Here is a 57,671-nt window from a genome sequence, read left to right as displayed (position 1 = left end):
GACAATCGCGGGGCCATGCGCACGGCGGGTGAGCAGCCAGCTTAACACCCGAGCATAATTGGTGGGGGAATACTTGCCTGCCGGGGTGCTGGAATAGCCAAAACCGGGCAGGTCCAGGCTCAGCACATGGTAGCGTTGCGCCAGCGGGCCAATGATATCTGCCCAGTCTGTCAGCCCGTTTTGTCCTAGTCCATGCACCAGCAGTACGGTTTGGGGGTGATTCTGCCCGGCTTCAAGGGTCAGCACTTCGCCATTGAATATGGGCTCATGCTCCATTTGTAGTAGCCACTGACTCGGCAGACTTTGCCGCAATGCCGCCAGCGTGTGGAGCTTCTCACGGCAGTAGTTGCACTGTGGTGTGCTTGCCCCGGTCGTGGGCAGGTCCTGCGCCTGCCCGGCCAGCGGGTAGAGGCCAGCCAGGCAACATATCAATATGGCAAACAAGCCGCTGCGCAGCATGAGCGCATTCCCTTTGCAAAAGAAAGGAATGGTAATGTAGTTTGCGCAGCGTAAGTGCTGATCTGCTTAGTGGTAGGCGTCCAATGCCTGTGTAAACTGCCCAGAATTGTTTAAGGCGCCCATCTGGTAGCCGTTCCAGCCCGGGTAGGCCGCCGGTTCCCAATAGAATACCCCCAGGCCATAGCTGCCCTGGGCTTTAACCTTGGAGATCAGGTCGGCAATCATCGCCTTGGCAGCGTTGGCCTGCTGCCAATCCATGCCGATTTCGGCCACCATGATGGGTTTGCCGTAACGGGCAACCATGTCAGTCATGTTGGTGGCGATGTTGGTGTTGTAAGTGGACCACGATGCGGCGTCGGGATAATGAGACATGCCAATTACATCCCACTTCGCCCCGGCATTCTTGATGCCGTCAAAGAACCAGCGATACATGGAATTGTCATATCCATTGGACAGGTGAATAACAACCTGGGTGTTGGGATACACCGCTTTGGCGGCCGTGTAGCCACTGTTGATCAGGCCCGCAAGCTGTGGGAAATTATCGTACTTGCCCTCGGGCCAAAGCATGCCGCTGTTGATCTCGTTCCCGACCTGTACCCATTCGACAGTAATGCCATTGGTTTTGAGCGTATTGAGCACATCATGGGTGTGGTTATAGACATCAAGCTTGAGTTGCTCGTAGCTGTCGTTGGCCCAAGCGCTGGGTTTGGTCTGGTGAGCCGGATCAGCCCAGGTATCGCTATAGTGGAAGTCGATCATGATGCGTTGCCCCAGGGCTGCAGCGCGTTTGGCTTTGGCCAGGGTGTCGGCGGTGTTATTCCAACCATCGCTGGGGTTGACCCATACGCGTAGCCGGATGGCGTTGGTGCCCAGGTTCTTGAGCAGCGCGAAAGGGTCTGTGGCGATATTGCTGGCGCTGTAGAACACCTTGCTGGAGGCTTCCTCCTGCGTGACCCAACTGACGTCTGCGCCATAGGCGAAGTCGACGCTAGAAATTGGGGTGCCTGTACTACCGTCACTGCTGCTACCGCTCCCACCTCCGCCGCCACACGCGACCATGCCCAGCATACACAGGCACGCCAAGCTACCAGCAGTCCAAGCACTCCACTTCATTGCTTTGTCCCCAATAATTAAACGTTTAATCATTTTTGATAAATAGCGCCTTAAAATTAAGGCCAGCCTAGCATAAACGATAAATTTGGTTAAAAACGCAACTGCATCTGTATGTTTTTGTGAAATAGTTCGGTAAACCTCTCTTGACGCTAAACTGATTCGTGGCAGACTTGAATTCGCTTAAAACGTTTAATCAAGACGAACGTTTGGTTTTCGTTTTTTGGTTCATCATTTCGGGCATTTTGCTCAATCGTCAGAACGAGACAGGCAATCGTTATTTAGTGGCATGCGCTTGTTGTTGACATGCGTGATGTTGTTGGGCCAATGAAGTAAAGAGCGGCAACTCATTAAGAGGGGGAAGGTTGATGTTTTCCAGAAGATTTTGTTTGCGCAGCCTGGTAGTCGGGTTGTCGATGTGTACATTGGGCTCGGCTTGGGCGGCGGACAAACCCGGCCTGACCATCTGGACGGGCGATGAAAGTTTTGCTGCCGGGTTCCGCAAGGTAGCTGAAGATTACACGCGCAGAACCGGGATTCCGGTGACTGTGACCATGCCTTCCCAGCGCGTGACCGATGCGTTCCAGGAAGCCGCCTCCAAGGGGTTGAAGGGGCCGGACATTTTCATCTGGCCGCATGACCACATTGGTGAGTGGGCCCGCAAGGGGTGGATACTGCCGATCAATCCTTCGCCACGTTTGAAGGACGATGTGTATCAGATCGTTTGGGATGCTTTGACTTCCAATGGCAAGCAGTGGGCTTATCCGGTCGCCGTGGAAGTGTTGACCATGGTTTATAACAAGAACCTGGTGCCCGAACCGCCCAAGAATTACGAAGACCTACCCGCCTTGCACCAGAAGCTCAAATCTAAGGGCGTGACCACCATGTCGTGGGACGTGCGCAGCTCCTATTACTCTTGGCCACTGCTGGCTGCTGGTGGTGCGAACGTGTTTTCCCGTGACATGAATGGCAACTACCTGCCCAAGCAGGTGGGTGTGAACCAGCCCACCGTGCTCAAGGGTTTGGAATACACGATGTCGTTGGTCAAGGACGGGATTATCCCCGGCTCCATGCAGACCAAGGAAGCGGAAGAAGCCATGAAGAATGGCAAGCTAGGGATTCTGGTGACGGGCCCATGGCTGTGGGGTGACCTGAAGAAAGCCAACATCAACTACGGCATTGCCCCGCTGCCCAACTTCGGTGGCCGTGCTGCACGCCCCTTTGTGGGGGTTGTGGGTGCGATGGTGAGTGCCAAGTCGACCAACCAGAAGGCTGCCTTTGACTTCCTGGAAAATGCCATTACGCCGCAAGGCCTGCAAGTCATCAACAAGTACCGCCCGCTTGGTATTCCCGCCTCCAAGGAGCTGTTCTGGGGCTTCTATGAAGATGAACATATCCGCAAGGCAATGGAAGGCGTGTTCACCGGCGGTGTGATGCCTAACAACCCGGAAATGCAGTACTACTGGAAATACTTCGACAAGGCGCTGGCTGATTCCTTCTCGGGCGCTGCCAAGCCCAAGGATGCGCTGGACACCGCCGCCAAGGCGATGGCCGCAGGCCAGTAACGATTGGGGGGGCATACTCAAAACTCTGCACGGTTTTAAACCGTGCAGAGTTTTTATTTTCGGCTTCTGAAATTATGGTGCGCTTGGTGCTGGCACGTAAAAAGCTTGTTTGGCGTCTCGATCAAAGCCAGCGGCTTCATAGAAGCTCAGGGTCTTCTCGTCCTTGCGCCCAGTCATCAGCATCACCTTATAACAGCCCAGTTGCCAGGCCATGTCGCAGGCATGATTCAGCAGGCTACGGGCATAACCGTTCCCCCGCTGGTTTGCGGTGGTAACCACATTTTCAATCAGCGCATAGGGACGTGCGCCACGGGTAAGATTTGGGATGACAGCCAGGATGCAGGTGCAAACTAGGGTTTTGCCAAGATAACCGCCAAGAATGCGTAGCTTTTTGTCATCACGGATGCTGCGCCAAACCGCTTCCACCTCCTCACGCACCGGTAGTGGCGCGTCCCCAGGATTCAATTCTGCGTACAGCGCCAGTAGCGCATCCAGATCATTTTCTGCAAGAGGGTGAATGTCAAGTTCAGTCATGATGCAGGCGTGAAGATGATATAAGCATTTTGTGGGATAGATGTGAAAAAGGCGCACCCCTCACGAGGTACGCCTTTCGGTGTGAATGCCTGCGCTGAACGCTGAAATTACAGCGTGTTGACGGCGTTCAGTTCCTTGAAGGCCAGTTCGAGACGGGCGATCATGGTTTCCTGGCCCTTACGCAGCCAGACGCGCGGATCGTAGTACTTCTTGTTCGGGCTGTCCGGGCCTTCCGGGTTGCCCAGTTGGCCTTGCAGGTAGCCTTCCTTGGCCTTGTAGTAGTTCAGAACGCCTTCCCAGGTTGCCCATTGGGTGTCGGTGTCGATGTTCATCTTCACCACACCGTAGGAGACGGATTCTTCGATTTCGGCAGCGGTGGAACCCGAACCACCGTGGAACACGAAGTCCAGGCTCTTGGCGGGCAGACCGAATTTTTCGGACACGTACTTTTGCGAGTTGTCCAGAATCTTCGGGGTCAGCTTCACGTTACCGGGCTTGTACACACCGTGCACATTGCCGAAGGAAGCAGCGATGGTGAAGCGCGGGCTGATCTTGATCAGGCGCTCGTAAGCGTAGGCGACGTCAGCCGGTTGGGTGTACAGAGCAGATTGGTCCATGCCGGAGTTGTCCACGCCGTCTTCTTCACCACCGGTACAGCCCAGTTCGAGTTCCAGGGTCATGCCCATCTTGGACATGCGTTCCAGGTACTTGCAGCAGATGTCGATGTTTTCTTCCAGCGGTTCTTCAGACAGATCCAGCATGTGGGAGGAGAACAGCGGCTTGCCGGTTTCCTTGAAGTGCTTTTCGCCAGCGTCGAGCAGGCCGTCGATCCAGGGCAGCAGCTTCTTGGCAGCGTGGTCGGTGTGCAGGATAACGGGCACGCCATAGGCTGCAGCCACAGCGTGAACGTGCTTGGCACCGGAGACGGCGCCGATGACCTGGGCCTTTTGGCCTTCGAGCTTCAGGCCCTTGCCGGCGAAGAATTGCGCGCCGCCGTTGGAGAACTGGATGATGACCGGAGCCTTGACCTTGGCAGCGGCTTCGATCACGGCATTGACAGAATCGGTGCCAACCACGTTGACAGCGGGCAGAGCGAACTTGCCAGCCTTGGCGGCGGCAAAGATCTTTTGCACGTCATCACCAGTGGCAACACCAGGTTTCACAATATCGAGAATCTTCGTCATGAGGGAAATCCTTAAATATGAAAGGCTCGGCACAGGTACGACTGTGTGCCGAATGGGGTTACTTAAAAGGTTGCTAAAAGATACTAACTAAATACTGTATTCCATTTCCGAGGGGATGCCACGCCAACAGGCATTAGGGACTTCCCGAATTCTTGATAACGGGTCAGACCATGCTCAGCAAGGCTCTGCGTAGCAGAAGTTATCAGTATATTCGATGCCGAGATTCTTTTCTTGATTTGCGACACCGAAAAGCCCCAAAAGGGTGTGTGGGGCGACCGGGATCAGGGGCGGCTCTTCATCAGGCCGCGCCAGATTGCGCGCGGGTTGGTGCTAAAAGGGTATGTTCAGTGGGTAGTGGTTTACCCGCAGACCAAGAAATGCAATTCCTCTTGTGTGTTGTGCTGCTGGCATGGACTGCTGCAAGCGCTGTAATTTTATTCAGAACAAGAGTTTGGCGGCTTGCAAAGCTTCACAGGTTGTTTTCATTCTGAATGATTAAACGTTTCATTTATAAAAAATGAAAATTATCTTTAGTGCAAAAGATGAACAAAAATCAATCCATTAACTATTGAAATGACTGGATAAATTTTTTGTTGATTTGCTGGAGGGCTTGATTTAACGTTATACGCAGGGTGCAGCTTGACCCGGCGTTTCGCCTTAAGTGGGGACGAACTAAGGCGGAATGGAGCGTGTAGGCAAAAAAGTTCGCAGACAATAAAGTGGAGACAAAATCATGCATCACACCAGACTGGGCGCCGCTTGGCGCGCGTGCGTATTGGGTTTGAGTCTGTGCCTGCCTTTGGGGGCGCATGCGGCAACGTTTGCCAAAGGGGCGGACGTGAGTTGGGTGGACCAGGAGGAAAGTGCCGGTTACAAGTTCTACAACAGCTCAGGGGTCGCCACAGATCCCTTCGTGCTGCTCAAGAACATTGGTGTCAACGCCATTCGTTTGCGCGTGTGGGTCAATCCCAGCAGTGGCTGGAACAATGGTGCCGATGTCCTCTACAAAGCCAAGCGTGCTGTGGCGCAGGGGCAGAGCATCATGATCGACTTCCACTACAGCGATAGCTGGGCGGACCCGAGTCAGCAGACAAAGCCTTCTGATTGGTCAGGCCATACCTATGCGCAGCTCAAGACGGATGTGTATAACCACACCTACAACACCTTGAATTACCTCAAGAGCAATGGTGTGACGGTTCAATGGGTACAGGTTGGAAATGAGATCAACAGCGGCATGCTCTGGCCGGAAGGGAGCACCAGCAACTTTTCGCAGCTGGCCGGGTTGATCAATAGTGGCTACAGTGCCACGAAGGCGGTATTCCCGAGCGCCTCGGTGATTTTGCATCTGGCTAACGGCTACAACAATACCGTGTTCCGCTGGTTCTTTGATGGCGTCAAGAATGCGGGGGCGAGCTGGGATGTGATCGGGATGTCCCACTACCCGGCAGCTTCCAGCTGGTCGACAACCAACGCGCAACTGGCTACGAATATGTCTGACATGGTGTCGCGCTATGGCAAGTCGGTGATGATCTGTGAGATCGGCATGGACTGGACCCAGGCCGCTACGGCCAAGAGCATGATTGCCGATACGATGACCAAGGTGCAGGCGCTGGGGAGCAAGGGCCTGGGCGTGTTCTACTGGGAGCCGGAGGCTTATCCCGGGTGGCAGAATTACACCATGGGCGCTTTGAACGGCAACGGCCAGTTCACCTCGGCAATGGACCCATTCTGATCTTCCCTGTTTTTTTGCAGTAAATGATTCGGGTATGATGCTTGACGCATTGTACCCGATTTGTTTTTGTGCTTTTGAAAATGCCGGAAGTGCTGAAATTGAGCATTACGGGTGAAGGCAAAACAGATATCACTTTTCACCAGACAACGCTGCGAGTCCTCAATGAATACAGCGACGGATGTTCAACGCCCTTCTCCCGAACAGGTAGTGGGCTTTTGGCAGGCATTTATGGCCAAGGTATCTTTGCGTTCGCAGTCTTGCAGAATGGTCGGCGTGAATTGAGGTTTTATGTCAGTGATCCGGTCAAGGCCACGGCTCAGGTCCAGCAACAAATCGGGCAGTTGCGCATCTCTGACTATGAGCATGGTGTAGAGGCCGACTACACTTGGGACGCCTACTATGAGTTCTATTTGCGGGTGATTCAGAAGAGTAAGAAACCTGCCATGGAGGGAAAAGAATTGGAAATTACAACTACCGAGTCGAACGTTGTCTATCGTAACCGCTGGATGACGGTGCGCGAAGACAAGATTCTGAGGGCGGGCGATGTGCCGGGGATTTACGGCGTTGTGGAAAAAACAGATTTTGCCGTGATTGCGGCGATTGAGGGTGAGCAGATTTATCTGGTCGAGCAGTATCGTTATCCGCTCAAGGCCCGCTATTGGGAACTGCCACAAGGTTCGTGCGAGGATGAGAGCCTGCCTCCCCTGGAACTGGCAAAGCGGGAGTTGCGTGAAGAAACCGGGTTGGTGGCAGCTTCCATGCAACATATCGGCCATCTGTTTGTGGCAGTAGGGTACTCCAGCCAGGGTTATGACGTGTTTCTGGCCAGCGGACTGAGCCAGCAGGAAAGGGACTTGGAGCCGGAGGAAGCCGGGCTGGTCGTCAAGGCTTTCAATATTGCGGAGGTCAAACAGATGATTCTGGATGGGGTGATCCGCGATGCAACGGCAGTAGCAACCTTTGGTTTGTTGAGCCTGCGCGGAGTAATCTGATCTTGGGTAAAAAGCGTAAGTTACAGCGAGTGCATGCAAAAAGCATTGTGGGAGCAGGTGGCTTCTGCTCCGAGATCGCGGCAATCGTCTCTGCGGAGATTGCTTTGGGCAATCGCATTGCGCAAGCCCCGGAACATGCGGGCTGGCCGGAGGCTGAGTCCGTTTTCGGCGAACTAGCCGAGGATTTCCGCACGGACATACAGCACCCGCCAGCCAATGTCAGCTATTCGGTCTGCAATGATCCACACTATGGCTGGTACGGTGAATATTATTGCAAAATCCACAAACACCTGCTGGTGGCAGGGAAATGCCGACATAAGTAGGCAGGAGTGGTTGATGTGGCAGGGTCGGTTTCCCCGCTGCGGAAGTGTATTTTACCCTTTCATGTGCATGAACCTTGGTATGAGTCTGCCCTCGTGCTCCACCTCTTCCACAAACATTGCATAAGGTCGTGCCCATAGGCCGCTGGCATTGTAGAGCGGGCGATAGATGACCAGGGGCTCCTGTGTTTCGCTATGGCGGGCGACACCAACAACCTCATATTCCCCGCCTTTGAAGTGACGATAAGTACCAGGCTTGAGCGTTGGAAGCGGAGTCAATGAGGTGTCGGCCATGTTTAGTCAAATGATGCTGCAAGAGTAGGGTTATTTGTGGTGCGGCGTGTCGGTGAATGAGAATACACCCTTGTCGTAGGCCTGGGTATAGGTATGCCAGTCTTCTTCTACGCGGGCAGCGCATTCCTGGGCAAGCTCCATGGTACGCGCGCGCCATTTTTTGCGTTCGGCAAATTCGATGAGTTCATCCATGCAGGCCGCGCCTTTGCGCCCGCTGCTGCGCAGTTGGCTCCAGGCGAGAATCTCGGCCATGGTTGTGATGACAGTGCCCAGGCGCAAAGGGTGTTGGGCACAGTGAGCCAGATTGATACAGTCTTCCGATGCCTGCATTTCACGCAAGACGAAGGGTTTTTTCCCCACTTCCACCGCATGCAACAATGCAATGGGGATGGCCTGCATGTAGGTTTGGAGGCTGACGATACGTTCGGCCTCGGAGCGCCAACGTGGCTCTGGTGTCTTCAGGCAAGGGGTGAGAGAAGAGGTTTGTGCCGCTTTGAGGTCAAGCAGGTAAGTGCCATCGGGTGAGCCTTTGCCACGCACAAGGATCACATAGCGATCCAGGCCCAGGCTCCCCAGTCCGCTGACGCGGCGGGCGATGTCGATCACCTTGAAAAATCGCGGATCAGGCTGTTCTTGCGCGAATTCGGCCATGAAGGTGCTGACTTTCTCGCGTTGTCGGTCCGTCACAGCGAGCGCCTTGCCTGTATCGAGGCGGATGCGCCGGTTCTTGCCATGCAATTCGGTGCGTCGATCCAGCAGATCAATGCGACTGCGCTCGCGCAAGCTGTCGAGCAGCTTACGGATTTCGCCTTCGGCTGTTTCACGCTCGACCCAACGTGCTTTGCCCGTGCTCAAAGCTTCGGCATAGGCGTTGAGTGCGGTTTGACCCAATTCGCGTGCCATCTCCGGGTCGATGCCCAGCACGGGGGCCGCCACCAGGACGCTGCTGATCAGCCGTAGCACAGGCCAAGTGCAGGGGGCAAGAGTGGCTTCGTCGAAATCGTTGATGTCGAAATAGCACAGGCGATTGTCACCCTTGTAGGTGCCGAAATTTTCAAGATGCATGTCGCCGCACGTCCACGCCAGAGGCGCGCGATACAGGCTTTTGTCTTCCGGTAGGCGGGCATGGAACAGATGACAGCTTGCGCGCAGGAAACTGAAGGCGTCGCTGCGCATGGCAGCATATTTCATGGATAGCCGTTCCGGGTCGCGGTGGGCATTGTATTCGAGGATGGAGGTGATGATGTTCAGCATGTCTGGCTCCACAATATTTGGATTCGAGTGTTTGCCTTTCTCTCTTACTAGAATGATATTGCAGGATGTTTAAACGTGCGAAATCCGGGGCTTTTGGGCAGGGGGATAGACGCACGCAAAAACGGGAGCAGACGGTTATTCCGCCTGCTCCCGTTTGATGCTTGAACGACTTGGCGCTGATCAGATCAGGGCTTAAAGATCCACGCCCATGACAAGCGAGAACCCCGGCGTGGTGCTTGGGCGCTGCATGTTTTCTTTCATCAGGCCAGACATCGGGAATTTGACCTTGCCATCAAACCATTTGTTGTAAATATTTTTGAATTCACTCTGCAAGAAAAGGGTTTTGAGCGAGTTGTTCACCATTCCGACGAATTTGGTGTCGTTCTTGCGCATCGGGAAGGCGACCACTTCCACCGTCAGCGGCCAGGTTGTTAGCTCCAGATTTTGCGGACTCTTGCTGGTGGCGCGGAGGAATTCCAGCAATACGTCCAGTTGGAAGAAGCCTTGGGCACGACCCGACTCTACCGCTGCCAGACCCGCCTCGCTGGTGGGAACGTACATGATGTTCAGCGTGGGGTAGTCGCTGCTCTTTAAGCGCAGGAGGATTTTGTCGGCCGAGGTGCCTTTGATGGCGGCTACCGTCTTGCCTGCCAGATCGCCTTGGCTCTTTAGACCCGCTTTGGGGTTGGTGAGAAAGCGCAGGGCACCAAACAGCACAGGGTAGCTGAAGTCAAAGTCGTTTTGCCGCAATTTGGTGTTGGAGGAGAGCGTGCACTCCATGTCAATTGCGCCAGATTTGAGCTTTTCAAAGCGGTTCGCGGCGCTGACTTCCACGTCTTGCGCACGCAGGTCTGGCAGCTTGAGTTCCTTTTGCATCAATTCGACGACTTTGTGGCAGACATCGATTGAATAGCCCGCAAACTTCCCATCTGGCGCCTTGTTGGAAAAAGGCGGGGCACCATCCCGCACGCCGATGTTGACCACATGGGTTTTCATGATGCGGTCAATCGTGTCGGTGCTTTGAGCGTGGGCAACACTCATGCTCAGGCTGAACAGCCCTATCAAAAAGCCCAGGCAAGGCTTTGCTTTTGCAATCAGGTTAGGCAAATACATCGTAGCTCCCAAATGTTATAGAGGTGGAGAAGCTGAAAAAAGGGGGATGTTAAGTTCTGCTGAATGTTTTCAACTGTCCTGCATAAAGTCATATGGCATTGTTGTTATACCAATGCCTGATTCTAATGAAGGGGTAGGGGGGGGGAATGTAGCGACTCAGGGACTTGTAGGATCAAACCCGAAAAGCCGTGCGGGGGTACTCACCAGTACAATCTCTTTTTCATCCGGATCGGGGAACCATGTGTCGAGCCGGTTCTTGTTGTCGGGATAGGCGGTGAGTTGCTCATAGCATGTGTGTGGCCAATCGCTGCCCCACAGCATGTATTCAGACCCAAAACTTCGGCGGAGTGCGGCCATCCACTGGTCGATGGTTTTTTTGCTGGTAGCACACCGGTAGGGGGCCGAGGCCTTGACCCATACCTGCTTGCTGTGCGCCAGCGTGAGCAGGTATTGGAAACCGGGATCTTTCTCGCCCAAGGTGGGGTCGGGCAGGCCAATGTGGTCGATAATGACCCGCAGCCCCGCATCAAGCAGGTCGGGAACAAGCTCGGGCAGGTCATGCGCTTGGCGTTGGATTTCAACGAGCCAGTTGCGCGCCGCCAATTTTTTCAGCAGGGCTTGCCAGGTCTGATTACGCAGATCGGGCAGGGGCATTCCAAACAGATTCAGGCGAATCCCGACTGCGCCTGCAGCCGCCATCCGCTCAAGCTCTTCGTCGCTGATATCCGGGGTGACGACTACAATGCCACGCAATTGATCGGGGAAGCGTTGCAGGGCATCCAGCAGGTAATCATTGTTGGTGCCCAGGAAGCTTGGCTGTACCAGCACGCCATGCGAGATGCCATTGGCTTCCAATTGGGCCAGATAGTCCTCGGGCGTTGCGTCATACGCCGGAGCATAACGGCGCTGTTTGGCAAGCGTCAGCCCGCGGTGAAAAATATGGGCGTGGGTGTCCACGCCACGAATTTTGGGGTTGGATTGACTTGGCATTTTGCTCTTGATCTATGCTTTGGCCTCATTCGCTACCATGGTAGCTTCCGGGGCAACGGCTTCGAGCGCCTTGCCCTTTGTTTCTGGCAGCATGAGCACGGCGAGGAACGCGACACCATAAGCAATGGCGGCATCGATACCGATGGCTTCGCCCAGTGGCATGGATTGGCTCATGTGGCCGACCAGAACCGGGAAGGCAGCTGAGACGATGCGCCCGAGGTTGTAGCAGAAGCCAACCCCCGCGCCGCGCATGTTGGCCGGATACAGTTCATTGAACAATGCGCCCATACTCGCCGGAATGCCAGCAGCAAAGAAGCCCAGCGGGAAGCCCAGGATCAGCATCTGGGTATTGGTCAGCGGCAAGAAGACATAGAGCAGCACGGTAATTGTGCAGCAGATTGAAAACAACGCCACATTGCGGCGTCTGCCGATGCGATCAAGCAATGTGGCGCTGGCCATGCAGCCACACCAGAATGCCACGATGATGACAGTCAGGTAGCCGCCGGTGGAGAGTACGGATAGGTGACGTTCTGTTTTAAGGAAGGTGGGCAGCCATGTCATCAAGGCGTAATACCCGCCGTGCGCACCCGTGCCAAGAATCCCCCCCAGTAAGGTGATGCGCAGAGTGGCGGGAGAGAAGATTGCCAGCAGGCTGACGCGGGAGGCGGCTTTTTCGCGTTGTGTGCGCACCGGTTCGGCCAGGGAGCGGCGTACATACAGTATCAGCAGGGATGGCACCAGACCCGCACCGAACATGACACGCCACGCGATGTCGGCAGACAGCCAGGAGAAGAGGCCGGTATAGACCAGCACCGATGCGCCCCAGCCGACAGCCCATGCGCTTTGCACGGTGGCCATGACCTTGCCACGGTGCTCAGAGCGGATGGTTTCTGCCATCAGCACAGCGCCAGCCGCCCACTCACCGCCAAAGCCAAAGCCTTGAAGCGCCTTGAAAATCAGTAATTGTTGGAAATTTTGCGCAAAGCCGCTGAAGAAGGTGAACCCCGCGAACCATAAAATGGTGAGTTGGAGTGTTTTGACCCGCCCCCAGCGGTCGGAGAGAAAGCCTGCAATCCACCCACCAATGGCTGATGACACCAAGGTTGCGCCGCTGATCAAGCCAATCTGCGTTTTATCGATGGCCAATGCCGCGATCAAGGCGGGAATGGCCAGCGTGAAAATCTGTGCGTCCAGCGCATCCAGCCCCCAGCCGCTGAAACATGCCCAGAACGTTTTGCGCTCAATGCGGCTTACTTGTTTATACCAACCAAACATCCTGCCTCCCAATATATATCCCGGGTAAAAATAGAGTGGCATCCATCGTGTACCAGAGCATCAGGCGGCGCTAGAAGCAAAGCCTGACGCGATGAAATGCCAATCGACTCATCTGCTACATGATGAATCCAGCCGCTGCGTTACTGGAATGGGTGTGCCAGGGTGGCGCGATATGCATGCCATGACATGACATTGTTATGTCTGCGGCCCTGTTTATAACACTCTGGTTCTGAATGTGAACCTCCGATGCCGTCAGCTTAACGCATTCTTACAATTTGTTGTATGAAAACATCTAGTCATATATATGACTGAATGTATGGTGAGTAAGGTAAGAGCAGATCGGCTGCGTGTCAATATGGCATTGGTAGTTTGGGTACTGGCTGTAAACCCTGACGCAGACTAGAATGTGGCATCAAACATATGAAGAATAACGTCATGAGCAATTCGCCCCTGGGCGGGGATCAACGCCTACCTCTGTATCAGCAGCTGCGTGATGATCTGGCGCGCCGGATTGCTGCGGGTGAATGGCTGCCGGATGAGGCAATTCCGACTGAGGCGGAAATCAAGACGGCCTACAACATTGCGATTGGTACTGTGCGCAAGGCGGTAGATGCCCTGGTGGCAGAGGGCTTGCTGGAGCGCAGCCAGGGCAAGGGGACTTTTGTGCGTCGCCCGCGTTTTGACGCCTCTCTGTTTCGTTTTTTTCGTTTTCAAAATGCAGCGGGCGAGAAAATCCGCCCCAAGAGCCGCATTCTTGCGCGCACGGTGGAATATCCGGCACAAGTGATTGCTACAAGCCTGGGCCTGGGGGCCAGGGTCAAGGCGATTCGCCTGCTGCGTTTGCGGGTGGTGGAGAACGAACCTTTCCTGATTGAAGAAATCTGGCTGCCTCGTGCACGCTTTTCTGCGCTGCTTGATTTGGCCCTTGAAGATTTTGGCGACTTGCTCTACCCCCTGTATGAATCGCGCTGCAAACAGGTGGTGGCTTCTGCCCAGGAAACGCTGACCGTGGAGTTGGCAAGTCCTCCCTTTACAGACTATCTGAAGGTACCACCTTCGACACCCCTGGTGGTGATTGAGCGTATCGCCTACGGCTACGACAAGCAGCCCCTTGAGTGGCGGGCTTCACGCGGTGCTGCGGAGCGGTTCAAATACCACGTTGATATCCGCTAGGTCTGAACAAGTTCTTAAAACGTGGGCGGGCTTTTGCCAAGCCGCCCACGAAAAAACCCGCAATCGTTGCGATTGCGGGTTAAAACCCGGCGGTTGCAGCCGGGACCCGATGATGAGGAGGCTGTCCCGGGATTCTCAGGCGGCTTTCTTGCTCTTGGCTGCGCCAGTCGTGGAGTTGACGGCCTTGACGGTTGCGTCAGTAGCGGCGGCTACGTTGGCTTCGGTCAGTTCAACTACTTGTTTGGCGGCCTTGCTCATGCTGTCATAGGCAGAGCTGGCGGCGGCAATGGCGGACTTGACGGCGGCCACAGCCACGTCGGAACCTGCGGGAGCAGACTTGGCAGCCTTATCCAGGGCAGCGGTCAGATTTTTGTTGGCTTCGCCGATCTGGCTTTCGATGATCTTGGAAACTTCGCCTTGGATCGAAGCGGTGATCTCGTACACGCTGCGGCCATAGGAGACAATCTTTTCAATCGTCGGTTGTGCCAGGGAAGATTGCAGTGAAACCAGCTCTTGCACATCCTTGGCGCCCAACAATGTCTTGGTGTTGGCCACGCTGTCTTCAAGCAGCGAGCGGGCGGTGTTCAGGTTCAAGGTGGCGAGTTTTTCGACGCTGCCAAAGGCGGTGTTGGCCAATGTCAGGATGGACTCGATATTGGCCTTGTTGGCGGCTGCAATTTGTTCAGGGGTAGCGAATGTCATGGGTGATCTCCGGTATATAGGTTGCCAGGCAGGCACACTGCCTTCAGGGCACATCAACTTAGGGTGCGTTTGACGCGCTGCACAATGTCATTTTACGTTGTGAAAGTCCGAAGTCAAGAATAAATATTGCGCTGCAGCAAAAATTTCATATAAATCCAAAAAGCTTTGCTGTGACTCACATTCTGCCGAACTTGCACTGTGCAAAAGCCCTCTTTTTGACTTGCACGATGGATTGTGGTGAAGCGATTTGTGCAGCGCAAGATGTTCGTTCGGGCAGATGATTTTGCGGTGCGGCGTAAAAACGAAACGATGGAGGAAGATGCCTGGATCGGCTTTTGCTACATAAATGGTCTGCCAGCGTTACAAGGCTGGGTGAAATCTCCATGGCGAGGCGTTACACTGGCGACGCCTGTGCCACAAGTGCAGGGAATGAGTCAATCTTGAGCCCTGATCGGGCGGGAGTTTTACATGAAAGTCACAGTAATAGGGATGGGGGCTGTTGGCACCGAGATCGTAGGGTTTCTGGTCAACATGAGCGATGTGTCCGAAATCGTCGCCATCGACCGCGACCACGGCAAGTCTTTGGCAGAGATGCTGGATTTTGCTCACACCACGGCATTCACCTACGCTAAGAATCCATCTCTGATCGCCGGGGATTTCGCTGACAGCGCAGACAGCGATATTGTCGTCATCACCGCTGGCGCACAGATGCAGAAGGGCCAGACGCGCGATGATCTGGTTCGCGTCAATACCGCCATCATGCGCGATCTGATCGCACAGATCGAACGCTATTCTCCCCAGGCCATCGTGATCATGGTGACCAATCCAGTGGATGTGATGAGCCATGTCGCCTTGCATGCGTCCTCCTTCCCGCGCAACCGGGTGATTTCGGCAGGAACCATCATCGATTCGGCGCGCTTCATGCGCATCCTGAGCGACCATGTGCGGATTGATCCCAAAAACATTTTTGGCTATGTACTGGGCGATCATGGTTCCACCGGGTTTATTCCGTGGAGTATCTGCAATGTGTGCGGCATGGATGTTGACAATTACTGCCGCCAGAATGGCATTGAGCCCATTGATAAGGCGGCGATCCGCCAGCGTGTGCTGGATGCCGGGTTTGAGATTTTCAACCGTAAGGGCAACACCAACCACGGGATTGCTGCCAGCGTATTTCGGGTGATTCGGGCCATTGAAACCAACGAACAGTCTGTACTGCCTGTGGGGGTGATGTTGCAGGGCGAATATGGGGTGCAGGATGTGGTGATGAGCGTGCCCTGTGTGATTGGCCGCAGTGGGGTGGAAAAGATCCTGCAATACGAATTCACGGCTGAAGAACGGGCGGAATTCGCACACTCAGAACAACACCTGCGGGAATTGATTGCTCTGACCCGCTGATTCCTTCAATCCGGCTGGATGTGGCGGGCCGCTTCGGCGACAATGGTGGGATGTTCGATATCGTCTTGTACCAGCCGGAAATCCCGCCCAATACCGGAAATATCATCCGTTTGTGTGCCAATACCGGCGCCCGGCTCCACCTGGTGGAGCCGCTGGGCTTTGTGCTGAGTGAAAAATCCCTGCAACGCGCGGGGATGGATTACGCAGAGCTGACCAATGTGAGCCGTCACCTTGATTGGCAAGCCTGCTTGGCTGCATTGCAGGGGCGGCGCTTTTTTTATCTGACCACGCGTGGCACGCATCCCCCCAGTGAGGTGCAATTTGCACCTAGCGATGTGCTGGTTTTTGGTTCGGAAACACGTGGGTTGCCTGCATTTATTCTGGATACGGCCACGCCTGGGCAATGCCTGCGTCTGCCGATGATGTCGGGCTGCCGCAGCATGAACCTCTCCAACAGCGTGGCGGTGGTGGCCTATGAGGCTTGGCGGCAGCAGGGCTTTGCGGGGGGCGTTTGAACGGCCAGAGTCCTAGCTCGCCTCTGCGGCATCAGGGTTGTGCCGCCACGTGGCCGCATAGGTATAGAGTGCGGTGAATAAACAGATGTCGAATGCGGGCCCAAAGGCCAGGAACAGGGTGGGTGTCATCAGCCGCGACCCTAACTGGATTAGGGCTGCATGGGCAGCAAGCTTGAGCGGCAGCGTCAGGATGAAATAGCTGGCGATGAGGAGCGTGGCAAATATCCGGCGCTCATGGCTACGCTCAATGATGGCGTGAGTCAGGGCCATCACGCTGGGTAACAGCAGCAGAAATCCCACGGTAAAGAGCGAAAGCCAGCGGGTGTGCTCCGCGATTGTGTAGGGGTAGGCGGTTGGCAGGATGGCCATCACTCCTGTATTGATCAGATGGAAAAGCCCGATGAGCATGAACAGGCTGCGAAATGGCGGGCGTAAGGCGATCCGGCACAGCAAAATGAAGCATGCCGCCCCGAGAGCATGCCAGCCAAAGGTCTGCCAAGTGGGCGTGGGCTCAGATGATGCAGCGGTGATGTACACGATCCATTCATGACTGAAGGCCACCTGCAAATTCAGGCCCAGCAGCTCGATCAGCAATTTTGTGGTGTGCGCCCAGTAACGGCTGAAAGCGGGCACCAGCAAGATCAAGGCCGTCGTCAGAAACAGGGTGGCCAGCGCGCACAGCCCGATCTGGCGTGCATTGTCCGCCAGCAAGGCACGCAGGCCGGCAGGGGCCAATACGCGGTCTCTTTTGACGTACTCATCCGGGTTTTTGCTCAGGATGGTGGTCAGAATGGTTGTGTTGGATGGCATTTTGAGTACTATTCCTGCAAATAGACTTCACCGCGTTGGGTTGCCCACACCGTGCCGTGCGCCATGCAGCCTTCGGCAATCTTGATGCGTGGCGCAATGGCTGTGGTGGGGTGTTCTAGCGTACCAATCTGGCAGGCGCTGTGAATCAGGATGCTGCCTTTTGCGATGATTGGGCCGGTCAGGCGGCAGCCTTCCTCGATCACCACGGCGCCATCACAGTACAGCGTGCCTTCCAGGGTCGAGTAGGCGCCTATCACCAGCGTTTTACCCGCACGCAGGTCGCCAATGACCCGGCACTCGTTGCCAATCTTCAGGTTTTCAATGGCGATCAGGTCGCCTCGTACCACATGGTTGTCTGCCACGCTAAGGTCTCGTACATACTTGGGCTGGCCGTCTTTGGTTTGCGCAGGCGTGTAGCGCCCGACCACTTCGGTTTCGAAGTGCTTGATCTCAGCTTGTCGGCCAAAATTGATCTGGGGGGCGCCCAGTTGCTCAAAGCGGGCACGACGCGCAATCGAGATTTCTGTTCCGGCATTGGCCCAGCCTTTGACCCATGCGCCCTCGGCGACATCCAACCTGCGGTCGGAGCGCACCCAGCGGGTGACGCGGGCGCGTGTGTTGATGGCAATATCACGTGGCGATAACACGCATCGGGTCATGGTGTTGTGGCCGATGTTGATTTTGCCTTCTGCATAGATTTCCCGGTCACACACCAATTCCCCTGGAATATCCAGGTGGCCTGCTGCAATCAGCATGGTTTTCAGGCGGGTCTGACCCGATGTAATTTCATTGACCAGATGGCTGTTGATTCCCAGAACAATGTAGCGCCGCCCTTTTTCGGTTTCCCCTTTCAACGTCCCCTGGGTACGGGCCAGATTCAGCAAGTTGCCAAACTGGCGGCTGATGACGTGGCGGAAGGTTTCGCACTGTACCTGCGGGAGCAATGCCGCGTCTTTTGGCGGGAGCCGATCTGGTGGCCGCTTCAGCGTGCGGGCCGCTGGTACGAAGGGCAGGGCAATGCTGAGAAACCCCAGCAGAGTCAGACCGATGAAAGTTTCCCAGGGCAGGTTCATGAGGACGTTTCCTTATGCAGCAGGATGGATTCCTCGGATGGTCGCGGATTTGGACGCTGCCGCTTGTGCTGAAGACTGATGCGGCAGCCTTCAGCCATGCGATCCACAAAGCTGGCGCAGGCCAGCGGGAGCAGGCGGATTTCCTCACGCAGCCCCGCCATGCGGGCTGCCGCCGCGACGCTGAAGGCCGGGCGCGGGTGGCCGAGCGGGTCAAAACTGGTGGCGGCACACAAGGCAATGGCAAGGCTGCCCCACAAAATGTCTCCCAGGGCGTAGAGCAGAATCCCGCAACCCAGGCTGGCAAGCCAGACCAGTGCCTGCGCTGCGGCAAAGAATACGGCCCGCCCCTGCACCCTGGCGCCACGCGGCACATGCCGGGCGAATGCCAGTGAGGCCAGACGCAGGGCTTGCAGGCTGATGGAGGGGTGCAGGCGGGGGGAGCGGATGGTGTCCTGCGACATCTGCAATTCTGTCTGCATTTCCGCCAGCAGTACCGCCTGCCAGCCCGTGCGCACCAATTCCAGCACGATGCTGGCGCCATCCGGGGTAAGGCTGGAGGTGTCTTGCGCAATATGCTTATAGGCTGCGCGGCGCAGGGCGCGAATCCGTGCCTTGCCGCAGAGCATGAGGTCGATAGCATCTTCCTGCGTGGCCAGCAATACATCGGCATGGTCAGCCAGGGCGACGAGCCGGGTGCCCAGCGCATTCTGCGGCTGGCCAGGAATGACCCGATTGAGCACGGTCCCGACTGCCGGATCAAGCAGGGGGCTTACTGCCTGCTTGAGCCAGTTGCGGGGGATGGGAAGGTGCTGATCCAGCACCACCAGGGCCATGCCAACGGATTTGTGCAGGGCGCGTGGCAGCAGCGTGGCGACGCTGGCATCTTCCCCCTGTTTGATGGCGAGGGTATGGACGTGTTCCGGCAGCGCTTTAGCAAGGCGGTGGGCAGCATCATGCACGCCAATATCGGCGCTCTGGTAGGCCACAACCAGGTGGATGCGCTCTGGTGGATAGTCGAAGGGCAGGCTACGCAAGATGTCGAGGCGATGTTCCTGCGAGGTCGCGTCCCCCTTGGGAACCACCAGGATCGACACGACGGGCCAGTTCGCATGGTCCAGCAGAATGGGTTTGTGTTCGCGCCGCAGGCGCACCAGGATGACCCGAACCCATTCGCGCGCAACGTATGCCAGCAGGAATAGCGCCATGGTCAGCCACATCAGCCGCAGCGCCAATCGCACCCAGGCGGCAAAGCCTCGTGGTAAGTGTTCACCATAGGCTGCCGGGCTCCCCGTTTGTGCCGTGAGCGAGGGAATCGACCGGGTAATTGCCAGGCGCTCTTCGTCAGCTTCCAGCGCCCTGTTGGTTGCTTGCTGGGCTGCGGGAGTCGAGACGCCTGTACTCGGGTGCAGCGCCGGGTCGATCTTCAGGTGCAGCTCAAAGTTTCCCGCCCAAGCGTGGGGGCAAAGGCACGCGATTGCCAGTGCTCCGATCCAGTGTCGAAGGCCGCGCCGCGTCCAGTCTGTTTGGCGCGAGCGGGGCGGACATGTGGGCGGCGAAGATGGACGAATGTGCATGCGCGTAGTTTAGCGGATACGGCCCTGAAACATGCTATCAGCGTGTAGTCTTGTCTGCCCAAATAAAGAGAGCGGCTGGCCGGGAATCGGGTTTTCTGGTGTGCACAAGCCCCGTCCCGGCCCAAGGGGCACCTGAAAGCTGCTACAGCGCAGCAATCTCCACATTGTCGATGAGGCGGGTATTGCCCAAACGTGCAGCCGCCACAATCACCAGGGTATCACCTGGGGTGGCTGGTTGCAGATCAAGCTGGCGGCGCACCGAAATGTAGTCAGGTACCCAGCCATGCTGGCGGAGTTCATCGCAGGCTGCATTCTCCAATTGGGCGAAATGGGTGTACCCGGCTTCCAGTTGTGCGCGCATGCGTTGCAGGACGGCGTTCAGGCGCGGGGCTTCCTGGCGCTCTGCCGCGCTGAGGTAGCCGTTGCGGGAAGAGAGCGCCAAGCCATCGGCGGCCCGGACGATCTCGCAGCCGATCATTTCGATGGGCATGTTCAGCTCGCACACCATGTTGCGCAGGATCATCAACTGCTGGTAGTCCTTTTTGCCAAACAGCGCCACTTGGGGGCGGACGATATTGAAAAGTTTGCTGACTACGGTTGTTACACCGCGAAAATGGCCAGGACGGGTGGCTCCTTCGAGGATGGATTCATGCTCAGGGGCCGGGTACACTTGGTAGCGCTGCGGCTGAGGGTAGAGTTCTTGCTCATCTGGGGCAAACAGGTGATCGACCCCGACGGAGGACAACAGGGCACAGTCGTTCTCAAAGGTACGCGGATAGCGGTCAAAATCTTCGTTGGGCCCAAATTGCAGGCGGTTGACGAAGATGCTTGCTACCACGGTGTCACCGTACTGACGGGCGGTTCGCATCAAACTCAGGTGCCCTTCATGGAGATTTCCCATGGTCGGGGCAAAGGCGATGCGGGATTGGCGGTCAAGCGCGGCATTCAGGTTGGTAATACTGGTGTGGATCTGCATGGAAGAAGTGCTTCAGACAATGACGTCGGGGAGGATGCCCCAAATGGGGGAGCAAAGGCAAATCCTTCCTTGCCCGCCTGGGCAGTCTTTTCGGACTTCATATAAGAAGTTTGGGTGACGATATTGAACTTTCCAACAGCATGAAATCGGCTGGGCACATTACTTGGCGAGGTGCCTGGGGGTGTTGTAATGATCCTTGGAGGCATGCGCGTGCAGCAGCCAGATAACCGTTCTTCCTCTCAGCCATTCAAGGCGGCTTTGCGGGTGGCTTTGGCGTACTTTGTGGTATCCGTTCTGTGGATCGGCCTGTCGGACCGCCTGCTGGAAATACTGCCAATGGATGGCGCCACCCGTGCCCAGATGCAGGCATGGAAGGCTTGGTTCTTCGTCATCACCACGGCCTTGGCGTTGTTTGTGGTGCTGCTGCGCGATGGGATTGCGGTGGAAGCGATCTTCCAGACCATGCGTGCCAGCGAACAGCGTTTTCGCTCTCTTTTCGAGCGCATTCCCTCGATTGCCGTTCAAGGCTACACAAACGAGCGCAAGGTGCTGTTCTGGAATGACGCCAGCGCGCGTCTGTATGGCTATGAGGCCAAGGAGGCGCTGGGCAATCGTCTTGAAGATCTGATTGTGCCGCCTCCCATGCGTGATGATGTTCGCATGGCCATCCGCAACTGGCTGGATCAGGGCATCCCAATTCCCGCAGGTGAGGCGCGCCTGATCCGCAAAGATGGCACACCGATCACCGTGTATTCCGCGCATGTGATGATCGAGAATCTCGAAGGCAAGCCAGAGCTATATAGCCTGGACGTAGACATGACGGCTCTCAAGCAGGCAGAGGCCAAGCTGCGCCTGGCGGAGGTTGTTTTCGAGCGCTCCGTGGATGGCATTATCGTAACGGATTCCGACAACTGCATCATCTCCGCCAACGAGGCTTTTTGCCGGATTTCCGGCTATTCATTTGAGGAACTGCTGGGCAACACGCCCAACCTTTTCAGTTCGGGGCGGCATGGCTATTCCTATTACGCCCAGATGTGGCGCGATCTGCTCGAACACGGCTATTGGCACGGGGAAATTCTCAACCGCCGCAAGGATGGGGAAATCTATTGTGGTTGGCTGACCATCAGCATGGTCAGCAATGAAAAGGGGGCGATCACCAATTTCGTCGGGATCGTTTCCGATATCTCAGAGAAAAAGGCGATCGAGGCGCGTCTGGAACATGTGGCCAATCATGACGAACTGACAGGGCTCCCCAACGCCTTGCTGTTGCGTGATCGCGCTTCGCAGGCCTTGGGGGCGAGCAAGCACGAAGGGAATCGGGTGGCACTGACTGTGCTCGACCTGGATCACTTCCGCGTCATCAACGATTCACTCGGGCATGTGATTGGGGATCGCCTGCTCAAGCAGGTGGTGGCCCGCCTGGATGAATGTCTGGACAAGGGTTACACCTTGAGCCGCCGTGGGGGCGACGAGTTGATCATCCTGTTCCCCAGCATTACGGGCAATGAGCAGATCCGGGTGTTGATGGAGCGGGTGCTCCAGCAGTTTGCCACGCCTTTTGCGGTGGATCGCAACATGCTGGTGGTGACTGCTTCACTGGGTGTGGCAGTGTATCCCGAGGATGCTGGTGATTTTGATGATCTGATGCTCAAGGCCGAAACCGCGATGTACTCGGCCAAGCAGGCGGGCCGCAATACCTGCCGCTTCTATGCCGAGCAGATGAACGCGGATGCGCATGAACGTTTCTCGTTGCAAAACCGTCTGGGGCGGGCGTTGGATCGCCATGAACTGGTGCTGCATTACCAGCCGCAGTTCGATTTGAAGATGGGCGAGTTGGTTGGCGCGGAAGCACTGATCCGCTGGGCCGATGGGGAGCGTGGCCTAGTGCCGCCGGGCAAGTTCATCCCGATTGCAGAAGAGAGTGGGTTGATCATCCCGATCAGCGAGTGGGTATTGATGGAGGCTTGCCGTCAGGCGCAAACCTGGCGTGACGCAGGCTTCCCGGATATCCAGATCGCGGTGAACCTTTCCGCCTTGCAGTTCAAGCGCAGCAATCTGATCGAGAGTGTGGCCAATGCGCTGAAGAGCAGTGGTTTGCCTGCACAATGCCTGGAGCTGGAATTGACGGAGTCGATCCTGGTGGATGATGCGGATGGTGTGTTACGCATTCTCTGTGAGTTGAAGGCGCTGGGGGTGATGTTGGCGATTGATGATTTTGGCACGGGCTATTCCAGCCTTGCCTACCTGAAGAAATACCCCATCGACAAGCTCAAGATCGACCAGTCCTTCGTGCGGGACATTGTCGAGGATGATGATGACGCAGCCATTGTGCACACCATCATCCAGTTGGGGCGCAACCTGAAGATGACCACTTTGGCCGAAGGTGTGGAGAACGAATCACAACTTGCGTTTCTGAAGGTCGAGGGCTGCCGGATTGCACAGGGCTACCTGTTTGGCCGTCCTGTTCCTGCTGCCCAATTCCCAGCGTTCTTTACGCAGACCTTGCCGTAGGCGGGCGCAGATCGGAACATATTAGGCGCACGGCCAGCCCCAGAAAGAGCAGTGCCGTGGTGGCCTCCAGCAGGTTCTGGATGACCGGATTGTCGCGCAGCTTGCCACCAATCCAGCCTGATCCCAGCGCGATGGAGCCAAAGACCAAGGCTGCACATAGCGCAAACAGCAGACCCAGCACGCTCAGTTGAGCCCAGGCAGGCCAACCGGAAGGGGAGAGGAACTGCGGCAGGAAAGCCAGGAAGAAAATGGCAACCTTGGGGTTGATGGAGTTGGCAATTAATCCACGGCGGAAGTGGGGCAGGAAACGGTCGGCATCCTGAGCATTTCCTGTTGTCACCACAAAGCCACGTCGGGCGAGCACATTGCACAGAATTTGGGCGCCGATCCAGCACAGGTAGGCTGCGCCCATCCACTGCACGGCCTTCAGGGCAATGGGCGAGGCCGCCAGGAGGGCGGATACCCCGACCACAGCCAGTAGGGTGTGATTCAGGCAACCCGCTGCACACCCCAGGGCAAAACCCATGGCGGCGCGACGACCGGTTGAAACCCCCAAGCCCAGCACCCCGAAATTGTCTGGCCCTGGCGCCAATGACAGGAGTAGGGCCGTAGAGATGAATAACAGGAGCTGGTTCAGGTGCATGATGGTCTTAACGCTTGGCCAGATAAATGCTGTTGGGGTAGCTTTGGCTCAGTACCCGGCGGGTATCGTCGCGCAGGTCGGGGATGCCCAGGGTATCGTAGCCAGCGATCATGATCGATAGTGCCTCTTCTACCGAGGCAGACTCTGGAAAGGTTTTGATCACATGTTGTGCGCGGTTGACCGCAGCCAGGGGGGAGCGCCGGTTCAGGTAATAGCGGGCAGCCAACAGTTCATGCGCGGCCAGTGCATCGGTCAGCGCTTTCATTTGCCGTCTGGAATCGGGCTCATAAATGCTGTTGGGGAACTTGGTGATGATCTGGCGGAACACATCGTAGGCTTCTTCCAGCCCCTTGGGGTCACGCTGTTCCAGCGGTTGCAAGGGGGTGATCAGGGAAGAGAACGCATCGCTGCCACCTTCGCCCAGTAGCGCCTGCCCCTTGAGGTAATAGGCGTAATCCACCTTCGGGTGGTTGGGATAGGTCTTGATGAAACGCTCACAGGCGGTGATGGCAGAAGCCTGATCTCGCGTCATGTAATAGCTGTAGGCCACGTCCAGTTGCGCCTGTTGGGCATAGACGCCATAGGGGTAGCGGGCCTGAAGCTTTTCATAAGACTTGATTGCGGTGTCGTAAGTGCCACTTGCCATCTGCTCATGGGCTTCCTGGTACATGGTGGCAGCGTCTTTGATGGGCTCTTCGATTTTCTTTTGAAACCAGCTGCAGCCGCCCAAGCAGAGGGCCAGCACTACCAGTAGAATGCGCGAGGTGAACTTTGACATTGTGACACCATTGGAAATCGATCTTGACGATTATAGCGGAAGCGACCTGCCTGTCTGCCTCCGTATTGAAACAGAACTTGTGCACGCCGCAGAAAGATTGGACGTCGCTTTGGCGGCACTGGTTCCCGAACATTCGCGCAGCCGCCTGCAAAGCTGGATACGGCAGGGGCGCGTGCGTCTGGATGGCCAGACCATCACCGATACAAAAAAGCGCCTGCGCGGGGGCGAATGTATCGAGCTTGATGTGGGGGAGTTGGAAAGTGCCACAGCAAGCCTGCCTGAAAATATTCCTTTGGATGTGGTGTATGAAGACGCTGCACTCATCGTGCTGAACAAGCCTGCTGGGCTGGTTGTCCACCCAGGCAGTGGCAATTGGAGTGGCACACTGCTCAACGCATTGCTGGCCCACCATGCCGAGGCGGCTACCCTGCCCAGGGCAGGGATTGTGCATCGACTGGACAAGGAAACCTCGGGCCTGATGGTGGTAGCCAAAACCCTGGCGGCGCAGACCGATCTGGTGCGCCAGTTGCAGGCCCGTACCGTCAAGCGCCATTACCACGCCTTTGCCCTGATCGGGGTCGGCGGCAAGCCCATGCCTGAACGTGGGCTGGTGGATGCGCCAATTGGCCGCCACCCCACGCAGCGTACCAAAATGGCGGTGATACAAGGCGGGCGGGAGGCACGGACGCATTACCGGGTGATCGAACGCATGCCCCAGGCCACCTGGATTGAATGTGTGCTGGATACCGGGCGTACCCATCAGATCCGCGTACACATGGCGCACCTGGGCTACCCCTTGGTCGGCGACCCCGTCTATGCCGGACGACGCAGCATGCCTGCCGTGGCTGCAGGTTTCGCTCGGCAGGCACTGCATGCTTTCCGCCTGGGGCTGATCCATCCGCTCACCGGGCAGGCCATGCAATGGGAAGCCCCGATGCCGCAGGATATGCAGGATCTGCTGGCCGGGCTACGCCAATAGCCTGTGGGATCGGGCTTTGTCGGCTGGTCAGCCTCAATCCTGCTGATCATTGTTCTTTGCTTCTTGTGCGGCTTCTTCGCGCGTCTTGCGTAGGCGCCGCGAAGGTGTGCCCACGATCCACAGCAACAGGCCCAAGGGGAGAATTCCCCAAAAAAACAGGGTCAGCACTCCTGCCAGGATGGAATTCTGGCTGATACTCAGTACCAGCACCACGAACAGCCATGCGATTGCGACTATGTACATTGGGGCGCCTTGCCTTGACCGTATGAAAATGGCAATGAAAGAATCATCCCGCGTTGCAGCATTTGCGGATTGGTCTGCACACTGCGCGCGAATCCTATCAGGAAGTGTGAGCCTTCAAGGAGTCCTGCTTGATGACGTCAGAACAATCGCAGCAATCGTCCCCTGCTGAAGCTTGGCTCCAGGCCAGCCAGAATTTCATGCAGGGGTTTTTTGACCAGGTTAGTCGTACCCAAAATAGTATCCAGGGCGCCGCAGCCATGCCTTCTCCCCTGGCATCCCTGACGGGAGCCGAGCAGGAAAGGCTGACCCAGTTGCAGCGTGAGCATATCGAACAGCATGCCCGGCTGTGGGCGGGTGTGGCCCAGCGCAAACCCGGTGAGGCGGCCGAGCCCATCATTCCCGCCCCCAGTGGGGATCGGCGCTTCAACGCCCCGGAGTGGAGCGATAGCCCGGTCTATGACTATCTGCGTCAGGCTTACTGGATCAATTCACAATTTCTTTCCAATGTATCAGAAGCCTTGCCGCTGACGGACAGGGTGGCCAAGAGCCGCTTCCAGTTCCTCACCCAGCACTATATCGACGCAATGGCGCCTTGCAATTTCGCCGCTACCAATCCCGAGGTGGTGCAGAAGGCGATTGAAACCAAAGGGGAGAGCCTGACCCGTGGGCTGCTGAATCTGATTGCCGATGTTGAAAAAGGCAGCATCTCGATGACGGACGACTCCGCTTTCGAGGTCGGCCGAAATCTTGCCACGACCGATGGTGCGGTGATCTTTGAAAATGAACTGATGCAGTTGCTGCAATACGCGCCGCTTACCGACAAGGTCTGCAGCCGTCCCCTGTTGGTCGTGCCACCGTGCATCAACAAGTACTACATCCTCGATTTGCAGAAGGAGAACTCCTTTGTCCGCTACGCGGTTGAGCAGGGCATCACTGTCTTCCTGATCTCTTGGCGCAACCCCAAGGCCGAGCAGGGCAACCTGGGGTGGGATGACTATGTGGAGTCTGGCGTGCTTCAGGCGCTGGATATTGTCCGCAGCGTCTCCAAGACGGCCAAACCCAATGTGCTGGGGTTCTGCGTGGGTGGCACTTTGCTGGCAACGGCTTTGTCTGCTGCCTATGCCAAGGGCGAAAACCCGGTTGAAAGTGTGAGCTTTTTGGCCGCCATGTTGGATTTTGCCGATACCGGCGATATCAGTTGCTTTGTGGATGAGACCACGGTGGCCGCACGTGAGGCGTCGATTGGCAAGGGCGGCTTGATGACGGGCCGCGAGTTGATGAATGTGTTCTCCACGCTGCGGCCCAATGACCTGATCTGGAACTACGTGGTCGACAACTACCTCAAGGGCAACAAACCGACCGCGTTTGACATCTTGTACTGGAATGCAGATTGCACCAATCTGCCGGGGCCGTTTGCTGCGTGGTATCTACGCAATACCTATCTGGAAAACAATCTGCGCGTACCGGGTAAACTCAAGGTCACGGGCGAGGCACTTGATATGGGCCGCATCACTTGCCCAAGTTACTTCATCGCCACACGTGAGGATCATATCGTGCCTTGGCGGACAGCCTTCTTGGGGCGGCGCCTGATGGGGGGCGAGTCAACTTTTGTGCTTGGGGCGAGCGGGCACGTGGCCGGAATCGTCAATCACCCCGTCAAGAACAAGCGCAGCTATTGGACCAACGTGATGTCTGCTACCACGTCGGAAGAGTGGATGGAAAGCGCCGTGGAGCACAAGGGCAGCTGGTGGCCCAACTGGATGGACTGGCTCAAGAGCCGCAGTGGCGAGCTGGTGGCAGCCCCCACCAAACCGGGCAACCGCCAATACAAGGTGATTGAGGCTGCACCGGGTCGCTATGTGAAAGAACGTGCCTGATTCGTTTGTGGGCCGATATTTGAAGAGAACGATTTTCCCGATAACAGATTTTCAACAGAGGTAACTGAAAATGGCAAAGAATGTTGCACTGGTGACGGGTGGTATGGGTGGTCTGGGGACGGCAATCTGCAAGGCACTGGCCGATGATGGCTGGAGGGTGGCAGTCAACTGCCTGCCGGATTTTCCCCCCGCAGTCGAGTGGGTTGCCAAGACCAAGGCAGACGGTTACAACTTCTTCGTGGCCGAAGCAGATGTTACGAACTACGACCAGTGTGGTGCCATGGTCAAGAAGATTGAAGCCGAGTTCGGGCAGATCGACTGCCTGGTCAACAATGCGGGGATCACCCGTGATGCTGTGTTCCGCAAAATGACCAAGGATCAATGGGATGCGGTGCTCTCGACCAACCTCGACAGCGTCTTCAACGTCACCAGCCCGATCTTGCCGCTGATGGCCGAGCGTGGCTTTGGGCGCGTGATCAATATTTCTTCGGTCAATGGCGTCAAGGGGCAATTCGGCCAAGCCAACTATTCGGCTGCCAAGGCCGGGCTGCTGGGGGTGACCAAGGCACTGGCCCAGGAAGTGGCCAAGAAGGGGGTCACGGTGAATGCGGTGGCCCCAGGCTACGTCGGCACCGAGATGGTGTTGGCGATCAAGGAAGACGTGCGCGAGCAGATTCTTGCCACCGTACCGGTCGGGCGCTTTGGCAAGCCTGAAGAAATTGCCGACCTGTGCGTCTTTCTCGCCTCCGACAAGGCTGGCTACATCACTGGGGCCACCATCAATATCAACGGTGGCCTGCATATGGTCTGATCAGGCCTTTGCCGACCTACACACAACCCCGCACGTCAATGCGGGGTTGTTTTTGTGCACTGCTATAATTTGTCTGCTATACCCGGCTTTAAGTACCCGTTGCTGTGCGAGATCCTCATGTATGGTGTATACACTGTGGTTTTGTGCTGCTCCGCAAACTGTCGGTGCCCGTTCGCTACAGAACGTAGAACAGGTTCACACACCATCGCTCAGGAAAAATAAAATGGCTGGACAAACCCGATTGATCAAGAAGTATCCCAACCGTCGCCTCTACGACACCACCCTGAGTTGCTACATCACCCTGGCCGATGTGCGCGATCTTGTGTTGGGGCAGGAAGAATTCCAGGTGCTTGACGCCAAGACGGGGGACGACCTTACGCGCAGCATTCTGCTGCAGATCATCCTTGAGGAGGAAAGCGGCGGGGCGCCGATGTTCACCAGTGACCTGCTGGCCCAGATGATCCGCTTCTATGGCAACGCCATGCAAGGCTTCATGGGGCGTTATCTGGAGAACAATATCAACGCCTTTACCGAAATGCAGGCAAAGCTCCAGGAGCAGACCAAGGGTCTGTATGGTGAGAACAGCCCGATCAGCAAAGATTTGTGGACCCAGTTCCTTAACTTCCAGGGGCCCGCGATGCAAAGCATGATGGGCACCTACATGGAACAGAGCAAGCGCATGTTCACCCAGATGCAGGAACAGATCGAATCCCAGACCCGCAGCATGTTTACCGCATTCCCGTTCACAGGAGCCGCCGATGCGGCCAGCGAGCAGGACAAAGAGAAAAAATAAAGCACTCCAAAGTGGAGTGCTCAGGCATGAAAAGCCCCTTTGTGGGGCTTTTTCATTTTTTAGATATGCTTGGGCGTATTGGTATTGTTGCCCTTGAGCATGTTCCACACTACCACTGCACCAATGATGTCGAACGCTGCCAGAGCTACAAACAAGGGGTTGTAACCAATGCTGGTGGCGAGCACACCGACGATCAGAGAGAAGATCGTGCCGCCCAGGTAGCCGGCCATGCCGGTCAGGCCTGTTGCGGTGGCCACATCATTCTTGCCGAACACGTCTGAGGCCAAGGTGTAAAGCGCGCCAGACAATGTCTGGTGTGCAAAACCTCCCACACAGAACAGCGCAATGGCCACATAGGGGTCGGATGCCAAACCAATGCAGGCGGGCCCGATCATGCATACTGCACCGGTGACGACCACCAGTTTGCGCGAGGTGATCAGGGATGTATTGAAGCGCTTCTGGAAATACGGAGCCAGATAACCCCCCACCACACAGCCCAGGTCGGCTGCCAGGAAGGGCAGCCAGGCGAACATGGCGATTTCTTTCAGGTTCATATGGCGTACTTCGGCCATGTAGAGCGGAATCCAGAAATTGAAGGTTTGCCAAGCCGGTTCAGCCAGAAAACGCGGGATGGCGATACTCCAGAAAGACTTGCTGGCCAGGATCTTGCCCCAGGAAGGCTTTTGCGCAGCGTCCACCTTGTAGGCGGCTTCTTGGCCGGAGATGATGTAGTCGCGTTCTTCGTCAGAAAGGTGCTTCTGATCCTTGGGGTGCTTGTAGAACAGCGTCCACATGGCGAGCCAAACAAAACCGATCAGGCCGATGATGACGAAAGCCCAGCGCCAGTTGCCTTGCATGATGCACCAGATCACCAGGGGCGGTGCAATAAGTGCACCCACCGATGAGCCGATATTGAACCAGCCTGTGGCAATCGAACGCTCTTTGGCCGGGAACCATTCAGAGGCTGCCTTCAGACCAGAGGGAATGCCCGCCGCTTCGGAAACACCCAGCAGACCACGGAAGGCAGCCAGCGAAACCCAGCCGTTGGCCGTGCCGTGCAGCATGCAGACGGCTGACCAGAGCAGGGCGAAGATGGCAAAACCGATCTTGGTGCCCAGCATGTCCAGAATGTAACCGGCAATCGGTTGCATCACCATATAAGCAGCCTGGAACGAGGCCACGATGTAGGAGTACTGCTCGGTGGAGATGTGCAGCTCCTGCTTGAGCGTGGGGGCCGCTGCGGCAAGTGAGTTACGCGCCAGATAGTTGACGATCAGACCGCATGTCACCAACGCGATCATCCACCAACGCATTCCTTTGATCTTGTTCATGCTACTTCCTATGAAATGAAACCACACACAGCACGGGGGAGATGTGCCAAAAACAAAAAATCAGCCCTGCACAGACGGCAGTGTTTTTTAGGGAAAGCCGGGTTTTCTTCGAAGTGGCCAAAAGGCCAAGTGATGAGTCCATATGCCTGACTAATTAAGACAATAAAGTCAGACAAATGCAGCCGTGCCAACCAGAAAATCAATACTTGATCTGCGAAAGCCTCAAAGTTCTGCGCATCAGTTTCTTTGCCGATTACGCAGCGTATTTTAGTAATCCCATATTAATCATGGGTTTTGATGTGGTCTTGGCGCGGCTGCTCATCTTGGGGTAGAGGCGTGGTGCCTCCCGGTAAAGATGGGCAAGGAACTGTTTGCTGCCAACAACAGGGTTTATTGTCAGACAAGTTTGCTTGATAGTCAAACAGCTAGGAGTGGGTTGTTTGATTGTTGTCAGTTGATAACGGTAACGCCGTGTTTTGAACTGCAATAACTTGTTTCCTGTTGTGAATGAGCTGCCTGTGCCTGTTTGCAAAGTTGACAAGAAAGCCTTGTTTACAAAGCAGCTCTGCTAGAATGCGAAGATATTCGTGGGCGTAGCCGTGCTGGCTGCGCCCCTTGTCTTTTGGTGATAGGAATTCAATGAGTCGTCAAACCGCGCCCCGCGTGGGCTTCGTAAGTCTTGGATGCCCAAAGGCGTCTTCCGATGCTGAAAATATCCTGACCCGCCTGCGGGCAGAGGGGTACGAGGTTGCCTCCAGCTACGAGGGGGCCGAGCTGGTCATCGTGAATACTTGCGGCTTTATTGATGCGGCCGTGGAAGAGTCGCTGGATGCGATTGGCGAAGCGCTCAACGAAAATGGCAAGGTGATCGTCACCGGCTGCCTTGGGGCGAAGAAGGATGCCAGTGGCAAGGGTATCGTTGAGCAGGTGCACCCCAAGGTGCTGGCTGTGACCGGCCCGCATGCCACAGAGGAAGTGATGGAGGCGATCCATCACCATGTGCCCAAGCCCCATGACCCGTTTACCGATCTGGTGCCCCCGCAAGGGGTGCGCCTCACGCCTGATCACTTTGCGTATCTGAAGATTTCCGAAGGCTGTAACCATCGTTGCACCTTCTGCATCATTCCGTCTTTGCGTGGTGATCTGGTGTCCCGCCCGATTCATGATGTGATGCGTGAGGCCGAAGCACTGGTCAATGCAGGCGTGAATGAACTGCTGGTGATCTCGCAAGACACCAGCGCTTACGGCGTCGACGTGAAATACCGTACCGGGTTCTGGCAAGGCCGACCGGTCAAGACCCGTCTGCATGAGCTGTGCTCAGCTCTTTCGGAACTGGATGTGTGGGTACGCCTGCACTACGTGTACCCCTACCCGAGCGTGGATGACATCATCCCGCTGATGGCCGAAGGCAAGATCCTGCCGTATCTGGATGTGCCATTCCAGCACGCCAACTCGCGCATCCTGAAGTTGATGAAGCGCCCGGCGAGTGCTGAGAACAACCTGGAGCGCATTCGCCGCTGGCGCGAAATCTGCCCGGATCTGACTATCCGCAGTACCTTCATCACCGGTTTCCCCGGTGAGACGGAAGCTGAATTCGAAGAGCTGCTGGCCTTCCTGGAAGAAGCCAAGCTCGACCGCGTGGGGTGCTTCGCTTACTCGCCGGTTGAAGGTGCCGCTGCCAACGATCTGCCTGATGCGGTGCCAGAAGAGGTGCGTGAAGAACGCAAGGCGCGCCTCATGGAGTTGCAGGAAGATATTTCCACGCAACGCCTGGAGGCCAAGATTGGCCGCGAGATCGTGGTGCTGGTCGACGATGTGGATGAAGAGGGTGCAATTGCCCGCTCTGAAGGCGATGCGCCGGATATCGACGGGCTGGTCTACATCCCCGACGGGCTAGATATGGAAGTGGGCAAGTTCTACCGTGTGCGGGTGACAGATTGCGATGTGCATGATCTGTACGCTGAACCCATTTACGCGGGCGAGGAATAAAACAGGCGGGCACCATGTTGCTGCTGGATGCATTGGCCGAACGGCGGATTGAAGAGGCGCGCGACGCAGGTGAATTTGACGACTTGCCCGGCGCAGGAAAGCCTTTGTCTGCCGAGGACTGGTCGATGGTGCCCGAAGATGAACGCATGGCTTACCGCCTGCTCAAAAATGCGGGCTATCTGCCACCCGAGCTGGAGTTGCATCGTGAGGCTGTTGCACTGGCGCTCAAGCTTGCCAGTCGCGGCGAGCCTTCCGCGCAGACAGCCAAGGCGCTGGATCGCCTCGCACGCATCAACATGCTGCTGGCAGAGGCCGGCAAGCCGCAATTGATGGTGCCTCTGGAATATATTGATCGGATTGCCGGTCGCCTTTGATGACTGAAATGGCGGTTTGCTGATGGATGCGGTGCTGGAACGCTTGCGTGCAATTGTGGGGGATGCCCATGTACTGGTGAGCGTAGAAGATCGCGCCAGTTACCAACGGGATTGGCGCGGACGTTACCAGGGAGATGCCTTGTGCGTGGTGCGCCCCGGTTCGGTTGAAGAGGTTTCCGCCGTGGTATGTGCATGCGCTGAGCATGGATGCCCCATTGTGCCACAAGGTGGCAACACCAGCCATGTGGGGGGCAGTGTGCCGCTTGGCACTGGCCGCGAAGTGATCGTTTCCACCAGCCGCATGAATCGCATTCTAGCCGTGGATGCGCCGAACAATACCATCACGGTGCAGGCCGGTTGTACGCTGGCGGCCGTGCAAGAGGCTGCACAGGCGGTTGAACGTCTGTTCCCCTTGTCATTGGCCTCAGAGGGCAGTTGCCAGATTGGTGGCAATCTGGCCAGTAATGCCGGTGGCGTACATGTGCTGCGCTACGGCAATATGCGCGATCTGGTGCTGGGCATTGAGGCTGTATTGCCGGATGGACGTATCTGGAACGGCTTGCGCGGGCTGCGCAAAGACAATACTGGTTACGATCTGAAGCATCTTTTTGTCGGCTCCGAAGGCACGCTTGGCATCATCACCGCTGCGGTACTCAAACTTTTTCCGCAGCCACGCTCACGCGCGGTTGCCTGGGTGGCGGTACCCGATGCGCAAACCGCACTGGATTTGCTCGGGCTTGTGGCTTCCCGTGCTGCCGAACACCTGTCTGCCTTTGAGATTATCGACGCCTCGGCTTTTGAGCTGATTCTCAAGCATATTCCACAGGCCAAATCTCCCCTGTCGAGCGTATCCCCTTGGTATGCCTTGATTGAATTGGCTGACAGTAATGCAACAAGTACCTTGCAGGTCTTGCTGGAAGATATTCTGGCAACTGCACTGGAGAAGGCTTGGGTGACGGATGCCGTGCTGGCCGCCAGTCAGGCCCAGATTGAGGCGCTGTGGGCCTTACGCGAGAGCGCTGCGGACGCGCAGAAAATCGAAGGGATCAGTATCAAGCATGACATTTCATTGCCGGTGAGCCGCATCCCGGAATTTCTTCAGGCTGCCGAACAGGCTTTGACAGAGCATTTTGGCAAGATCCGCATTGTCGCCTTCGGCCATGCAGGGGATGGTAACCTGCACTACAACCTTTCGCGCTACGAGGCAGAGCGGAATGCAGAGTTCATCGCCCGCACGCCAGAGGCGAATCGGATTGTGTATGACATTGTGGCGAGCTTTGGCGGTTCGATTTCTGCTGAACATGGCTTGGGGCAACTCAAACGTGAAGAGATTTGCCGCTATAAGTCAGAAGTGGAACTTGACATCATGCGCAGCATCAAGCGGGTGTTGGACCCGGCGGGCATCATGAATCCGGGTAAGCTGCTTTAGTCACTGCCGCTTCTTGCCGATGCAGGCGGGCAATCTGCCCTGCCAAGGGGGCTGTCATCAGATTCGGGCAGGCTCGACGCAGATGCTGTAGATAACCATCGAATGAGGCACACGGATAGCCAGGGTCGGGCAGGGCGCCTGATGCTTCCAGGCTGATCACCCCCGCGACATCCAAAGCTTCACGGTAGCCGGGGTTGAGTGTGGCCTGGCTGTAGACCGTATTGGCTTCTTCCAGCCAGCGATGGCAATGATTCAGGTCGCCTATCCAGATTGCATCACAGATTTGTTGCATGCGGGCCAGCACAAATTCCCAACGCGTTTGTGACCACGGGAAGCGCATGTGAAACGGCAGATGCAGCACGCCGATCGCAAGGCTTTGCCGTGGGCGCGGCCCAAGGCTCCACGGGTGGATCAGGCAGACATCTGCATGAGCTAGGGAGGGCAAGGTAGCCTTCTGCGTGATGTTCTTGGCCGGTGGGTGGGCCAGTAGTGGCGGCTCACGTTGTGGGAGCGGGCGCAGCACAGGGTGGGGCAAGGTGGCCGGGCTGTTTGCCAATTCGACCATGTGCGCAAACGGGTAATCCAGCCATGCGGCAGCGTCACCTTCAGGGCTCAGCCCCATGGTATCTGCGTTGAACAGCATGGGGGCTTGGCCGGTGGTGCCCGCTACTTTCTGCCATGCAAGGTGAAGGTGAGCCAGATCACCACCCAAGAGGTGACCATACATCCAGCGTGCACCAACCCGCCAGTCTATTTTGCGCAGATGTACGATATAGGCTGCCAGCCATTGCATCTGCGTGTGGTGGAGAAAACCGGTCTGGTACAGTTGGCGTATGCACGGGTCGATGGGCAGAACACCTGTGGCTGCCATGCGGATGTCTGCAGGGATGGTGGATTGGTACTGCAGAGTGTGGCTGCGTTTCTGGATATCCTGGAAAATGCCTTCGCCCCGATGCCGCCAAATGTGCTGATGGTAGGATGCATGCAGAGCGGTTTGGCAGAGGTGGTCGTTGAGTGTCAATCCCGCGCGTTGATTCCAGATATTCAGCACTTCTTCCATACGCAAAATGCCGTGAGTGATATAGGCTTGGAGGCGCTCTGCCTGAAGGAGGGGGTGGGGCTCACGCGCCATAGAGGGTCGCGTGGCCTGGAGCAGGCAACGGATTGCTGCAAAACGTGTTGGTGCCATGTTCGCAGGTTCGCCCATGAAAGAAGTGCTGCATTCTGGGGTGGATAGTCTAGTATGCACGCCTTTGTGAACGCCCGCCGGAATCCCGGCCCAATGGCACAAAAAACGAGGACGGGGCTTGACATCAGGGCAGACGCTCTCTACAATTCATCTTCTTCGCTGACGGGGGTATAGCTCAGCTGGGAGAGCGCTTGCATGGCATGCAAGAGGTCAGCGGTTCGATCCCGCTTACCTCCACCAAGTGAAGAAAACGACGAATGTCCCCATCGTCTAGAGGCCTAGGACACCGCCCTTTCACGGCGATAACCGGGGTTCGAATCCCCGTGGGGACGCCAGTTTTAAGGCGTTGCAAAAGTAGTTGCAATGCGGCGCCAGTAGTTTTATGATGCGCACCCGCTTCGGTTGCGGCATTGAGGAGTGGTAGTTCAGTTGGTTAGAATACCGGCCTGTCACGCCGGGGGTCGCGGGTTCGAGTCCCGTCCACTCCGCCAATAAACAGAATCTGCCCTAAGGCAGATGGCTGATGAAGTAAGTGGTACTGTGGGGGTATAGCTCAGCTGGGAGAGCGCTTGCATGGCATGCAAGAGGTCAGCGGTTCGATCCCGCTTACCTCCACCAAAACGGTTTTTAAGTTGTTCAGGGTCCCCATCGTCTAGAGGCCTAGGACACCGCCCTTTCACGGCGATAACCGGGGTTCGAATCCCCGTGGGGACGCCACCCTTTCTTGGGTGGCATATAGGCAACAGCAAACCAGCCCAGAGTGGACTGGAGTCATGTTGGAGCCTTTGATTTCCAAGTTTTATCAAACATATTTGTCAAATCTTGGCACTTCTGTGTCTTTGTGCCCAAGAAGCCAGTGTGAGCGACGACATTCGGTTGCCTAGGCGTGACATAGTTACGCGGCTGTCTGCCTGCTCAGGCGGGTAAAATACGCGCTACAGAATCCAGACGAGGTTAAACGCATGGCAAAGGCCCAGAAATTCCGCCTTGGCGAACTGCTCCTGCAAGAAGGCGTAATCAGTCACGCCCAGCTCGATGAAGCGCTGAACCAGCAAAAGCAGAGCGGCCGCAAGTTGGGGCGGGTTTTGGTGGATACCGGCGTGGTAACCGAAGAGCGGATTGCCACGGCGATTGCCAACCAGTTGGGGATTGCCTATTTCGATCTGCGCGAAAAAGATCCCGAGCCTCATCTGGTCGGGTTGCTGCCAGAGACGATGGCCCGACGCTTCCGCGCATTGGTACTGGCCGAAGAGGAGCGCCAATATCTGGTGGGGATGGCAGACCCTTCTGACATTTTTGGCTTTGACGAAATTACCCGTGCCTTGAAAAAGGATGTCACCCTCGCTGTGGTGGCCGAAGGGCAGCTGTTGGCCTCGATTGACCGCCTGTACCGGCGTACCGAGGAAATCTCCGGCTTGGCCCGGGAGTTGCAGAACGACCTGGGTAATTCGTATGTCGATTTTCTGGGGCAGGGGCTAGAGGCCACGGCAGAAGACGCACCGGTCGTCAAACTACTGCAATCAATTTTCGAGGATGCCTGCCAGATCAAGGCTTCCGATATCCACATTGAGCCGCAGGAGAGCCGACTTCAGATCCGTTTCCGGATTGATGGCGAAATGCACCTGCAAACCGAGGTGGATAGCCGTGTGGGCCCGGCGCTGGTGCTACGCCTCAAGTTGATGAGTGGACTGGATATTTCGGAAAAGCGCCTGCCGCAGGATGGGCGTTTCAATGTCCGCATCAAGCAGCAAAGCGTGGACATTCGTCTATCTACCATGCCAACGCAATATGGAGAATCGGTGGTCATGCGGATTTTGGCCCAGAATTCCGGTTTGCTGGATCTGGCACGCATTGGCATGCCTGCGCAGATGCTGGAAAGCTACCGGCGCATGATCTCCCACTCCTACGGCATGATTCTTGTGACCGGGCCAACCGGCAGCGGTAAAACCACCACGCTCTACGCCAGTCTTTCCACGCTGAATGCGCCCAATACCAAGATCATCACGATTGAAGACCCAGTGGAATATCGCTTGGCCGGTATCAGCCAGGTACAGGTCAATGACAAGATCGATTTGAGCTTTGCCCGCGTGTTGCGCTCCACCTTGCGGCACGACCCGGACATCGTGCTGGTGGGTGAAATGATTGATAGCGAAACCGCCCAGATCGGTGTGCGTGCTGCCATGACGGGGCATTTGATGTTATCCACATTGCATACCAATGATGCGATCAGCACCCCTGCGCGTCTGCTGGATATGGGCGTGCCGCAATACCTGCTTGCCACCACCTTGCTGGGTGTGGTCGCCCAGCGGCTGGTACGTGTGGTCTGTGAATCCTGCAAAAGCCCATATTCTGGCACCACGGCGGAGAGAAACTGGCTGCGCGTAGAGCTTGGCGATGCGGCAGACTCAGCCCCCTTGTGGCATGGGCGTGGCTGTTCGCAATGCAATGGCTCAGGTTTCGTGGGGCGCGAAGCCATTTACGAAATGCTGGAGATGAATAGCGTGCTTGCCGATGCGCTCAATCGAAGTGGCACGCAGGAATTCATCCGGCTGGCCCGCCAACAGATGGTAGGCAAAACCATGCGCTCGCATGCTGTGGCCCGGGTGCTGGCTGGGCAAACCACGGTGCAGGAAGCCATGCGCGTCAGCACCCAGATCGACGAATAAGGTAGCCCGATATGCCAACCTATGCCTACAAAGGGCGTGACGCACAAGGGGGCTTGGTGCAAGGCTCTGTGGATGCCGCCGACCCTACCACCGCTGCCGACCTGTTGATCGGGCGCAGTATCATACCGGTCGACATTGTGGAAGAGGCTGCCCACCGGAGTGTTTTTGCCAATTTTGGTCTGCGTGACAACAAGGTGAGCGAAGAAGACATCATGTTCTTCAGCCGCCAGATGCACACCCTCATCAGGGCTGGTGTGCCTATCCTCCAGGCACTTGCCGGTTTGCGAGACTCGGCCACCAATGTTGCTTTTGCCCGCATGCTTGGGCGCTTGCGCGAAGGCTTGGACAGCGGGCGCGAGCTGTCGATTGCAATGTCTGACGCGGGCAGCTTCAGCGCGTTTTACATCAGCATGATCCGCGTGGGAGAAATGACCGGGCGGCTGGACCTTATTTTCATGCGTCTTTTTGAGCATCTGGCCTTTGAAAAGGATATGCGGGCCAAGATCAAGGCTGCGTTGCGTTACCCCACTTTCGTAGTGATTGCCCTGGCCGCTGCGCTGGTGGTGATTAATATCATGGTGATTCCTGCCTTTGCCAAGGTATTCACTACTTTCCACACGGAATTGCCGTTGATGACGCGTATCCTCATCGGTTTTTCCAACTTCTGCATTAATTACTGGTGGGCAGTGTTGGGGGGGCTGGTGGTGGTTGTGCTGGGATTGCGCGGATTTGTGGGCACGCCTGCCGGAAAATTGTTTTGGCATCAGCACAAGCTTCGCCTCCCCATTGTGGGCTCAACCATCAACAAGGCGACTTTGGCAAGGTTTTCACGGGCGTTTTCACTTGCTTTGAGTAGCGGCCTTCCCGTCATCCAAGCGTTTGGGGTGGTTTCCCAAGTGGTCGATAACGCCTGGATGGCCGTCAAGCTCGAACAAATGCGCCGTGGTGTGGAGCGTGGCGAGAGCATTTTGCGCACAGCCGCAGCTGCACGCATCTTCACCCCCATTGTGTTGCAAATGATTGCCGTGGGTGAAGAATCTGGCTCGGTGGATGAACTATTGCTGGAAATCGCTCAGATGTACGAGCGGGAAGTCAATTACGAACTGGAGAACCTCAGTGCGCGAATTGAGCCCATTTTGATCGTCTGTCTGGGGGCGATGGTATTGGTACTGGCGCTGGGGATCTTCCTGCCGATCTGGGATCTCAGCTCTGCCATGTTGGGCAAGCACTGATGAGTGGCCGCAAGGATTTATTCGGAATACCCGTTTTTGAAGTTTTGACATGCATTGTGATTGCGGGCTGCGTGATCGGCGTATTGGCTTCACGCATTGAAACCTTGTTGGAAACAGCAGAGAAAACAGCTGTTGAAACTACCGTGATGAACATCCGCAGTGGCTTGAATCTGGAGAAGGCGCAGCGGATTGCAGCAGGCAAAAGTGTGACGGATTTGGCAAATCATAATCCATTGGATTTCCTGCAGGCTCCGCCGGTCGGACAAAGCAACGAAAACCTGATAGATTTAGCGAAACTCTCTAGTGAGACGGGTTGGTACTACGAAAGTAGTCAGTCTATTCTTAGCTACAAACCTGCCAGAAGCCAACATTTGAAAATGTTGGTGGCAAGTGCAGAAAAGTTGTTGCAATGGAAGGTTGTTGTGAGAAACTCCAACGAGGTAGGGGTGCAGCTCATGACTCCGTATCAGTGGTTTTAATATTTGTTGCGTTTTTAAGGAATGAATCATGAAAAAACAGGGTGGTTTTACCTTGATTGAGTTGGTTGTTGTGATCGCGATCCTGGGCATCCTGGCCGCCATTGCTCTGCCGAAGTTTGTGAGCCTGAGTTCAGACGCCCGCATCGCCAAGATGAAGGGTGCCGCAGGGGCTGTGAGCGCTGGTTCAGCACTGGTACATGCCAAGTATTTGGCACAAGGCTCAACTGGTACCTCGGTGCCTGTTGAAGGCGGCTATGTTTTCCTGGTGAATGGGTATCCAGGCGCATCCCAAGTTGCGATTGCAGCAGGCTTGGATAGCAATTTCGTCACGTCTTCCACTGGTTCTGTTGCGACGATTCTTGAATCAACCGGATCTTCGTGTGCGATTACTTACACCGAAGCAGCTGCGAATAGTGTTCCTGCTGTGAGCACAACGGCGTTGACCAGCGCCAACTGCCCGTAATGACTGATTGGGCTGCAGAGTTCTGCTTCGCAGCCCATGGAGTTTTTCTACATGTACCTCAGGGGGCGGACGTTTCGGTGTAAAAGCGACCTTCTACATCGAGGTGCAGGTTTTACGCTCCCGGAGTTGGTTATTACACTGGTGGTCATCAGTATCCTGGCCGCTGTGATTATCCCTCGCTTTGCGCAGAAGTCCGATTTTGATGTGTTTGGCTACGCCGAACAAACGCGTGAAGCCCTGCGTTTTGCCCAAAAATCTGCGATTGCCAAACGTCGTTTGGTGTGTGTGGCAATTGCCAGTAACAATATTTCCCTCCAGTTTGCCAGTTCTTTTGGAGTGAGCAGCTGCAATACGGCTTTGATCAATCCTGCTACAGGCAAGGCATATGGCGTAGCCTCTCAAGATGCTGCGCCAAGCGGGGTGGGTATTACTTCGATCAGCTTTAATTTTGATCCCCTTGGGCACCCGAGTTTTGCAGCGAATCAAACCCTGAATGTAACAGGCGGATCTTCGGCCCAGCTCATTACAATCGAGGCGGAGACTGGCTATGTGCATTGATCAATGCCGTCACCAGGCCGGTCTGACCCTGATTGAGCTGGTCGTTTTTATCGTTGTGGTGAGCATTGGTTTGGCCGGTATTTTGAGCGTACTCAACTTCACCACGCGTAGCAGTGCTAACCCGATGCTGCTCAAGCAGCAGGTGGCAATTGCCGAATCCTTGCTGGAGGAAATCGAAAGCAAGCCTTTTACTTATTGCGACCCGGATGATGCAAACGTCACCACCGCTGCCAGTACAGCAGGTTGTGCAACCCTGGTGCAGGGTTTGGGGCCGACGACTGCGACGGAAAACCGATACAACTCAACTGATCCTTATGACAATGTGGGAGACTATGCCGGGTTCAGCATGGCCGGTATCCTTACCCCAAATAAAGTCACGATTAGTGGTCTCGCGGGATATAGCGCAAGCGTGGCCGTTGCTCAGGCTGGTACCAGCGTGGGTTTGACGGATAACACAGCGGCATTGCGCATTGACGTTACGGTGAATGCTCCCGGCATGAGCCCCGTCACCCTGACGGGTTACAGGTTCCGTTATGCGCCAAATTCTCCCTGAGCGCCGCGCAGCAGGTTTTACCCTGATTGAGATGGTGGTGGTGATGACCATCACCGGGATTCTGGTCGCTATTGTGGCGGTGTTCATCCAGCGTCCGATGGAAGGGCTGATGGATACTACGCGGCGTGCCGCTCTGGCTGATACGGCAGATACAGCTTTGCGCCGGATGAGGCGCGATGTGCAACGCTCACTGCCCAATAGCGTGCGATTTACAACGGTGGGTACGACTTCGATCATCGAATTTCTACCTACGGTCACTGGCGGCAGATACTGCATTGAGCCGGGAACAACGGTGGCTGGTGTAAAGTGTACAGTGCTGGATTTTACGAATGCGGTCGGCAGTTTTGATTATATCGGCCCGCTGCCTGGATGGGGAACCGGGGCGGTTACTGCGGCAGAAGTCGTAGTCTACAATCTGGGTATCCCCGGTGCAGACGCCTATGCTGGTGACAATACCGCCACGTTTTCCGCAATTAATACAACAAGCAGCACCGTTAGCTTTACACCCAGCAAGCAGTTTCCATATCCATCTCCGGGCAACCGCTTCCAGGTGATTGGAGGGCCGGTCAGCTATGTGTGCAGTGCGACAAGCAATGGTCAGGATGGTACAGGCACGCTGGTGCGGGTTAGCGGCTATGCCAAGCAAGCGACACAGCCGACTGCACCCGCATCACTTTCTGGCGCAGTCAGCAATGTATTGGCGACCAATGTGTTCCAGTGCGATATTGATTACGCACAGGCTGTGGTTGATCAATATGGCATGTTGAGTATGACGCTTGGGGTGCAACGTAAGGGTGAGAAAGTGGTGTTGACTCATGAAATGCAGATCAACAATGCACCGTAATTCTGCTCATCCTCATCCGTCTGGCAGGCGCGAGGCACAGCGAGGCTTTGTGCTGGCGAGTGCAATTTTTCTGCTGGTGATCATGGCTGCCTTGGCAGCATTCATTGTGCAAGTGTCGGTGGCGGGCAGCACGACCAGTGCACAGGACATCCAGGGCGCACGCGCTTATCAGGCGGCACGCGTTGGCGTTGAAGCAGGCTTGTTTGCAGTGCACCAGAATGGTAATTGCCCAGGCGCAACGATGGCGAATATCCCCGGCCTGAATGGCTTCAAGGTGACCTGGGTTTGTTCTGCCACAGCTTTTAACGATGGGGCAGATCATAACGTATGGCAAATTACCGCGACAGCCTGTACAACTTCAGGTACACAGTGTCCTTCTACGAATACGACAGAGTTACAAAGCACGGATTACATTGAACGCCAACTTGTAGTGCTGACTGAATACTGATGATCTATTGGGCCAGGAAATTTCTCGTTGCATTGAGTTGCCTGCTGTGTGCGCTGTCTGCGCAGGCAGCCATCAGCGTGTATACATCTGGAACGACTGCGAATTACATATATGGCAACGGTAGTCTCTCGACAAGCACGCCTTCTGTCGCTTTGAGTGGGGATTTGTTGATTGCCCAGGTGGTGGCCTTGTCTTCAGCCACAATCACGGCACCAACAGGGTGGACACTGGTTTCGAGTGCCAGTACGAGTCAGAACGGTGTGCAGCAGCGCATCTATTATCTCAACCTATCTGCCTCGCCAGCCTCAAGTTATACATGGACCATGTCTGGCAACAATAACCGGTATGCTTCTGCCACGATCTATGCTGTGCGTGGTGCTGCCGTTGCCGATTGTGGCAGCGCGGCCACGACCAATTGTGCAGGAAGTTTCCAGGCCAGCGGCGGCAATACAATCAACGCGCCAAATGTGCAATCCCAACCTCCTACCTATGCGGCGGGGAGTTTGCGGATGGCATTTTTCGCCTCAAGCAACGGCGGAACCTGGATTAATCCTAATCTGGAAAATAGCGCAACGACCGGCGTCTATTTCTGGAGCAATGACGCCAGCCGTGGTTTGGCCTTGGATGGCAGCTATTATCTTTTGCCCAGTGCCTCCAGTGGCGATCAGCAAACTGCATGGATGTATGCAAGTGCGGGGAATATTGGCAGCACTTTGATCATTTCTCCTAGTAGCCTGTCGTTGACTTGTGTGAGCGACAGTTTTAACCGTACAACAGGTTTGGGCAGCGATTGGGCGTCTGCTGTTTTGAATGGTTCATTTACACCTTCCATCGTGAATAACCGCTTGCGTTTGACCGATACGGGGACAAACGAGTCAACAGCGGTCAGCTTTCAGCGCTTGCTGCCCGGTTCAAGCAATTATGTGCAGTTGTCATTTAATTATTATGGTTATGGGGGTACCGGGGCTGATGGTATTGCGGTGATTCTCTCTGATGCCAGTGTTACCCCTCAACCTGGTGGATTTGGGGGCTCACTGGGTTATGCACCCAAGGCGGCTAATAACGTAGGTGGTTTTGCAGGCGGTTGGCTTGGCCTTGGTTTGGACGAGTTTGGTAACTTCTCAAATAAGAACGATAGCGGTGCCTGCGCACCGGGTGTCAGTCCTTGTGCTACGTCTGCCGTGCCGCAATCCGTCAGTATCCGTGGCTCGGCAAGTAATTATTATTGGCTCAAGGGTACGGGGACCTTGGGGACTTCTGTGAGCAATACCACTGGGCACATGTATCGGGTGACGGTTGATTCACGGGTTTCAGGGCAAGCACTGGTGAGTGTTGAGCGGGATACCACGGGAACGGGCAACAGCTACACAACCTTGATCAACTCCTTCAATGTGGCGGCAGCAAGTGGTCAGGCATCGATTCCCAATAATTTCATTCTGTCCTTGACGGGGTCGACCGGCGCTTCAACCAATACCCACGAAATCGACAATTTGCAGGTTTGCGCTCAATCGATGAGTACAATTACTGCAATTGATCACTATGAATTTACGGTCAATTCAAAAGGCCTTACCTGCACGCCAGCCACGGTCACGGTTCGTGCATGTCTTGACGCTGCCTGTAGCAGCACATATAGCGGGAATGCCAATGTCACCTTGCTGCCAACGGGAGGGTGGGTTGGGGGCGATACAAAAACCTTTGCCGGTAGTGGTGCATCATTTCAACTCGCTGAGACAACGGCCGGAACTTATACGGTGGGAGTGGTGGCGAATAGTTCCACCCCCGCGATCAAGGCGTTTACGCAGAATCCGGCACTTTGTTCGGTAAATGGTGGTGCCTTGTCGGCCAGCAACTGTAGCGTGGTGTTCAGCGATGCAGGGCTTGTGTATTCAGTACCAACGCAGACATCAGGCGTCACGTCCGGCTCTATTACAATTGCGGCGTTGGGCAAAGATAGTACAGGCGCTTCCCAAACTTGCGTTCCTGCTTTTGGCGGAGTGACGCGCAATGTCGGTTTCTGGTCTGGCTATGTCAATCCGGCAACGGGGACCATGCCACTTACATTGAATGCGATTGGCAGCTCTGGCGCAGTCACGAGTACGACAGCCCTGTCCACCAGCTCAGCCTCTCCCTCAACGGTTCCCCTGTATTTTGATGCCAATGGTCAAGCTACCGTAACGCTGAATTACATGGATGCAGGGCAGATATCACTGAACTCAAAGTACGCGGGTAGCAGCTCGACCAGTGATGCAGGCCTGTCCATGACGGGCACGAGCACTTTCCCGGTTATTCCTTATGGTTTGTGTGTGGATAGCGATGATTCGGATTGGGCTGTTTGTTCCGGCACGGATGTGGCAACGCTGAGTAAATGCAGCAAATACCGTCAGGCGGGGCAGCAGTTTCATATGCAGGTGTCTGCACGCGCGTACGTGAGTGGTGCGGCAAATATATGCGAAAAGGATAGATTCGGTAGCTACAAGATGCCGCTGACACCGAATTTCGTGCTGAGTGGTATCAAGCTCACAAGTCCCTTTGCTGTACAGAATGCCGGGTTCGTTGATGGCGTTTTGGGGACTACTTCCATTGACATCAACTCCGCTAATACTAGTTCGAGCACGATAAGCTACAGCAAGGCGCTGACCAAAATCACCAACCAGACGGTGTCTGATGTGGGGGTGTTCTCAATGACCGCTACGGGAACATACTTCGCTCAGACGGTCAGCGGGTCGAATAATTTCGGGCGTTTTTATCCGGCGGCGTTTATTGTAAGCGGCAATATGCTGACCAATCGTGCTGATCTAACCAGTTGTATCAACTCCAGTTCATTTACCTATCTGGGTGAGCCTTTGACGGAGAAATTTACTCTGAAAGCTGTTTATGCGCTCAACTCGGCGAGTGTGGTAAGTAACTATCACGACAGCTTTGCATTCCTCAGCTTAGTGCCGCCGGCTAGCAGCGCTGCGACGACCGGGCTCCTGTTCGGAGCGCAGGACACCAACAGTTCCCCATCAACAAACCTGAATAGTCGTGTGGCGGTCTCTTGCAGCGGAACGGGGGGGGCATGCGGGGGTTGGAGCAGCGGGGCTGCGGCGATCAATGCATCCCTGTCGGTCAAACGCGCCTCTGGCACGACCGGGGCGGACGGTCCTTTTGCTGCAGGATTCGGGATCAAGGCTGTCGACACTGATGGGGTCACCATCCAGGGCCTGGACGATGGGAAAAAGATCTTGAGCCTCAACTATTCTTATGGGATGAATTCAACGCAGGATGGTGCTTTGATTGGAACAACTCAACTGTTTTACGGTCGGATATTCCTGGGGAATGCAAATGGTTCCCCTACATTGACATTGCCTGTGCCCGCCTACGTGCAGTATTACAACGGCAGAGGCTTTGTTACGAACGCAAATGACGCCTGCACGCAGATAACGGTACCCGCCGCAGTCGCCATGTCCAGCACAAGCAAGGCTGCAGTTATGTGTAGCGGGGGCATCGGTTTGTATGGTTCCCTGACGGGGATCAGCGCAACGATGAATGGAACCACTTCGGGCAAGGCCACGCTGATTTCAGGCAACGCGGGTCTGGTGTTGAGTAGGCCTGCGGGGATGGCAGGGTATCTGGATATGGCTTTGGCCGTGCCAAACTACCTCAAATACAATTGGGATGGTATTGACCAGACGATAGATGCCAACAATACCAGTTGCACGGTTCCAGGAGACGGGGATTTGTTTGATGACAATCCCCGCGCAAGAATCCGTTTTGGCGCCAAAAGTAACGACAAAATGATTTACTTCCGGGAAGTTTACTAGCTTTATCGCTTCCATCGGCGGTAGTGTGTCAGGATTCAAGGTATAACAAATACATAGGGCAGGATATGTTCGGTTTTGGTCGGAAAACAGAGCAGACGCCGCTGGTGTTGGCGAGTTCGCCAGGCTATGTGGCGGCTGTCCAGTTGGCAAGCAGGCGGTATCGGGAGCGGCCAGCTCTGTGTTTGGCGCAGGTATCGGCCAGCACCGCCAAGGCGGGGGGCCGTCTGGATCTTGCTATCCGGCAATCTCGTCTGCGCCATGTGGTGGTGTGGGTGTTGCTGGAATCTTCCGAGTATCAGTTTCTGCAGACCGAGTTCCCCATGGTGCCACCTGAGGAACTCAAGACGGCGATTCGCTGGCAGGTCAAGGATATGTTGCGTCTGCCCATGGACAAGGTGACTTTGGACGTTGCTCCGCCCATTGAGCAGACGCATGGCATGCGCCGCCCGCAAGGGTATGTGGTCGCGGCTGCTAATGATTTGATCCTTGAACGCATGCAGCAATTTCGCGCCTACAACGCAAGCGTTGAGGTGATCGATGTGCCTGAGATGGCGCAGCGCAATCTGGCGGATCTACTTGAAGTGCCTGATCGGGGTACGCTGGTATTGTCCATCACCCATAACGGCTGCCTGCTGACGGCCAGCCGGGATGGCGCGCTCTATTTCAGCCGTTCCTTTGATTTGTCTTTGGCCTCACTTGCAAGCCAGGATGCGATGCGGCGCGACCAGTTTGATCGCTTGGTGCTGGAGTTGCAGCGCTCCGTTGATGTGGTGGAGCATCAGTTTTCTGCGCTGTCTGCGTCATGTCTGTGGTTGGCGCCCTTCGCTTATGCAGATGAACTTTTGAGTCTGTTGATTGAAAATCTTTACATTCCAGTCAAACCCATTGTTTTGGAGACTTTATTCGATTGCAGTCTTTGCCCTTTGCCAGCACATGCAGATCATCAGGCCAGCATCTTTCATGCACTGGGCCTAGCATTGCGCGATGTGGAGCGTGAGTCATGAAGCAGCAGATCAACCTTGTTAATCTGGCACTGCTGCCGCCAAAACCTGATTTTCAATTCAAAAGCATGGTTTTGTCATTACTGGTGATTGTTGCCGCAATGCTGCTGCTGACCTTGTTGTTTGTCTCCCGTATCGGAGCGTATGAAAGCGCTGCGGAGCAAAGCAAACAGCGCGTGACACTCAAGGAAACGCAGGTCAAAGCCTTGGAGCAGCAGGTGGCGGCGCGCCAGAAAGACCCTAAGGTTGCCGCCGAACTGCTGGGCAAGCAAGATGAACAACGGCGACTCCAAAAGATGGCAAATGCTTTGCAACAGGGTGGTTTATTGGGGCAGCCAGCGCCAAGCTATGCCGCATACTTATATGCGCTGGCCAGCAAACCAACCCAGGGTGTTTGGTTGACCCAGATCGAATTCCACGGCCCCCGCATGCTTTTGCAAGGCATGGCGATGCAGGCAGACGATATCCCCGCATATCTGACACAACTCAAGGGGATGTCGGCCTTTGCCGGGCAGCGCTTTGTGAGTTTTGAACTCGGACGCAAGGTATCAGCAGAAGGCGTAGCGCAGTCTGGGCCCACTCCACCTCAGGCATTGGAGTTCAAGCTTCAGCCTGTAGTCGAGAGCAAGGAGTGAGAAGATGAAAAAAGCATGGATCTTCCTCTCCGACCGATTTGATGTGCTCAAGCCACGCGAAAGGCTGTATGTTTTCCTGGGGGTGACGGTATGCTTGATGCTTATTATCTATGCAGTGGCTTTGCAGCCTGTCATTGTGCGATATCGGAAGGCGCACGAGGCTACAGTCCAAAGCGATTTGCAGTTCAAGCAGCTCAGCGACCAAGAGGTTGCAATGGTAGAAGCCTCTGCCAAAGATCTAGATGGGGACTCCAAAGCACTTATCAAGCAGATACAGGCAGATAACGCGCGGATGAGCGAAGAACTGACCAAAGCTCAGGCGGAACTGGCTACATCAGACAAGATGGCTGGGGTTTTGCATGATTTGATCAATTCGCAGAAGGGGCTGGAGCTTGTCTCTATCCGTTCAGGCACCGCAGAAGATTTGTTGGCGGCTGATGCTGCAGCATCAAAACCCGTAGCGGATGGCAAAAGCATCTATCGCCAGAGCATAGAGGTGACGGTGCGCGGCGATTACGCTGCGCTGGCTGGCTATATGAAAAAAGTAGAGATGCTGCCATGGAAATTTTATCTGTCGGACCTGAACCTCAAAGTTGACCACTACCCTGTGTCAACCATGACCCTTACGCTGAACACTCTGAGTATGGAGCGCGCATGGCTCGGTTTTTAAATGCCTGGATCTTTGCGGTGTTGTGTGCGCCCGTCTTCGCGCAAAGCAGCGGATTTTATGATCCCACCAGGCCGCCCGCTGCCTTTTTGCCGGGAGCGCCTACTGCTGCCAGCAGTGCTGCGATTGAGGCGCCTCTCGTGCTGCAATCGGTTTTGCTATCACCACAGCGCAAGTCTGCAGTCATCAGTGGGCAGAGTGTGGCGATTGGCCAAAGTATTCGTGGCTATCAATTGCGTAGCCTTGGCCCCAGTCAGGCACAGCTTTATGGCTCAAATGGCATGATTATCTTGAAATTGCTTCCGGTTCCACGTCAGAACACGGCACGAACCCCGGCCGTTGAACCGGAAAAAACCTCGCGGGGAGACTCGAAATAATGCGAAACAATCCTCTACTGTGGCCCCTCTTGCCGATGTGTGCGGTGATTCTGGCTGCCTGTTCAAGCGTGCCTTCCGCATATGACAAACCGAAAGACACTATCAAGGGCGATCTATCCGACGCCAGCAACGAAGCTTTGAATGTGCAGGCCGATGGTCAGGATGCCTCGCGGGCGCTTTATCCTTCCATGCGTTTGGATATGCCACCTGTTGTGGCTGAGACGCTTGAGCCACGGTTTGATCTGGTTGTCAATCGTGCCTCTGCACGTGATGTGCTTTTGAGCATGGTGGCCGATACGCGTTATTCCATGCTGTTGCCCAATGACCTGAGTGGTGAGATTACCGTCAATCTCAAGGCGGTCACTGTGCCAGAAGCGCTTTCTGCACTTCGCCAACTCTACGGTTATGAATACCGCATTGAGGGTAGCCGGATCTTTATCCAGTCCCAGAATATGCAGACACGGATCATGAAGGTAAATTACCTGAACGCCGTGCGCAAAGGGGGATCGGATATCCGGGTGATATCTGGATCGGTGTCGGATAATACCTCCTCAAATTCGAATTCAAACTCCGGTTCGAGCAATTCCTCATCGAATTCGAGTTCTGGATCGTCCAGTTCTGGTAACACCTCGTTTGTGATGAGCAAGATCAGCACGACCGAGCAAAGTGACTTTTGGAGTGAACTCTCTGCGGCCATCACTGCAATTCTTGGGGGCAGGGAAGGGCGCAGCGTGGTGATCAGTCCGCAAAGCGGGGTGATGGTGGTGCGCGGGTTGCCCAGTGAATTGAGCCAGATTGAAGCGTTTTTGCATGCTTCACAGGTATCGCTTGAGCGACAGGTTGTTATTGAAGCGAAAATCATAGAGGTGACGCTGAGCAACAATTTTCAGGCGGGGATTAACTGGGGGCTTTTCAACAGCAAACTTTCCGTCGGGCAATTGAATATAGGTGCAGGCGCAAGCAAATCCTCAGGTATTACCACGACTACCGGGGTTACCAGCACGCCTATTTCAGGCACAGCAGGGCAGACTTTGGCCAATGCCAGCAATGCAGTAAACAGCATGTTTGGTTTGGTGTTTAAAACAGGTAATTTCAGCACGATGCTGAATCTGCTTGAAGAACAAGGCAAGGTCCACGTGTTGTCGAGCCCGCGTGTGGCAACGCTGAACAACCAGAAGGCTGTGTTAAAAGTCGGGACCGATGATTTTTTCGTTACCGAGATCAGCACCAATGCCACAAGCAATTCGAGTGGTACTGGCCAGACCGTAACGCCTAAAATTACCTTTCAGCCATTTTTCTCAGGGATTGCGCTGGATGTAACCCCGCAGATTGATGACGACAATCTGATCACATTGCATATCCACCCCATGGTGAGCAAGGTGACAACCGTAAGCCAAACAATCAATCTTGGGAGCACGATCGGTACCTTTGTTATACCGCTGGCATCAAGCGCGGTGAGCGAGATGGATAGTGTGGTGCGTGCACAGGACGGGCAAATGATTGCTTTGGGCGGATTGATCAAGCAAAGCACCAACAATACCGACGATCAGGTGCCGGGGATTGGTGCCTTGCCTATCGTGGGGAACCTGTTCAAGCAGAAGTCGCATGAGGTAGAGCGGCGTGAATTGGTGATATTGCTCAAACCCACCGTGATCCAGTCGTCGGTTGACTGGGCCGATGACATCAGCAATAGCGAGCGTCGAGTCAAGCGCTTGCTGGATACAGACAATATCAATTACTTCAGCGATCCAGATCGCAAGAGCAACAAGAAGGCACAGCAATGAAGCGTATTGAACTCCTGCTGCCACTGGTGATGCTAATGGCATTGCCGCATATTGTTCAGGCCGAAGAGAAACTTGCTGCACCCGCCTGTGCTCCGCTTAAGCCTGCGGTGCCTAAGGCAAAAAAAATACATCGCGTGAAGCATGGGCTTAAGTCACCGCTGGCTTCCAAACACCCCGTGGTTGAGGATGTCACCAGTTACTCCCCTTTTGAGCAGGCCTTGCGTATGCTCAAGCTTGGCCGTGTTGCAGAGGCGCGTGCCTTGTTGCGAACGCAGCTGCGACTTGACCCTGCCCATTTGGATGCGCGTCGCCTGCTCGTACAACTTTTGCTGGATGCAGGGTTCAAGTCAGATGCTGAGGCCTTGCTTAAGCAGGGCCAGGATCTTTCACCCCAGAGCCTTGATATCGCCCGGGCCCTGGCCTTGCTGCAGGCCGAGCGTGGAGCGGTAGTCGATGCGCTGGATACACTTGAAAATAGTCGGCCCTATGCCAAGGAAACAGATGGCGAATACTTGGCATTCATGGCGGGTTTGTGCCAGCAGGCTGGGCAGCATGAGCGGGCAAACGGATTGTTGGAACAGGCTTTGGTGACCTCTCCTGGGAATGGTGCCTGGCTTTATGCTCAATGGGTTTCACGGCGGGCCTTGGGAGACAGACTTGGCGCACGGGGGAGTGCTGAAGCTGCTCTGACCAGCGGCCAGGTGAGCAAGGAACAGGCACGTCTGATGCAGGCGGCGCTGCGCCACGATGCACAAGATACGTCAGACGATGAAGTTACCCCTTGAGTATTGTGAGAATAGTGTCTATAATGCGGTTTCTGTTTGATTGAGAGAAAAATCAATCGGCAAAGGGTTTCTGACCTAAGCTTTGCTTAGGTCGAGGAGTGGTAGTTCAGTTGGTTAGAATACCGGCCTGTCACGCCGGGGGTCGCGGGTTCGAGTCCCGTCCACTCCGCCAAATCAAAAAAAGCCGTTGAGCATTCAACGGCTTTTTTCGTTGACACGCCTTTTGTGATCTCTATTTCAACTTGCGGGGCAGAGGGCTTTATCGAGTTTGCATGCCGAGCTCGTCTTGGTGGATTTGTTTTTGCCAGAGTTTGACTTGTTGCCTGCGGCAATCCGGTCAATCATTGCACGAATGGCCTTGATCTGTCCGCCGCTCTTGGTTGCATAGTTCGGATCAGCATAGCCCCACCAATCCCAGCAACCTTGCGGATTGGTAGCGGTGACCACCGCTTGAGGGTACAGCACAATAATATTGTTGGTGTCAGCCCAAGCGTTGTATCCCGTATCCTTCACATACTGTAATCCATAATACAGGCCACCGTTTTCACCGCTACCGTTGGTTGGGATGTAGCTTTGCCCTTGGTTGCAACCATGTAGCACGACATGTATTTTGCATTTTTCTCCCGTGTCACAAGGGGCAGGAACGTACAGCCATGCGGTACTATCCATTCCCCCCATGTACATATTGGGCGAGAATTCCCGTTGGTTGAATTGCAGAAGGCGCCCTTTGAGCGTGCCTGTTTGTGCCGGTTGCAGGGAACCGTAAATCCAATTAAGGATGTCGCCAGCGGTATCTGAATCGCATTTACTGATAAAGGGATTGCCAAGCTTTGAGCATTCATTGCCATAGCCTGGGGTGGGCATGGTGTGGTTGGCGTCCGGGCTGCCCGCAACCTGAATGTTGGCAGGGTCTGCAAAGTTACCGTAGAACTTTTGCAGATCATCAAAAACCGGTGGTGGAACGATTACATCCTTGGCACCTCCATACAGATATATCCGTTGCTGGCGCACGTTGGCAGGGTCGTCAATGGCTTTGCTTTGGGAAAATTGAGCAACCTTTGCGTTCAAGGTGTTTATATCTGTTGCTCCAGGGGTGTTTTTGCACATTGAGGACAGCAGTGCTGTGCAAGTGCAGATTTGCGTGGCCTTACTTACATTGTCTTGAGCGCAGTAATAGGGGCCACCAGCCACCACGCCTACGCCTTTGATGATGGATGAGTGGGCAAACCCTAGTTGTACGCTCATAAAGGCCCCTGAAGAAAGTCCTGAAACAGAGGTCTGGCTGATATCCACGTTGAATGACGGAAGCTTTTGTACATTGTCTGCCAGCACTACCGCAGGCATCGCCAAGCCAAAAGCAAGGTATACAGCTGCAATGTGAGAGGAACGAAAATTTGACATTTGAAGCTCCAAATTAGCAGTTTTGAGATTTCACTTTGTAATCTACGGTGCAGTGTGGTACGTGAAAACGATGATTCCAAGCCTAAGCGGAGCAGATTGTCAGCGGATGAAGCGCTGTCCAGTCAAAACAAAGTGGATTATTGCTGCATGCCCGTACTTGCATTCCGTGTGCAATATCAAAGCCAAGTCTCATGTCATTGCAGGATGCATAGCCAAAAAGACCTATGCCCTCTGGCTGGTTGAGAGTGGGATTTGCCCACATGGGTAAAGCCCCGATGCAGATGCTCGCTCAATGCCGCGTATGAAGGTGAAGCATCTCAAGTCACATTGGTGAATGTTTTGCTAACTTGGCCAACTTCTATCCTGTTTTACTCTCAGCAAGCTCATAAACTGTTTGGTTCGTTGATCGAACCTATTGTTTTGATTGGAATTCTGTGTTTTTTTCTTGTTTTGCCGTTTTTTCGTTCGGATTTCCGAACGGGTTTCAAAGCCCCTATTCGGAAAATCGAATCTCAACTTTGCACGGCTAGATAAAAAGTCAAATAAATCATTGCATTAGAAAAGTTTATTAGCTGGCACGCCTCATGCTCAATAACAAGCAGAAATACTAGTTCCCAAGAGGGCCGGAAACGGATGACTCAAGTGGGCACATGCAGCATCGGGATTCTGGCAATCCGCAAGGCGCCAAGTCCCTCAAAGGAGATGATTCGGTTTGCGTTGAATGCAACCGGGTCGAACGAGACAGCAGTCAAGAGGAGATGTACATGGACAACACAGCAGTCATGGGAAGTGAAGCACCAAGTGGTGGTTTGCTCAGCAAAATCGGTAGCTATAAAGTAGGGCCCTTGCCCCTGCCGCTATATGTTGCTATTGCAGCAGTGGTTATTGGCGCTGCTTTGGTCAAGAAACTGCCCGCAGATATGATTGGTGGTTTTGCGTGCATCATGGTGTTTGGTTTTCTTTTGGGGGAACTGGGCGCACGGATTCCTGTTTTGAAGAGCATTGGTGGTTCAGCCATTCTGTGTTTGTTCGTGCCATCGGCCATGTTGGGTTATCAAGTGCTGAATCCGGAGATGGTCAAATCCATCACCGCAGTCATGAAGACTTCCAACTTCTTGTATCTCTATATCGCTTGTCTGGTGACCGGTAGTATGCTGGGGATGAATCGGCGCGTACTGGTTCAAGGCTTTCTGCGCATGTTCATACCATTGGCGGTCGGCACCATTGCTGCGGTGGTGGCAGGGGTTGGTGTTGCGATGTTGTTTGGTTATGAGCCGAAGTACACCTTCTTCTATATCATTGTTCCGATTCTTGCAGGTGGGATTGGCGAAGGCATCCTGCCGCTTTCAATGGGGTATTCCGAGATTCTCTCCTCTGCCCAGCCCGCGATGATTGCCACACTGATTCCAGCGGCATTGATCGGTAACGTGGTGGCCATTGTTTCTGCGGGTATCCTCCGCCGTATTGGTGAGACCAAGCCGCAATTCTCTGGTCAAGGCCTGCTGGTTCGTTCGGGTAATGACAACGAACTGCTTAAGGAGCAGAACACAGAAAAGCCTCTGGATCTTTCCCTGATGGGCGCTGGTTTGCTGTTGGCATGCTCCATGTTCATCCTGGGTTCTTTCCTGGCACCATTCACGGGCATTCCCGGCCCGATCCTGATGATCTTGTCTGCCGCGCTGCTCAAGGTTTCCAAGGTGATGCCTGTGCGCATGGAAACGGGTGCGCATCAGATGTACAAGTTCATGACGACCAACCTGACCTTCCCTCTGTTGGTTGGCCTGGGTGTGTTGTATGTGCCTTGGAATGACCTGATCAAGGCTTTTACCTTTGCCTACTTCTGCATCTGTACCGTTACGGTGGTGTCGATGGTGGCTTCCGGCTGGTTTGTGGGCAAGTTCCTCAAGATGTACCAAGTCGAATCTGCCGTGGTCACTGCATGCCATAGCGGTCTGGGTGGCACGGGAGATGTGGCAATTCTTTCTGCCTGTAATCGCATGGGATTGATGCCTTTCGCACAAATCTCCACGCGGATTGGCGGCGCACTCATGGTAGTGCTTGCAATCTTCCTGCTCAAAGCTTTTCACTAAGTAGGCAATCTGGGCGTTGCCGGTCGCTACAATACGGGCTTTTCCCGTAGCGCACCGGTATCGCCCAGCGTATGACCGATGCAGTTTCTCCAGGCGGCTGAGGGACTGATAGGGGGAGGCTTTGCCTCCAAAACTTGAAAAAATTATAGAGCCGCCTCTTTTTTTGTAACGCAACAGCCATTGTCTTCATGCCAAATCTATAGAGCTGAAGGTGGCTGAAAGACGAAAAGCTGAGGTAAAAAAATGAATGATCGTGCACTGACATCCACTGACTTTAATCCCCTTGTCATTGAATCGGATTGCTGCGGGCAACACATCCTCGAAAACCCGCTGCTGAACAAAAGCACCGCCTTCACACTCGAAGAGCGTGACGCGTTCCACCTGCATGGGCTGCTGCCGGACCACATTGAAAGCCTGGAAGACCAGGTACAGCGCCGTCTGGAATGCGTGCGGGCCCTGCCGAGTGATCTGGACCGCTATGTCTTCCTGCGGGATCTGCAAGACACCTGCGAGACACTCTACTTCGCACTGATCACCGAACATCTGGAAGAGCTGCTGCCAATCATCTACACCCCCACCGTGGGCGCAGGCTGCCAGCAGTTCAGCCACATCTACCGTCGTCCGCGTGGGCTGTTCCTGAGCCTGCCGAACAAGGATCGTCTGGATCAGATTCTGGCCAACCCGCGTTTTGACAACGTCGAGTGTATCGTCGTCACCGATGGTGAACGTATCCTCGGTCTGGGGGACCAAGGGGTGGGCGGTATGGGCATTCCCATCGGCAAGCTTGCGATCTACTCGGGCTGCGGCGGTATTGATCCGTCGACCACGCTGCCGATCACGCTGGATGTGGGCACCAACAACGAAGAACGTCTGGCTGACCCGCGCTACATTGGCTGGCGCCATGAACGCGTGCGTGGTCAGGAATACGATGACTTCATCGAAGCCTTCGTGGCCGCCGTCCACAAACGCTGGCCGAAAGTGCTGCTGCAGTGGGAAGACTTCCACAAGAACAACGCCAACCGTCTGTTGGACCGTTACCGCGACCGCCTGTGCACCTTCAATGACGACATCCAGGGCACCGCTTCGGTTGCGACCGGCACCTTGTTGTCCGCCATCCAGATCACGGGTGTAGCGCTGACCGAACAACGCATCGCCATCCTCGGCGGTGGTTCAGCCGGCATCGGCATTGCTGATCTGATCAAGCACGCCATGGTTGAAGCTGGCCTGAGCGAAGAAGAAGCCCGCAAGCGCTTCTACATCGTTGGCCGTCATGGCCTGGTGACCGAACAGACCCCGAACCTGGAAGCCTTCCAGAAGGCCTACACCCAGGACAGCGCCCTGCTCAAGAGCTGGAAGCTCGACAGCGCCGACAAGGCCATGCTGCTCGACGTGGCCCGTAACGCCAAACCCACCGTACTGGTTGGCGTTTCTGGTCAGGCCGACTCCTTCAGCGAAGAGATCATCCGCGAAATGGCCCGCCATGTCGCCCGCCCGATCGTCTTCCCGCTCTCCAACCCCACCTCCTGCGTCGAAGCCCAACCGGCCAACATCGTGCGTTGGACCGAAGGACGCGCCATCATCGGCACTGGCAGCCCCTTTGCCTCCATCGACTACGAAGGCAAGACCCACCACTTCGCCCAGACCAACAACTCCTACATCTTCCCCGGAGTCGGTCTGGCTGCGCTGGCGGTCAAGGCCCGTCGCGTCACCGACGGCATGTTCCTCGCCGCAGCGCGCGCACTGGCGGCCATGTCACCCGCCAAGGACGACCCGCAAGGCAAGCTGCTGCCGCCCTTGAACGACATGCGCAAGGTCTCGGCCAACATCGCCGTGGCCGTGGCCAAGCAGGCCCGTGCTGAAGGGCTGACCGAGGCTTATACCGATGCACAGATCGA

Annotated in this window: 52 protein-coding genes and 6 tRNA genes (1 of these 58 running past the window's edge); 38 read left to right on the top strand and 20 right to left on the bottom strand. The window is 55.4% G+C overall.

All coding sequences use genetic code 11. The features are described 5' to 3' along the window. Positions 1 to 459, bottom strand: partial view of an alpha/beta fold hydrolase gene (locus tag B145_RS0117760; protein WP_018609124.1) — the beginning only. 999 nt of this gene lie to the left of the window's left edge; 459 of the gene's 1,458 nt are visible here — the first part of the coding sequence; the start codon lies at positions 457 to 459; its stop codon lies beyond the left edge, outside the window. Between the two features lie 66 nt (positions 460 to 525). Then, positions 526 to 1,572, bottom strand: a complete 1,047-nt coding sequence (locus B145_RS0117755) for a glycoside hydrolase family 53 protein (protein WP_245541888.1) — start codon at positions 1,570 to 1,572, stop codon at positions 526 to 528. A gap of 386 nt (positions 1,573 to 1,958) precedes the next feature. Here B145_RS0117755 and malE point away from each other — a divergent pair, with 386 nt between their 5' ends. Next, a complete protein-coding gene (malE, locus tag B145_RS0117750) occupies positions 1,959 to 3,134 on the top strand; it encodes a maltose/maltodextrin ABC transporter substrate-binding protein MalE (protein WP_157288492.1) in 1,176 nt (391 codons plus the stop codon). A gap of 72 nt (positions 3,135 to 3,206) precedes the next feature. Here malE and B145_RS0117745 read toward each other — a convergent pair whose 3' ends face one another. Further along, the gene (locus tag B145_RS0117745; RefSeq protein ID WP_018609117.1) at positions 3,207 to 3,668 is read right to left on the bottom strand and encodes a GNAT family N-acetyltransferase; all 462 of its coding nucleotides are present in this window, start codon (positions 3,666 to 3,668) and stop codon (positions 3,207 to 3,209) included. Between the two features lie 107 nt (positions 3,669 to 3,775). After that, a complete protein-coding gene (fbaA, locus tag B145_RS0117740; RefSeq protein ID WP_018609114.1) occupies positions 3,776 to 4,852 on the bottom strand; it encodes a class II fructose-bisphosphate aldolase in 1,077 nt (358 codons plus the stop codon). 733 nt (positions 4,853 to 5,585) lie between these two features. Between fbaA and B145_RS0117735 the strand changes: the two genes are divergently transcribed. The 3 genes from B145_RS0117735 to B145_RS0117725 all read left to right on the top strand — a co-directional run bounded on the left by B145_RS0117735 (position 5,586) and on the right by B145_RS0117725 (position 7,899). Beyond that, on the top strand, positions 5,586 to 6,584 hold the full coding sequence (locus B145_RS0117735; protein WP_018609111.1) for a glycoside hydrolase family 53 protein: 999 nt from the start codon (positions 5,586 to 5,588) through the stop codon (positions 6,582 to 6,584). Between the two features lie 89 nt (positions 6,585 to 6,673). Continuing rightward, positions 6,674 to 7,576, top strand: a complete 903-nt coding sequence (locus B145_RS29125; RefSeq protein WP_211209872.1) for an NUDIX domain-containing protein — start codon at positions 6,674 to 6,676, stop codon at positions 7,574 to 7,576. Positions 7,577 to 7,605: 29 nt separating this feature from the next. Beyond that, on the top strand, positions 7,606 to 7,899 hold the full coding sequence (locus B145_RS0117725; protein WP_157288491.1) for a hypothetical protein: 294 nt from the start codon (positions 7,606 to 7,608) through the stop codon (positions 7,897 to 7,899). Positions 7,900 to 7,950: 51 nt separating this feature from the next. Here the strand turns inward: B145_RS0117725 and B145_RS0117720 are convergent, their stop codons facing one another. The 5 genes from B145_RS0117720 to B145_RS0117700 form a co-directional block, all read right to left on the bottom strand. After that, positions 7,951 to 8,190: a DUF1653 domain-containing protein gene (locus B145_RS0117720; RefSeq protein ID WP_018609106.1), complete on the bottom strand. Its 240-nt coding sequence runs from the start codon at positions 8,188 to 8,190 to the stop codon at positions 7,951 to 7,953. Positions 8,191 to 8,220: 30 nt separating this feature from the next. Continuing rightward, entirely contained in the window at positions 8,221 to 9,444 is a 1,224-nt protein-coding gene (locus B145_RS0117715) for a DUF2252 domain-containing protein (RefSeq protein WP_018609103.1), read from the bottom strand. Between the two features lie 192 nt (positions 9,445 to 9,636). Beyond that, positions 9,637 to 10,485, bottom strand: a complete 849-nt coding sequence (locus B145_RS0117710) for an amino acid ABC transporter substrate-binding protein (RefSeq protein WP_245541887.1) — start codon at positions 10,483 to 10,485, stop codon at positions 9,637 to 9,639. A gap of 228 nt (positions 10,486 to 10,713) precedes the next feature. Then, on the bottom strand, positions 10,714 to 11,547 hold the full coding sequence (locus B145_RS0117705; RefSeq protein ID WP_018609100.1) for an amidohydrolase family protein: 834 nt from the start codon (positions 11,545 to 11,547) through the stop codon (positions 10,714 to 10,716). A 12-nt stretch (positions 11,548 to 11,559) separates the two neighbouring features. Then, on the bottom strand, positions 11,560 to 12,822 hold the full coding sequence (locus tag B145_RS0117700) for an MFS transporter (protein WP_018609098.1): 1,263 nt from the start codon (positions 12,820 to 12,822) through the stop codon (positions 11,560 to 11,562). 435 nt (positions 12,823 to 13,257) lie between these two features. Here B145_RS0117700 and B145_RS0117695 point away from each other — a divergent pair, with 435 nt between their 5' ends. Further along, positions 13,258 to 13,995, top strand: coding sequence for a GntR family transcriptional regulator (locus B145_RS0117695; protein WP_026259261.1), 738 nt, complete (start codon positions 13,258 to 13,260; stop codon positions 13,993 to 13,995). 135 nt (positions 13,996 to 14,130) lie between these two features. Here the strand turns inward: B145_RS0117695 and B145_RS0117690 are convergent, their stop codons facing one another. Then, a complete protein-coding gene (locus tag B145_RS0117690) occupies positions 14,131 to 14,697 on the bottom strand; it encodes a phasin family protein (RefSeq protein ID WP_018609093.1) in 567 nt (188 codons plus the stop codon). Positions 14,698 to 15,165: 468 nt separating this feature from the next. On the opposite strand from B145_RS0117690, the gene B145_RS0117685 reads away from it, so the two are divergent. Continuing rightward, entirely contained in the window at positions 15,166 to 16,095 is a 930-nt protein-coding gene (locus B145_RS0117685) for a lactate/malate family dehydrogenase (protein ID WP_033407576.1), read from the top strand. Between the two features lie 50 nt (positions 16,096 to 16,145). Then, on the top strand, positions 16,146 to 16,610 hold the full coding sequence (gene trmL, locus B145_RS0117680) for a tRNA (uridine(34)/cytosine(34)/5-carboxymethylaminomethyluridine(34)-2'-O)-methyltransferase TrmL (protein ID WP_018609091.1): 465 nt from the start codon (positions 16,146 to 16,148) through the stop codon (positions 16,608 to 16,610). Positions 16,611 to 16,622: 12 nt separating this feature from the next. Here trmL and B145_RS0117675 read toward each other — a convergent pair whose 3' ends face one another. The 4 genes from B145_RS0117675 to panC form a co-directional block, all read right to left on the bottom strand. After that, a complete protein-coding gene (locus B145_RS0117675) occupies positions 16,623 to 17,420 on the bottom strand; it encodes a hypothetical protein (RefSeq protein ID WP_018609090.1) in 798 nt (265 codons plus the stop codon). 8 nt (positions 17,421 to 17,428) lie between these two features. Next, positions 17,429 to 18,493 (bottom strand): bactofilin family protein, encoded by a 1,065-nt coding sequence (locus B145_RS0117670; RefSeq protein ID WP_018609089.1) that lies wholly within the window; start codon positions 18,491 to 18,493, stop codon positions 17,429 to 17,431. Then, entirely contained in the window at positions 18,490 to 20,067 is a 1,578-nt protein-coding gene (locus tag B145_RS0117665; RefSeq protein ID WP_157288490.1) for a hypothetical protein, read from the bottom strand. The genes B145_RS0117670 and B145_RS0117665 overlap by 4 nt, the downstream gene beginning before the upstream one ends. Positions 20,068 to 20,209: 142 nt before the next feature. Continuing rightward, a complete protein-coding gene (gene panC, locus B145_RS0117660) occupies positions 20,210 to 21,043 on the bottom strand; it encodes a pantoate--beta-alanine ligase (RefSeq protein WP_018609087.1) in 834 nt (277 codons plus the stop codon). 210 nt (positions 21,044 to 21,253) lie between these two features. Here panC and B145_RS26155 point away from each other — a divergent pair, with 210 nt between their 5' ends. Continuing rightward, positions 21,254 to 23,554 carry a putative bifunctional diguanylate cyclase/phosphodiesterase gene (locus tag B145_RS26155; protein ID WP_169558562.1) on the top strand — a complete coding sequence of 767 codons (2,301 nt, stop codon included), beginning with the start codon at positions 21,254 to 21,256 and terminating at the stop codon, positions 23,552 to 23,554. On the opposite strand, the gene B145_RS0117650 is transcribed toward B145_RS26155, so the two are convergent. Next, the gene (locus B145_RS0117650; protein ID WP_018609085.1) at positions 23,535 to 24,197 is read right to left on the bottom strand and encodes a LysE family translocator; all 663 of its coding nucleotides are present in this window, start codon (positions 24,195 to 24,197) and stop codon (positions 23,535 to 23,537) included. The two genes, B145_RS26155 and B145_RS0117650, sit on opposite strands and share 20 nt — an antisense overlap. Positions 24,198 to 24,204: 7 nt before the next feature. After that, a complete protein-coding gene (locus B145_RS0117645) occupies positions 24,205 to 24,975 on the bottom strand; it encodes an outer membrane protein assembly factor BamD (protein ID WP_026259286.1) in 771 nt (256 codons plus the stop codon). Between B145_RS0117645 and rluD the strand changes: the two genes are divergently transcribed. Beyond that, positions 24,953 to 25,954 (top strand): 23S rRNA pseudouridine(1911/1915/1917) synthase RluD, encoded by a 1,002-nt coding sequence (gene rluD, locus B145_RS0117640; RefSeq protein ID WP_018609083.1) that lies wholly within the window; start codon positions 24,953 to 24,955, stop codon positions 25,952 to 25,954. The two genes, B145_RS0117645 and rluD, sit on opposite strands and share 23 nt — an antisense overlap. A gap of 33 nt (positions 25,955 to 25,987) precedes the next feature. Here rluD and B145_RS0117635 read toward each other — a convergent pair whose 3' ends face one another. Then, on the bottom strand, positions 25,988 to 26,197 hold the full coding sequence (locus B145_RS0117635) for a hypothetical protein (protein ID WP_018609082.1): 210 nt from the start codon (positions 26,195 to 26,197) through the stop codon (positions 25,988 to 25,990). A 131-nt stretch (positions 26,198 to 26,328) separates the two neighbouring features. On the opposite strand from B145_RS0117635, the gene phaC reads away from it, so the two are divergent. From phaC to phaR, 3 genes are all read left to right on the top strand, one after another. Beyond that, positions 26,329 to 28,074, top strand: coding sequence for a class I poly(R)-hydroxyalkanoic acid synthase (phaC, locus tag B145_RS0117630; RefSeq protein WP_018609081.1), 1,746 nt, complete (start codon positions 26,329 to 26,331; stop codon positions 28,072 to 28,074). 70 nt (positions 28,075 to 28,144) lie between these two features. Beyond that, a complete protein-coding gene (gene phbB, locus B145_RS0117625) occupies positions 28,145 to 28,885 on the top strand; it encodes a beta-ketoacyl-ACP reductase (RefSeq protein ID WP_018609080.1) in 741 nt (246 codons plus the stop codon). A gap of 223 nt (positions 28,886 to 29,108) precedes the next feature. Then, entirely contained in the window at positions 29,109 to 29,678 is a 570-nt protein-coding gene (phaR, locus tag B145_RS0117620) for a polyhydroxyalkanoate synthesis repressor PhaR (protein WP_018609079.1), read from the top strand. 59 nt (positions 29,679 to 29,737) lie between these two features. On the opposite strand, the gene B145_RS26150 is transcribed toward phaR, so the two are convergent. Next, positions 29,738 to 31,009, bottom strand: a complete 1,272-nt coding sequence (locus B145_RS26150) for an MFS transporter (RefSeq protein ID WP_018609078.1) — start codon at positions 31,007 to 31,009, stop codon at positions 29,738 to 29,740. Positions 31,010 to 31,648: 639 nt separating this feature from the next. Here B145_RS26150 and rimO point away from each other — a divergent pair. From rimO to B145_RS0117595, 3 genes are read left to right on the top strand one after another with little or no spacing between them, the layout of a single operon-like run. Further along, complete coding sequence (gene rimO / locus B145_RS0117605; RefSeq protein WP_018609076.1) at positions 31,649 to 32,998, top strand: 30S ribosomal protein S12 methylthiotransferase RimO; 1,350 nt, start codon at positions 31,649 to 31,651, stop codon at positions 32,996 to 32,998. Between the two features lie 14 nt (positions 32,999 to 33,012). After that, entirely contained in the window at positions 33,013 to 33,372 is a 360-nt protein-coding gene (locus B145_RS0117600) for a DnaJ family domain-containing protein (RefSeq protein WP_018609075.1), read from the top strand. Positions 33,373 to 33,394: 22 nt separating this feature from the next. Then, on the top strand, positions 33,395 to 34,801 hold the full coding sequence (locus B145_RS0117595) for an FAD-binding oxidoreductase (RefSeq protein ID WP_018609074.1): 1,407 nt from the start codon (positions 33,395 to 33,397) through the stop codon (positions 34,799 to 34,801). Here the strand turns inward: B145_RS0117595 and B145_RS26145 are convergent. Next, complete coding sequence (locus B145_RS26145; protein ID WP_018609073.1) at positions 34,776 to 36,008, bottom strand: FAD-binding domain-containing protein; 1,233 nt, start codon at positions 36,006 to 36,008, stop codon at positions 34,776 to 34,778. The two genes, B145_RS0117595 and B145_RS26145, sit on opposite strands and share 26 nt — an antisense overlap. A gap of 146 nt (positions 36,009 to 36,154) precedes the next feature. Here B145_RS26145 and B145_RS0117585 point away from each other — a divergent pair. The 21 genes from B145_RS0117585 to B145_RS0117485 all read left to right on the top strand — a co-directional run bounded on the left by B145_RS0117585 (position 36,155) and on the right by B145_RS0117485 (position 52,457). Then, positions 36,155 to 36,230 (top strand) — tRNA-Ala (locus tag B145_RS0117585). A gap of 19 nt (positions 36,231 to 36,249) precedes the next feature. Beyond that, positions 36,250 to 36,325 (top strand) — tRNA-Glu (locus B145_RS0117580). 79 nt (positions 36,326 to 36,404) lie between these two features. Further along, positions 36,405 to 36,481 (top strand) — tRNA-Asp (locus B145_RS0117575). Positions 36,482 to 36,532: 51 nt separating this feature from the next. Beyond that, positions 36,533 to 36,608: transfer RNA gene (locus B145_RS0117570), tRNA-Ala, on the top strand. A 23-nt stretch (positions 36,609 to 36,631) separates the two neighbouring features. Further along, positions 36,632 to 36,707 (top strand) — tRNA-Glu (locus tag B145_RS0117565). Between the two features lie 245 nt (positions 36,708 to 36,952). Further along, positions 36,953 to 38,656: a GspE/PulE family protein gene (locus B145_RS0117560; RefSeq protein WP_018609072.1), complete on the top strand. Its 1,704-nt coding sequence runs from the start codon at positions 36,953 to 36,955 to the stop codon at positions 38,654 to 38,656. Between the two features lie 11 nt (positions 38,657 to 38,667). Beyond that, a complete protein-coding gene (locus tag B145_RS0117555) occupies positions 38,668 to 39,888 on the top strand; it encodes a type II secretion system F family protein (protein WP_018609071.1) in 1,221 nt (406 codons plus the stop codon). Next, a complete protein-coding gene (locus B145_RS0117550) occupies positions 39,888 to 40,367 on the top strand; it encodes a hypothetical protein (protein WP_018609070.1) in 480 nt (159 codons plus the stop codon). The genes B145_RS0117555 and B145_RS0117550 overlap by 1 nt, the downstream gene beginning before the upstream one ends. Positions 40,368 to 40,395: 28 nt before the next feature. Further along, positions 40,396 to 40,830, top strand: a complete 435-nt coding sequence (locus tag B145_RS29535) for a type II secretion system protein (RefSeq protein ID WP_018609069.1) — start codon at positions 40,396 to 40,398, stop codon at positions 40,828 to 40,830. Positions 40,831 to 40,866: 36 nt separating this feature from the next. Next, complete coding sequence (locus B145_RS27670) at positions 40,867 to 41,388, top strand: prepilin-type N-terminal cleavage/methylation domain-containing protein (protein WP_083917800.1); 522 nt, start codon at positions 40,867 to 40,869, stop codon at positions 41,386 to 41,388. Continuing rightward, positions 41,378 to 41,941 (top strand): prepilin-type N-terminal cleavage/methylation domain-containing protein, encoded by a 564-nt coding sequence (locus B145_RS0117535; protein ID WP_018609067.1) that lies wholly within the window; start codon positions 41,378 to 41,380, stop codon positions 41,939 to 41,941. The genes B145_RS27670 and B145_RS0117535 overlap by 11 nt, the downstream gene beginning before the upstream one ends. After that, positions 41,922 to 42,785, top strand: coding sequence for a prepilin-type N-terminal cleavage/methylation domain-containing protein (locus B145_RS0117530; protein WP_018609066.1), 864 nt, complete (start codon positions 41,922 to 41,924; stop codon positions 42,783 to 42,785). Before B145_RS0117535 ends, B145_RS0117530 begins: the two co-directional genes overlap by 20 nt. Next, positions 42,775 to 43,233 carry a pilus assembly PilX family protein gene (locus B145_RS0117525; protein WP_018609065.1) on the top strand — a complete coding sequence of 153 codons (459 nt, stop codon included), beginning with the start codon at positions 42,775 to 42,777 and terminating at the stop codon, positions 43,231 to 43,233. The genes B145_RS0117530 and B145_RS0117525 overlap by 11 nt, the downstream gene beginning before the upstream one ends. Continuing rightward, positions 43,233 to 47,036, top strand: a complete 3,804-nt coding sequence (locus B145_RS0117520; RefSeq protein ID WP_018609064.1) for a DUF6701 domain-containing protein — start codon at positions 43,233 to 43,235, stop codon at positions 47,034 to 47,036. Before B145_RS0117525 ends, B145_RS0117520 begins: the two co-directional genes overlap by 1 nt. 65 nt (positions 47,037 to 47,101) lie before the next feature. Then, on the top strand, positions 47,102 to 48,040 hold the full coding sequence (locus tag B145_RS26135; protein WP_018609063.1) for a type IV pilus biogenesis protein PilM: 939 nt from the start codon (positions 47,102 to 47,104) through the stop codon (positions 48,038 to 48,040). Next, entirely contained in the window at positions 48,037 to 48,672 is a 636-nt protein-coding gene (locus B145_RS0117510; protein ID WP_018609062.1) for a PilN domain-containing protein, read from the top strand. The genes B145_RS26135 and B145_RS0117510 overlap by 4 nt, the downstream gene beginning before the upstream one ends. Positions 48,673 to 48,676: 4 nt before the next feature. Beyond that, entirely contained in the window at positions 48,677 to 49,342 is a 666-nt protein-coding gene (locus B145_RS0117505; RefSeq protein ID WP_018609061.1) for a hypothetical protein, read from the top strand. Beyond that, entirely contained in the window at positions 49,327 to 49,716 is a 390-nt protein-coding gene (locus B145_RS26130) for a hypothetical protein (protein WP_018609060.1), read from the top strand. The genes B145_RS0117505 and B145_RS26130 overlap by 16 nt, the downstream gene beginning before the upstream one ends. Next, complete coding sequence (gene mshL, locus B145_RS26125) at positions 49,716 to 51,500, top strand: pilus (MSHA type) biogenesis protein MshL (RefSeq protein WP_018609059.1); 1,785 nt, start codon at positions 49,716 to 49,718, stop codon at positions 51,498 to 51,500. Before B145_RS26130 ends, mshL begins: the two co-directional genes overlap by 1 nt. Then, positions 51,497 to 52,285 (top strand): tetratricopeptide repeat protein, encoded by a 789-nt coding sequence (locus B145_RS27665; RefSeq protein WP_018609058.1) that lies wholly within the window; start codon positions 51,497 to 51,499, stop codon positions 52,283 to 52,285. The genes mshL and B145_RS27665 overlap by 4 nt, the downstream gene beginning before the upstream one ends. 95 nt (positions 52,286 to 52,380) lie before the next feature. Further along, positions 52,381 to 52,457 (top strand) — tRNA-Asp (locus tag B145_RS0117485). Positions 52,458 to 52,522: 65 nt separating this feature from the next. On the opposite strand, the gene B145_RS26115 is transcribed toward B145_RS0117485, so the two are convergent. After that, positions 52,523 to 53,686 (bottom strand): extracellular catalytic domain type 2 short-chain-length polyhydroxyalkanoate depolymerase, encoded by a 1,164-nt coding sequence (locus B145_RS26115; RefSeq protein WP_018609057.1) that lies wholly within the window; start codon positions 53,684 to 53,686, stop codon positions 52,523 to 52,525. Positions 53,687 to 54,450: 764 nt separating this feature from the next. Between B145_RS26115 and B145_RS0117475 the strand changes: the two genes are divergently transcribed. After that, the gene (locus B145_RS0117475; RefSeq protein WP_026259259.1) at positions 54,451 to 55,776 is read left to right on the top strand and encodes a 2-hydroxycarboxylate transporter family protein; all 1,326 of its coding nucleotides are present in this window, start codon (positions 54,451 to 54,453) and stop codon (positions 55,774 to 55,776) included. Between the two features lie 243 nt (positions 55,777 to 56,019). Beyond that, positions 56,020 to 57,671: NAD-dependent malic enzyme (locus B145_RS0117470; RefSeq protein ID WP_018609055.1), on the top strand; the 1,652-nt coding region annotated here is incomplete at its 3' end.

The sequence above is a fragment of the Uliginosibacterium gangwonense DSM 18521 genome, assembly GCF_000373965.1.
GTDB lineage: Bacteria > Pseudomonadota > Gammaproteobacteria > Burkholderiales > Rhodocyclaceae > Uliginosibacterium > Uliginosibacterium gangwonense.
This window is presented reverse-complemented; position numbering and strand designations above follow the sequence as displayed.

Coding starts and splice junctions, on each gene's coding strand:
- B145_RS0117755 (WP_245541888.1), bottom strand. CDS start 1,572: ATGAAGTGGAGTGCTTGGACTGCTGGTAGCTTGGCGTGCCTGTGTATG.
- B145_RS0117745 (WP_018609117.1), bottom strand. CDS start 3,668: ATGACTGAACTTGACATTCACCCTCTTGCAGAAAATGATCTGGATGCG.
- fbaA (WP_018609114.1), bottom strand. CDS start 4,852: ATGACGAAGATTCTCGATATTGTGAAACCTGGTGTTGCCACTGGTGAT.
- B145_RS0117735 (WP_018609111.1), top strand. CDS start 5,586: ATGCATCACACCAGACTGGGCGCCGCTTGGCGCGCGTGCGTATTGGGT.
- B145_RS0117720 (WP_018609106.1), bottom strand. CDS start 8,190: ATGGCCGACACCTCATTGACTCCGCTTCCAACGCTCAAGCCTGGTACT.
- B145_RS0117715 (WP_018609103.1), bottom strand. CDS start 9,444: ATGCTGAACATCATCACCTCCATCCTCGAATACAATGCCCACCGCGAC.
- B145_RS0117710 (WP_245541887.1), bottom strand. CDS start 10,485: ATGAGTGTTGCCCACGCTCAAAGCACCGACACGATTGACCGCATCATG.
- B145_RS0117705 (WP_018609100.1), bottom strand. CDS start 11,547: ATGCCAAGTCAATCCAACCCCAAAATTCGTGGCGTGGACACCCACGCC.
- B145_RS0117700 (WP_018609098.1), bottom strand. CDS start 12,822: ATGTTTGGTTGGTATAAACAAGTAAGCCGCATTGAGCGCAAAACGTTC.
- B145_RS0117695 (WP_026259261.1), top strand. CDS start 13,258: ATGAGCAATTCGCCCCTGGGCGGGGATCAACGCCTACCTCTGTATCAG.
- B145_RS0117690 (WP_018609093.1), bottom strand. CDS start 14,697: ATGACATTCGCTACCCCTGAACAAATTGCAGCCGCCAACAAGGCCAAT.
- B145_RS0117685 (WP_033407576.1), top strand. CDS start 15,166: ATGAAAGTCACAGTAATAGGGATGGGGGCTGTTGGCACCGAGATCGTA.
- trmL (WP_018609091.1), top strand. CDS start 16,146: ATGTTCGATATCGTCTTGTACCAGCCGGAAATCCCGCCCAATACCGGA.
- B145_RS0117675 (WP_018609090.1), bottom strand. CDS start 17,420: ATGCCATCCAACACAACCATTCTGACCACCATCCTGAGCAAAAACCCG.
- B145_RS0117670 (WP_018609089.1), bottom strand. CDS start 18,493: ATGAACCTGCCCTGGGAAACTTTCATCGGTCTGACTCTGCTGGGGTTT.
- B145_RS0117665 (WP_157288490.1), bottom strand. CDS start 20,067: ATGCACATTCGTCCATCTTCGCCGCCCACATGTCCGCCCCGCTCGCGC.
- panC (WP_018609087.1), bottom strand. CDS start 21,043: ATGCAGATCCACACCAGTATTACCAACCTGAATGCCGCGCTTGACCGC.
- B145_RS0117650 (WP_018609085.1), bottom strand. CDS start 24,197: ATGCACCTGAACCAGCTCCTGTTATTCATCTCTACGGCCCTACTCCTG.
- rluD (WP_018609083.1), top strand. CDS start 24,953: ATGCGCGAGGTGAACTTTGACATTGTGACACCATTGGAAATCGATCTT.
- B145_RS0117645 (WP_026259286.1), bottom strand. CDS start 24,975: ATGTCAAAGTTCACCTCGCGCATTCTACTGGTAGTGCTGGCCCTCTGC.
- B145_RS0117635 (WP_018609082.1), bottom strand. CDS start 26,197: ATGTACATAGTCGCAATCGCATGGCTGTTCGTGGTGCTGGTACTGAGT.
- phaC (WP_018609081.1), top strand. CDS start 26,329: ATGACGTCAGAACAATCGCAGCAATCGTCCCCTGCTGAAGCTTGGCTC.
- phbB (WP_018609080.1), top strand. CDS start 28,145: ATGGCAAAGAATGTTGCACTGGTGACGGGTGGTATGGGTGGTCTGGGG.
- phaR (WP_018609079.1), top strand. CDS start 29,109: ATGGCTGGACAAACCCGATTGATCAAGAAGTATCCCAACCGTCGCCTC.
- B145_RS26150 (WP_018609078.1), bottom strand. CDS start 31,009: ATGAACAAGATCAAAGGAATGCGTTGGTGGATGATCGCGTTGGTGACA.
- rimO (WP_018609076.1), top strand. CDS start 31,649: ATGAGTCGTCAAACCGCGCCCCGCGTGGGCTTCGTAAGTCTTGGATGC.
- B145_RS0117600 (WP_018609075.1), top strand. CDS start 33,013: ATGTTGCTGCTGGATGCATTGGCCGAACGGCGGATTGAAGAGGCGCGC.
- B145_RS0117595 (WP_018609074.1), top strand. CDS start 33,395: ATGGATGCGGTGCTGGAACGCTTGCGTGCAATTGTGGGGGATGCCCAT.
- B145_RS26145 (WP_018609073.1), bottom strand. CDS start 36,008: ATGGGCGAACCTGCGAACATGGCACCAACACGTTTTGCAGCAATCCGT.
- B145_RS0117560 (WP_018609072.1), top strand. CDS start 36,953: ATGGCAAAGGCCCAGAAATTCCGCCTTGGCGAACTGCTCCTGCAAGAA.
- B145_RS0117555 (WP_018609071.1), top strand. CDS start 38,668: ATGCCAACCTATGCCTACAAAGGGCGTGACGCACAAGGGGGCTTGGTG.
- B145_RS0117550 (WP_018609070.1), top strand. CDS start 39,888: ATGAGTGGCCGCAAGGATTTATTCGGAATACCCGTTTTTGAAGTTTTG.
- B145_RS29535 (WP_018609069.1), top strand. CDS start 40,396: ATGAAAAAACAGGGTGGTTTTACCTTGATTGAGTTGGTTGTTGTGATC.
- B145_RS27670 (WP_083917800.1), top strand. CDS start 40,867: ATGGAGTTTTTCTACATGTACCTCAGGGGGCGGACGTTTCGGTGTAAA.
- B145_RS0117535 (WP_018609067.1), top strand. CDS start 41,378: ATGTGCATTGATCAATGCCGTCACCAGGCCGGTCTGACCCTGATTGAG.
- B145_RS0117530 (WP_018609066.1), top strand. CDS start 41,922: ATGCGCCAAATTCTCCCTGAGCGCCGCGCAGCAGGTTTTACCCTGATT.
- B145_RS0117525 (WP_018609065.1), top strand. CDS start 42,775: ATGCACCGTAATTCTGCTCATCCTCATCCGTCTGGCAGGCGCGAGGCA.
- B145_RS0117520 (WP_018609064.1), top strand. CDS start 43,233: ATGATCTATTGGGCCAGGAAATTTCTCGTTGCATTGAGTTGCCTGCTG.
- B145_RS26135 (WP_018609063.1), top strand. CDS start 47,102: ATGTTCGGTTTTGGTCGGAAAACAGAGCAGACGCCGCTGGTGTTGGCG.
- B145_RS0117510 (WP_018609062.1), top strand. CDS start 48,037: ATGAAGCAGCAGATCAACCTTGTTAATCTGGCACTGCTGCCGCCAAAA.
- B145_RS0117505 (WP_018609061.1), top strand. CDS start 48,677: ATGAAAAAAGCATGGATCTTCCTCTCCGACCGATTTGATGTGCTCAAG.
- B145_RS26130 (WP_018609060.1), top strand. CDS start 49,327: ATGGCTCGGTTTTTAAATGCCTGGATCTTTGCGGTGTTGTGTGCGCCC.
- mshL (WP_018609059.1), top strand. CDS start 49,716: ATGCGAAACAATCCTCTACTGTGGCCCCTCTTGCCGATGTGTGCGGTG.
- B145_RS27665 (WP_018609058.1), top strand. CDS start 51,497: ATGAAGCGTATTGAACTCCTGCTGCCACTGGTGATGCTAATGGCATTG.
- B145_RS26115 (WP_018609057.1), bottom strand. CDS start 53,686: ATGTCAAATTTTCGTTCCTCTCACATTGCAGCTGTATACCTTGCTTTT.
- B145_RS0117475 (WP_026259259.1), top strand. CDS start 54,451: ATGGACAACACAGCAGTCATGGGAAGTGAAGCACCAAGTGGTGGTTTG.